The organism is Streptomyces sp. NPDC057854 (assembly GCF_042797055.1).
In the GTDB taxonomy this organism is placed as follows: domain Bacteria; phylum Actinomycetota; class Actinomycetes; order Streptomycetales; family Streptomycetaceae; genus Streptomyces.
Map to the genome: position 1 here is coordinate 57,672 of NZ_JBHVMF010000018.1, position 55,382 is coordinate 113,053.

The following is a 55,382-nucleotide window of genomic DNA, read 5'->3' on the forward strand; positions in this document are numbered from 1 at the left end:
GTCGCCGACGCCTACGCCGAACTCGTCGCCGAGGGCTGGCTCACCGCCCGCCAGGGCTCCGGCACCCGCGTCGCCCACCGCACCGAGCCCCGGCCGCCCGCCCCCGCACCGGCCGGGCCCCCGGCACCGGACGCGCTCGCCCCCGGCGGCACCCCCTGGCAGCCGCCCTCCGGCCAGGCCGCCCGCGCCTCCCGGCGGCGCGCCCCCGCCCCCGCGTACGACCTCCGGTCCGGCACCCCGGACCTCGCCGCCTTCCCGCGCGCCGCATGGCTCAAGGCGTACCGCCGCGCGCTCACCGCCGCGCCCAACGCCGCCTTCGGGTACGGCGATCCGCGCGGGCGCCCCGAACTCCGCGCCGCCCTCGCCGAATACCTCGCCCGCGCCCGGGGCGTGCACGCCCGGCCCGAACGGATCGTCGTCTGCGCCGGCTTCGCCCACGGCCTGATGCTGCTGGGCCAGGTCCTGCGGGCGCGCGGCGCGCGGGCGGTGGCGGTGGAGTCGTACGGCATCGGCATGTACCCGGGGCTGCTGCGCGGCGCCGGACTCGCCACCCCCGCACTGCCGTTCGACGCCCACGGCACCCGCGTCGACGCGCAGGGCCCGGACGCCGGCGCGGTGCTGCTGACCGCCGCCCACCAGTTCCCGCTCGGCGGCGCCCTGCCGCCCGACCGGCGGGCGGCGGTCGTCGACTGGGCGCGGGCGACCGGCGGTTTCGTCCTGGAGGACGACTACGACGGCGAGTTCCGCTATGACCGGCAGCCCGTCGGCGCGCTCCAGGGTCTCGACCCCGAGCGGGTCGTGTATCTCGGCACCGCCAGCAAGTCCCTCGCCCCCGGCCTCCGGCTCGCCTGGCTGGTCCTCCCCGAGGAGCTGGTCGACGAGGTCGCCGCCGCCAAGGGCGGGGTGGTGGACTGGATGTGCGGCACCCCCGACCAGCTCGCCTTCGCCGAATTCCTCGGCTCCGGCGCGCACGACCGGCACGTCCGCGCCATGCGCCTGCGCTACCGCAACCGCCGCGACCAGCTCGTCGCGGCGCTCGCCGCCCACGCGCCCGGGATCCGGGCCGGCGGGATCGCGGCCGGCCTGCACGCGGTGCTCCGGCTGCCGCCCGGCACCGAACAGGCCGCGCTGCGCTCCGCCGCCTGGCAGGGCCTCGCCGTCCAGGGCCTCGACCAGTTCCGCCACCCCGACGCGCCCCGCACCCTGGAGGGCCTCGTCGTCGGCTACGGCACCCCGCCGGACAGCGCCTGGCAGGGCGCGCTCCGGGCCCTCTGCCGCGTCCTGGAGGGCGTGGGGGAGGGATACGAGGACGGGGACGGGTCCAGGGACGGCGGCGGGTCCCGGGAAGGCGGCGGGGACGGCGGTGCGCCCGGGGGCGGGCCCGCCGCCTCTGGCAGGGTGGTCCCGTGACCCCGCACCCCACCCCCGGCCGGCCGGACGACGCGGACGCCGCCGCACGGGAGTTCACCGCCCACCGCGGCCGGCTTTTCGGCCTCGCCTACCGGATGCTCGGCTCCGCCGAGGAGGCCGAGGACACCGTCCAGGACGCCTACCTGCGCTGGAGCGGCGCCGACCGGGCCGCCGTCGCCCACCCCGGCGCCTGGCTCGCCAAGGTCGTCACCCACCTGTGCCTCAACCGGCTCACCTCCGCCCGCGCCACCCGCGAACGGTACACCGGCACCTGGCTGCCGGAACCGGTCCTCGCCGAGGCCGGGCCCCCGGAGGTCGCCGAACGGCACGACGACGTCTCCACGGCCCTGCTGCTCCTGCTGGAACGGCTCACCCCCGCCGAGCGGGCCGTGTACGTGCTCCGCGAGGCGTTCGGCTACCCGCACCGCGAGATCGCCGGCGTCCTGGACCTCGGCGAGGCCCACTGCCGCCAGCTGTACGGCCGCGCCGCCCGGCGGATCGCGGCGCCCGGCGACGACGGGGCGCCCGCCCGGGTCGCGCCGCCCGCGCCCGGACGGCGGCGCGCGTTCGTCGACTCCTTCGCCGCCGCCGCCCGCGACGGCGACCTCGCGGGTCTGGAGCGGGTCCTCGCGCAGGACGTCGTGTGGTGGAGCGACGGCGGCGGCAAGGTCCGGTCGGCGCTCCGCCCCGTCCGGGGCCGCGACCACGTCGTCCGCTTCCTCGCCGGCGTCGCCCGCCGCACCGAGGAGGGCACCCGGCTCACCGTCGCGGAAGTCAACGGCGCCCCCGGGATCCTCGTGCACGTCGGCGGCCGGGTCACCGGCGTCGCCACCGTGGGGCTCCGCGCGGACGGCCGCGTCGGCGACGTCTGGTACGTCTCCAACCCCGACAAGCTCGTCCACGCGACCCGCAGGTTCGCCGCGTACCCCGAAGCCGCCGGCTGATCCGGGCACGGACCCCGCCGAACGGCGCAAAACGACGCGCGGTGCCGAGGCCGGAAAGCGGCGGCCTACACTGTGCGGTCGCGAGCCCCGCGGTCATACGAACGGCCGCGCGGACACGCCACGCGCACACCACGGTGCGCGGCCACGCGAAGGGGAGGGCGAGGGACATGCGGAGGCTCAGGTCGAGCACGGTGGTGCTCGGCGGGATGGGCGTGCTCGCCGCGGCGATCACGGCCTGCGGCGCCGAACCCGACCGCCGGTGCGCGGACCCGGTGACGCTGGAGGAACTGCCGAGCTACCGGTGCGACACCGGAGGCGGGGACGACGACGATGACGACGGCTCGACCACCCGCGGCGCCTACTACTACGGCGGCTCCGTCCGCGACGCGCGCGTGAGCGGCGGCAGCTTCGACCGGAAGGCCGTCGAGACCGGCGGCTTCGGCTGCTCGTCCTCCGGGTCGAGCGGCGGCTGACGGGCGGACCGGCACCATGGAACGGCACACCATCGAGCCCCGCCCGGGCTGGCAGGAGACCGTCGAGGAGCAGGGGCTCGTCTACCCCCTGACCCGCTACCCGGACGGTTCGCTGCGCCCGTACTGGGACGAGAGCGCGTACTACTCCTTCACGCTGCCCGAGGTCGAGGCGCTGGAGGAGGTCGTCGAGGAACTGCACGCCATGTGCCTCGCCGCCGCCGCGCACATCGTCGAGCGGAACCGTTTCGCCGACCTCGGCATCACCGACCCGCGGATCGCGGAGCGGGTCGCCGAGTCCTGGCGCCGCCGCACCGAACTCCCCTCGCTGTACGCCCGCTTCGACCTCGTGTACGACGGCACCGGCCCGGCGAAGATGCTGGAGTACAACGCCGACACCCCGACCTCCCTGGTGGAGGCGGCGAGCCCGCAGTGGTTCTGGATGGAGGAGCGCTTCCCCGGCGCCGACCAGTGGAACTCGCTCCACGAGCGCCTGGTCGACGCCTGGAAGCGGCAGGCGGCGCTGCTGCCGCCCGGCCCCGTGCACTTCGCCCACTCGGAGACCGACGAGCTCGGCGAGGACCTGATGACGGTCGCGTACCTGCGCGAGACCGCCGAGCAGGCCGGGCTCGCCACCGAGGCGCTCTCCGTGGAGCGGATCGGCTGGGACCGGCTCTCCCGGCGGTTCGTCGACGAGAAGCTGCGGTTCATCCGCAGCTGCTTCAAGCTCTACCCGTGGGAGTGGCTGGTCACCGACCCGTTCGGCAAGCACGTCCTGTCCACCCTGGACAACGGCGGCGGCTCCGGCACCACCTGCTGGATCGAACCCGCCTGGAAGATGCTGCTCTCCAACAAGGCGCTGCTCGCGATCCTCTGGGAGCTGTACCCGGACCACCCGAACCTGCTGCCCGCCTACCTCGACGGGCCGCGCGAGCTGGCCGCCACCACCGGCTGGGCCGCCAAGCCGCTGCTCGGCCGGGAGGGCGCCGGGGTCACCCTGCACGCGCCCGGCAGCGAGCCCGTCGTCCGCGACGAGCCCTGCTGCTACCAGGGCCTCGCCCCGCTCCCCGACTTCGACGGCAACCGCACGCTGCTCGGCGCCTGGGTCGTCGAGGACGAGGCCGCGGGGCTCGGCATCCGGGAGTCCGCGGGTCCCGTCACCGACGAGTACGCCCGCTTCCTCCCGCACGTGATCCTCTGACGCTCACTCCGGTACGTACTCCCGCAGCGGGGCCGGCGTCAGACCGGCCGCGTCGGCGAGCGCCAGGGCCCGCTCCAGGTCCTGCTCCAGCGTCTCGTTGAAGTGCAGCAGGATGATGTCGCCGGCCTTCAGCTCCGGCGCCGGCGGCGTCCACCCGCCCCACGTGGTCAGGTCGTGCGTCCACGTCACCACGGCCTTCGCCCCGCAGGCGCGGGCGGCCGTCCGCGTCGTCGCGTCGTACGCCCCGTACGGCGGGCGCAGCAGCCGCGGCCCGTCGCCGAACTCCGCGAGGTGCGCGTCCCGCGCCCCGCAGACCTCCGCCCGCTGCCCGGCCGCGTCGAGCGCGGTGAGGTCCGGGTGCCCGACCGTGTGGTTCTCCACCCGCACCCGGCCGTGGTCGAGCAGCCGGTGGAAGTACCCCGAGTCGTACGCGTACGCCCCCGGGAGCAGGAACAGCGAGGCCGGCACCCGCCGCTCCAGCAGCAGCTCGGCGGCGGCCGGGTCGTGGAACCAGCCGTCGTCGACGGTGAGGAAGACGACCGGGTCGGTCGTCCCGACGCGGGACACGACGGGCGCGGACGGAGGCGCGGGGGACGGGGCCGGGGCGGCCCCGAGGAGCGCGAACGGGACGAGTGCGGCGAGCGCGCCGCGCACGGCGCGGCGCAGACGGAGGCGCGACATGGCCGCATCATTGGACTGGACCAACTCCGGTGTCAATGGCGCCCGTTGTCCCGGGGCGGCGGCTCCTCCACCGCCCCGGAAACGGACCCGGTCAGTCCGAGAGGACCGCCCGCAGCTGCTCCAGACCCCAGTCGAGGTCCTCCTTCGAGATCACCAGCGGCGGCGCGATCCGGATCGTCGACCCGTGGGTGTCCTTCACCAGGACGCCCCGGGCCATCAGCCGCTCCGAGATCTCCCGGCCCGTGCCCCGCGCCGGCGCGATGTCGACGCCGGCCCACAGCCCGCGGCCCCGCACCGCCTCGACCGCGCCCCCGCCGACCAGCAGGCCCAGCTCGGCGTGCAGGTGCTCGCCCAGCTCCGCCGCCCGCTGCTGGTACTCCCCGGTCCGCAGCATCGCGATCACCTCCAGCGCCACCGCGCACGCCAGCGGATTGCCGCCGAAGGTCGAGCCGTGCTCGCCGGGCCGGAAGACCCCCAGCACGGCGTCGTCCGCGACCACCGCCGACACCGGCACGACGCCGCCGCCGAGCGCCTTGCCGAGGATGTACACGTCGGGGACGACGTCCTCGTGCTCGCAGGCGAAGGTGCGGCCGGTCCGGCCGAGGCCGGACTGGATCTCGTCGGCCATGAACAGCACGTTCCGCCGGGCCGTCAGCTCCCGCACCCCGCGCAGATAGCCGGCCGGCGGGACGAGGACGCCGGCCTCGCCCTGGATCGGCTCCAGCAGCACCGCGACCGTGTTCTCGGTGACGGCCGCCTCCAGCGCCGTCAGGTCGCCGTACGGCACGATCTCGAAGCCCGGCGTGTACGGGCCGAAGTGGTCCCGCGCCTCGTGGTCGGTCGAGAACGACACGATCGTCGTCGTCCGCCCGTGGAAGTTGTTCCCCGCCACCACGATCTTCGCGTGCCCGTCCGGCACGCCCTTCACCTCGTACCCCCACTTCCGGGCCGTCTTGACGGCCGTCTCGACCGCCTCCGCCCCGGTGTTCATCGGCAGCACCCGCTCCTTGCCGCACAGCTCCGCGAGCCGCGTGCAGAACTCGGCGAAGCGGTCGTGGTGGAAGGCCCGCGAGGTGAGCGTGACCCGCTCCAGCTGGGCCTTCGCCGCCTCGATCAGCCGGCGGTTTCCGTGCCCGAAGTTCAGCGCCGAGTAGCCGGCGAGCATGTCCAGGAAGCGACGCCCCTCGACGTCCGTCATCCAGGCCCCCTCCGCGGAGGCGACGACGACGGGCAGGGGGTGGTAGTTGTGGGCGCTGTGCGCGTCCGAGGCAGCGATCTCGTCTTGCGTTCTCGACACGGGATCTCCGATCGTCCTGCGGCCGGGGTGGGTTGTGGCCCCTTCTTATCGTCGCTCGCATTCCGGACGAAGAAACCTCGTACGACGGCGCGCCCGCTAGGCCGTCTCTTCCGGATCAGGCCGGATCAGGGAGCGGCGTCTGGTGCGTGCGATCGCAAGGCGGAGGAGGGAGTCCATGCGGTGGGGGCACCTCCCAGCGGTAGCTGGGGGACATCGGCGACCGACGACAACGCGGCTGGGGGTGCCCCCTCTGGGGGAGCGCGTGCCAGGCGTCGCGAGCCCGGCATGATCCGGAAGAGATGGCCTAGGCTGGGCGCACGCGCGGCGACTGGCGTACGGGGAACCGACCCCGGGGGAGCCGCGCGCGCTCCACCACACGAGGTGCCGCTCGCCTGGGCATCACGGGACCGCCCCGCGTCCCGTGCGGCACCCGCCCCGGGACGTTCCGACGTACTCCCGGAGGAACACGTGACCCCGTCCCCGCAGCCGCACCCGCAGACCGCCGGCCACCCCGCCCTCGCCGCGGCCGACCCCGAGCTCGCCGCCCTCGTCGGCGCCGAGGAGCGGCTCCAGGCGGACACGCTCCGCCTCATCCCGAGCGAGAACTACGTCTCCGCCGCCGTCCTCGAAGCCTCCGGCACCGTCCTCCAGAACAAGTACAGCGAGGGCTACCCCGGCCGCCGCTACTACGAGGGCCAGCAGGTCGTCGACCAGGTCGAGACCCTGGCCGTCGAGCGCGCCAAGGCCCTCTTCGGCGTCGACCACGCCAACGTCCAGCCCTACTCCGGCTCCCCGGCCAACCTCGCCGTCTACCTCGCCTTCGCGAAGCCCGGCGACACCGTCATGGGCATGGCGCTGCCCATGGGCGGCCACCTCACCCACGGCTGGGGCGTCTCCGCCACCGGCTCCTGGTTCCGCGGCGTGCAGTACGGCGTCCGCCCGGACACCGGCCGCGTCGACTACGACCAGGTCCGCGACCTCGCCCTCGCCGAACGCCCCAAGATCCTCTTCTGCGGCGGCACCGCCCTTCCCCGCACCCTCGACTTCGCCGCCTTCGGCGAGATCGCCCGCGAGGCGGGCGCGGTCCTCGTCGCCGACATCGCCCACATCGCCGGCCTGATCGCCGGCGGCGCCCACCCCTCCCCGGCGGGCCACGCCGACGTGATCTCCACGACCACCCACAAGACCCTCCGCGGCCCGCGCGGCGCCATGCTGATGTCCACCGAGGAGCACGCCAAGGCCCTCGACAGGGCCGTCTTCCCCGGCCTCCAGGGCGGCCCGCACAACCAGACCACCGCCGCCATCGCCGTCGCCCTCCGCGAGGCCGCCCAGCCCTCCTTCCGGACCTACGCCCACGCCGTCGTCGCCAACGCCGCGGCCCTCGCCGACGCCCTGCTCGCCCGCGGCTTCGACCTGGTCTCCGGCGGCACCGACAACCACCTGATCCTCATCGACCTCACCTCCCGGCAGGTCCCCGGCAAGACCGCCGCCAAGGCCCTCGACCGGGCGGGCATCGTCGTCAACTACAACACCGTCCCCTTCGACCCCCGGAAGCCCTTCGACCCCTCCGGCATCCGCATCGGCACCCCGTCCCTCACCTCCCGGGGCCTCACTCCGGCCCACATGGACCAGGTCGCCGACTGGATCGACCGCGCCGTCACCGCGGCCGCCGCCGGGGACGAGCCCGCCCTCGCGACGATCCGCGCCGAGGTCGCCGACCTGATGGCCGCCCACCCGGCCCCCGGCCTCCCCGCCTAGCCCTGGAGCCCTACCGGACGGAGGCCGCGACCCGCAGCGCCTCCGTCCGGTCCGGTATCCCCTCCAGCCGCAGCGTCAGACCGGACGACGGCCGCACCCACAGCAGCGTCGGCCCCGCCGCCCGCACCTCCCGGCTCCACCGGCCGGCGTCCGACACCAGCGGGAACGTCAGCCGGTGCGGCTCCGCGAACCAGTACGCCGCCGTCCCGTCCGCGAGCACCACCGGCTCCGGCTGCACCCGTATCTCCTTGACGAAGCCCGGGTCCAGCTCGCCCGGGAACTCGTCCAGCCGCACCACCGCCCCCTCCGCCGTCCGCCAGCAGACGCCCACCACCGCGCGCGGCGCCCACCCCGTCACCGACGTCACCGCCCCGGCCACCCCCTCCGGCAGCAGCGGCGCGAACCCGGCCACCCGGGCCGCCTCCGCCGCCTGCACCGGATCCGGGCACCCCGGGACCTTCGCCGGAGCCACCGGCGGCGCCCCCGGCGCGTACTCCACCGCCACCCCGCCGACACCCAGCCACTCCACCACCGCCGCCCGCACCGGCGGCGTCAGCACCGCCACCACCAGCACCCCGGACAGCGCCGCGAGCAGCGCCCGCCACCGCCGCCGCAGCCACCCCCACCGCTCCGCCTCCGGCTCCCGCTCCACCACCGGCGCGTGCTCGGCGAGGAGCTGGGCCAGCACCCGCTCCGCCATCGACTCCCCGTCCACGTCCGGCACCCGCAGCGACCGCCCGAGCTCCCGCAGCTCCTCCGGCAGCCCCCCGGCACCCTCGTCCTCACGCACGCCCCTCACCTCCCTCCCGCGTCCCTTCCGCCACCCCTTCCCCCGGCGTCCCCTCCGCCGGGCCCAGCGCCGCCCCGAGCCGCTTCAGCGCCCGGCTCAGCCGCGACTTCACCGTGCCCCGCGGCCACCCCAGCGCCTCCGCCGTCTCCGCCTCGTCCAGCTCCAGCAGATAGCGGTGCACCACCACCCGCCGCTGCTCCTCCGCCAGCCCGTCCAGCGCCTCCCACAGCCGCCGCCGGCGCTCGCCGTCCACCGCCGCCACCGCCGGGTCCGCCGACTCCGGTATCAGCGGCTCGCCCGCCAGCAGCTCCGCCTCCCGCCCCGCCACCGCCCGCTGCCGGCCCGCCGAACGCAGTGTGTTCCTCGTCTCATTGGCCACGATGCTCAGCAGCCACGGCCGGAAGGACGCCCCCTCCCGGAAACTCCCCAGCGAGCGGTACGCCTTGAAGAACGCCGCCTGCACCACGTCCTCCGCCTCCGCGCCCGCCCCGTGCGCCACCGCCGCCCGCAGCGCCACCGGCGTGTACGCGCGGACCAGCTCCGCGTACGCCTCCGGCTCTCCGGCGCGTACCCGGGCGATCACGGCGCTCTCGTCGACGACGGCCGAGCCCCCCTCCCGTGTCCTCACACTCCTGGTACACCGGAAGTCCGGGATCGGTTCCCGCACCTGAGAGAATGATGTGCATGGCCTCTGATCCTCGTCCTCGCGCGCTCTCCGGGATCCAGCCCACCGCGGGCTCCTTCCACCTCGGCAACTACCTCGGCGCGATCCGGCAGTACGTCGCGCTGCAGGAGTCCCACGACGCCTTCTACATGGTCGTCGACCTGCACGCGATCACGGTCCCCCAGGACCCGGCCGAGCTCCGCGCCAACACCCGCTTCGCCGCCGCGCAGCTCCTCGCCGCCGGCCTCGACCCGGAGCGCTGCACCCTCTTCGTCCAGAGCCACGTCCCCGAGCACGCGCAGCTCGGCTGGGTCATGAACTGCCTCACCGGCTTCGGCGAGGCCTCCCGCATGACCCAGTTCAAGGACAAGTCCGCGAAGCAGGGCGCCGACCGCGCCACGGTCGGCCTCTTCACCTACCCGATCCTCCAGGTCGCGGACATCCTCCTGTACCAGGCCACCCACGTGCCGGTCGGCGAGGACCAGCGCCAGCACATCGAGCTCACCCGCGACCTCGCGGAGCGCTTCAACGGCCGCTTCGGCGACACCTTCACCGTCCCGGCGCCGTACATCGTCAAGGAGACCGGGAAGATCTACGACCTCCAGGACCCGGCGATCAAGATGAGCAAGTCGGCGTCGACGCCGAAGGGCCTCATCAACCTCCTGGACGACCCGAAGGTCACCGCCAAGAAGGTCAAGAGCGCCGTCACCGACACCGACACGGTGATCCGCTTCGACCCGGAGAACAAGCCCGGCGTCTCCAACCTCCTCGTGATCATGTCCACCCTCACGGACACCAGCATCGAGGACCTGGAGAAGAGCTACGAGGGCAAGATGTACGGCGCCCTCAAGACCGACCTCGCCGACGTCATGGTGGAGTTCGTCACGCCCTTCCGGACCCGCACCCAGGAATACCTGGACGACCCGGAGACGCTGGACTCGGTCCTGGCCAAGGGCGCGGAGAAGGCCCGCGCCGTCGCCGCCGAGACCCTGGCGCAGACGTACGACAGGATCGGCTTCCTCCCCGCGAAGCACTGACGCCGGCCCTGGCGGAAGCACCCGCGAAGGACCCGCGGAGCGCCGGCGAAGCACGGGTCCGAGGACCCTGGCCATGAAGGTGGTGCAGGCCGCACACTGGCGGCTGCACCACCGCACACCGAACCGACCCGGACGACGGAGGAGAACGACGTGGGGACCGTAACGCTCGGCGTTTCGATCGCGGTCCCGGAGCCTCACGGCAGCCTGCTCCAGGAGCGGCGCGCGGGCTTCGGGGACCCCGCCGCGCACGCCATCCCCACCCACGTCACCCTCGTCCCGCCCACCGAGGTCGACCAGGACCGGCTGCCGGAGATCGAGGCCCACCTCGCCGGCGTCGCCGCCGACAGTCTCCCCTTCGAGATCCGGCTCAGCGGCACCGGCACCTTCCGCCCGCTCTCCCCGGTGGTCTTCGTCACCCTCGCCGACGGCGCGGCCGGCTGCGACCGGCTCCAGGCCCGCCTCCGCCACGAGACCGGGCCGCTCGTCCGCGAGCTCCAGTTCCCGTACCACCCGCACGTCACCGTCGCCCACGGCATCGCCGAGGAGGCCATGGACCGGGCGTACGAGGAACTGGCCGGCTACGAGGCCGCCTGGACCTGCGCCTCCTTCGCCCTCTACGAGCAGGGCGCCGACGGCGTGTGGCGGAAGCTGTACGACTACGAGTTCGGCAGCGGCCGGCCCGTCCCGGCCGTCCCCGCCCAGGGCGGCAGCCCGGTCCGCACACCCTCCTGACCACGGGGCCGGGGCCGGGGCCGTACGGTCACACCGGCAGCCGCCGGTGCAGCGGACGCGGCACGTGCCGCAGCGCCGACGCCACCAGCCGCAGCGGCCCCGGCACCCACACCGTCTCCGAGCGGCGCCGCAGCCCCAGCTCGATCGCGTACGCCACCGCCTCCGGAGTCGTCGCCAGCGGCGCCTCCGGACGCCCCGCCGTCCGCTCCGAGCGCACGAAACCGGGCCGCACCACCATCACGTGCACCCCCGTCCCGTGCAGCGCGTCCCCCAGCCCCTGCGCGAAGACGTCGAGGCCCGCCTTCGACGAGCCGTAGATGAAGTCGGCCCGCCGCCCCCGCTCGCCCGCCACCGACGACAGCACCACCAGCGAACCGTGCCCCTGCGCCTGGAGCGCGCCCGCGCACACCAGCGCCGCCGACACGCCGCCCGTGTAGTTGGTCTGCGCGACCCGCACCGCCGCCACCGGGTCCGACTCGTCCCGCGCCTGGTCGCCGGGCACCCCGAAGGCCAGCAGCACCAGGTCCACGTCCCCCTCCGCGAAGACCGCCCCCAGCCGCTCCGCGTGCGCGTCCGTGTCGAGCGCGTCGAACGGCACCACCCGCACCTCCGCCCCCAGCGCGCGCAGCGAACCGGCCGCCTCCGCCAGCTCGGGGGAGGGGCGGCCGGCCAGCCAGACCGTACGGGTGCGGCGGGCGATCAGCCGGCGCGCGGCGGCCAGCCCGATCGCGGACGTGCCGCCGAGCAGCAGCAGGGACTGGGGGGCACCGAAGGCGTCCTTCACGACGCATCACTCCTGAACGGTTCACAGGCCGAGACGGCGGGACAGGTCCGAGCGGAACGCGGACCGTGGGTCGACCGCGGCCCGCAGCGCCCGGAAGGCGCCGAGCCGCGGATACAGGACGGGCAGCAGCGCGGGCCGCAGCCGGGCGTCGTCGGCGAGGCAGACCCGCCCGCCGGCCGCCGCCACCCGCGCGTCGAGGACGTCGAGGAACCGCCCGAGCCCCGGCGCCCCGACGGGCACGTCGAGCCCCAGGCACCAGCCGCGCACCGGGAACGCCAGCGGCCCCGCCCCCTCCTCGCGGACCCGCTCCACGCGCGCGTGCCGGGCGCCGCGCGCGGGGGAGCGCCGCCCGGCCAGCAGCTCCAGCAGCCCCCGCAGCTCCTCCTCGCGCCCCTCGGGCAGGGCGCACCGGTACCGCACGAACGCCGCCCGCCCGACGAGACCGGACACCGGGCCGCCCGCCACGCGCGCGCGTGCCAGCCCCGGAAGGGGCCGCAGACCGCCCGTCCACGGCCCCGGGACGGCCGGGAGGTCCGGGAGGGCCAGCGGCGCGCGGCGGGCCCGGTGGCCCCGGGGCAGCGCGGCGTACGGGACCGGCACGGCGGTCGTCAGGACGGCGCGGCCCCGCCCGCTCAGCTCCACCCGGGCCCGCGCGTACGGCTCCCGGGGCGCCCCGCCGCCCGTCCAGTGCGCGAGCAGCGCGTCCACGTCCCGGAAACGGGCGGTCCGTTCCCGCAGGTACGCCGTCTCGACCGGCCGCGCCTCCAGCGTCGCCGACAGCACCACCCCGGTCAGGCCCAGTCCGCCGACGGTCGCGTCGAAGAGCGGTTCGCCGCGCCGTACCGTCCTCGACTCCCCGTCTGCACCCAGCAGTTCGAGCGCGACGACCCCGGCCCCGTACCCGGAGGCGATCGCCCCGCCGACCGTCCACGGGCCGCCGCCGGCCCGGGGATGGAGGCCCAGCGGCAGCAACGCCCGGGCCACCGAGCCCAGTTCCGTACCGCCCTCGCAGACCACCAGCCCCGCCGCCGCGTCCAGGCCGCGGATCCGGTCCAGCGCGGCCAGCTCCAGCACGGTCCCGCCCGCGTTCTGCGCCGCGTCCCCGCCGGACCGCCCCCGGCCCCGGGCGACCGCGCCGCGCGGCCCCCGCCGAAGGACGGCTCCGGCGGCCTCGGCGGCCGAGCGGGGCCGGGCCAGCAGCGCGAGCGACGGCGCGGTGCGCCCGGCACCCGTGAGGGGCACGAAGTCGTCGTCCAGAACGAGGGGTTCGACAGCCATGGGAGCGACCGTATCGCCGCCTCTGTCGCTTATGCCGGAATTGCAGTCCTCCGGCGCGCGGTGTCGGTCCCCGCCCGCCGCCCGGCCCGGAGGGATGCTCGAACCATGGACTGGCTGACCAAGATCCCCCTCATCGGCCCCTGGGTCGCCCGGCTCATGAAGACCCACGCCTGGCGCTCCTACGAGCGGCTCGACGACGTGCACTGGACCCGGCTCGCCGCCGCCCTCACCTTCCTCTCCTTCCTCGCCCTCTTCCCCCTCATCACCGTCGCCGCCGCGATCGGCGCCGCACTCCTCACCGACGACCAGCTCGACACCATCGAGCAGAAGCTCTCCGACCAGGTCCCCGGCATCTCCGACCAGCTCGACATCGGCAGCCTCGTCGCCAACGCCGGCACCGTCGGCCTCGTCGCCGGCGCCCTGCTGCTCCTCACCGGCATCGGCTGGATCGGCTCGATGCGCGACTGCCTCCGCGCCGTCTGGGGCCTCGACGACGTCGACGAGGGCAACCCCGTGGTCCGCAAGGGCAAGGACGCCGTCGTCCTCGTCGGCCTCGGCGGCGTCGCCCTCTGCTCCCTCGCCGCCTCCTGGCTCGGCTCCACCGCCGTCGGCTGGAGCGCCGACCGGCTCGGCATCTCCGGCGGCGGCGCCGGCGGCGTCCTGCTCCAGGGCGCGGCCGTGCTCGTCGCGACGGCCGCCGACTTCCTGATCCTGCTCTACGTCCTCAAGCCGCTGCCCGGCGTCGACCCGCCCCGCCACCGGCTCGTCGTCGCCGCGCTGATCGCCGCGGCGGGCTTCGAACTCCTGAAACTGCTCCTCGGCGGCTACATGCGGGAGGTCGCGGCGAAGTCGATGTACGGGGCCTTCGGCGTGCCGGTGGCCCTGCTCCTGTGGATCAACTTCACCGCGAAACTCCTGCTGTTCTGCTCCGCGTGGACGGCCGTGGGCTCGATCGACCCCGCCGCTACGACGAAACGCCCGTCCCCGTCCCCGGATCCGTCTCCGTCCCCGTCCCCGTCTCCGGACCGCGACCGGGAGCCCCGGCGCCCGAACGCGGCCAGCGACGGTTGACCAGGAGCACCGCCCCCGCGACCAGCACCAGCACCCCGCCCGCGATCGCGAGCGCGATCCCGACCCCGCCCGAGCCCTTCCCGGACGCGGACGCGGCCACCGCGGGCCCGCCCGTCTCCGGCGCCTCCGTGCCCGGCGCCGGCGCGCCCGACTCCGTCCCGTTCACCGGCCGCGCCGACGGCCGCGCGCTCTTCGGCGGCACCAGCTCACCCACCGGCGTCACCTTCCCGGACGCCGCGAACCCCCAGTCCAGCAGCCGCGCGGCCTCCTTGTAGACCGCGTGCTGCTCGTTCGACGACGGGTTCATCACCGTCACCAGCAGCACCCGCCCGTTCCGCTCGGCGACCCCGGTGAAGGTCGCGCCCGCGTGCGTCGTGTTGCCGTTCTTCACACCCGCGATGCCCGGGTACGGGGCGATGCCGAAGTCACCGGTCAGCAGCCGGTTGGTGTTCTGGATCTCGAAGGTCTCGCGCTTCTTGCCCGGCTTCGCCTCGCCCGGGAAGGCCGCGCGCGGGGTCTTCGCGTACTCCCGGAACTCCGCCTTCTGCATCCCGCTGCGGGCGATCAGCGTCAGGTCGTACGCCGACGACACCTGCCCCGGGGCGTCGTAGCCGTCCGGCGACTTCACGTGCGTGTCCAGCGCCTGCAGCTCGGCCGCCCGCGCGTTCATCTCCGCCACGGTCTTCGCCATGCCCTGGTTCATCTGCGTCAGGACCCGCACCGCGTCGTTCCCCGACCGCAGGAACACCCCCAGCCACAGGTCCCGGACCGTGTAGGTCTGCTTCTCCTTTATCCCGACGAGGCTGGACCCCTCCCCGAGCCCCGCCAGGTCCTGCGCGGTGACCAGGTGCGTCTGCTTCTTGTCCGTGAACTTCGGCAGCAGCGTGTCCGCGAAGAGCATCTTCAGCGTCGACGCCGGCGCGAGCCGCCAGTGCGCGTTGTGCGAGGCCAGCACGGCGCCGCTCTCCGCGTCCGCGACGATCCACGACCGCGCCGACAGCTCCTTCGGCAGCACCGGCGCCCCGGCCCCCAGCTTCACCTGCGTCCCCGGCAGCCCGAGCAGCGCCCCGCCCACCGACGACATGTTCGCCGGCGGCTTCGGCTGCGGGGAGGCCGTGGGACTCTTCGAACCCCCCGGTTTCACCGGCTCGTCCGCGTGAGCGGTCCCGGCGGCGAACGCGAGCGGAAGCAACAGCGCGGCGGCGACCGCGGCGGCGGTCCTCTTCGAAGCAGACACGACCGAGAACGTACAGGCACACCCCCGTGAACCGAACCCCGCGGTCCCCCCGCCCCGCGACGGCGCACGTGAGCCCGCGAAGCTCAGCCCCCGTGTCTCCAGGTTCCTGCGCGCGTTCGGGGTGTGGAGCTGGTTCATCTGAATCGCTTTCTCTATGGAGTCGGTCTGTAGAGCATCAACGGCAGAGAAGATCAGGTGAGAGGTCATGTCCCCCTTCGTTTCGCCCGTGGGAGCCGAGCATCTGGACACGGTGCGGGTGGCCGTCTACGCCCGGCAGTCCAAGGCGCGCCCCGACTCGTCCGAGGCGTCGCCGCAGGCGCAGGTGACAGCCGGCCGGGCGCTGGCGGCGAGCCGGGGGTGGGAGGTGTCGCACACGTTCAAAGACGTCGGTCGGTCTGGTTGGGATCCCGACGCCGTCCGCCCGGGCTTCGACGACCTCATGTCCGCTGTCCGCGCGGGTGAGGTCGACGTGGTGGTGGTGAGCGAACTGTCCCGGCTGACCCGGAAGGGCGCACACGATGCCCTGGAGATCGACGAGGAGTTCAAGAAGTATGGCGTCCGCTTCGTGTCCGTACGCGAACCGTTCCTCGACACGTCGCACCCGGTCGGCATCGCGGTCTTCGCGCTGATCGCGGCCCTCGCGAAGCAGGCCGGCGACGTCAAGGCGGAGTGCCTGCGCGGAGCCAAGGACGAGATCAGGGCGGTCGGCGGCCGGCACTCCAGCTCCGCGCCGTACGGCATGCGGGCGGTCCGCGAGAGGATCGGCAGCCTTGTCGTCTCCGTCCTGGAGCCGGACGAGGACAACCCGGACCACGTCGCGGTCGTCGAGCGCATGGTGGAGATGTCGCTCGCCGGAACCTCCGACAACAGGATCGCGACGACGCTGGAAGCGGAGGGCGTACCGGCGCCCGGCGAGGCCGAGCGGCGTGCCACCGAGAAGCGGATGGAGTCCCTCAAGAAGCGCCGCGTGTCGAAGGAGGACAGCCCGATCCGCTGGCGGGCCCAGACGGTGCGCTGGATCCTCTCCCACCCGGCCCTCGGAGGCTTCGCCAGCGAGCGCGCGAAGCGCGGCAAGGCGTACGTGAACGTGATCGCCCGCGATGCGGGCGGCGCGCCCCTGACGCCCCACCGGGGCGTCATCCCGGGGGCCACGTGGCTGGAGCTCCAGGAGCGGCGCAGCAAGCGCAACAAGACCACCAGGCAGCCCGGCGGAGAGGCCACACCCACGCTCCTGAGCGGGTGGCGCTTCACCACCTGCGGGATCTGCACGGGGTCCATGGGCCAGAGCAGGAACAACGGCGGGCAGGACTCCTACATGTGCGCCAACCCCCGGGGGCACGGGGGGTTGAGCATCAAGCGCAAAGACGCCGACGACTACGTGGCGTGGCGCGTCTGGGCACGTCTTGCCGCCGCGGACGTCGACGACAACGAGGACAGGGAATGGCTGGCGGAGGCGGCACTTCGATTCGCGCTCCAGCGCGACCTGTCCGGAGTCCAGGAGGAGCGGCGCGAGACGGCGGCGCGCCTCGAGCACGTCCAGAACTCCCTCGCCGAACTCCGCGCCGACCGCAAGGCGGGGCTCTACCGCGGGCGGGACGAGTCGGCCACGTGGCGCGTGACGATGACGCGGTACCGGGCCTTCGAGGACCAGTGCACGGCCAGGCTCGAAGAACTGGACGAGCAGATCAGGGCAGCGACCCGGGTTCCTCCGGACTGGTTCGCGCAGGGCGAGGACCCCTTGGGCGCCGGCTCCCCTTGGGCGGCGTGGGACGTGTTCCAGCGACGCGAGTTCCTGGCCCTCTTCCTCTCCGGGGTCTCCATCGGCCCCGGCCGGGACCCGGAGTCCCGCACGTACATCCCGGTCGAGGAGCGGGTGACGCTCCACTGGCGGCACCTCGAGACGGACGAGGGCCACGAAGACGACGAAGAGACGCCGGTCGCCCTCCGGTGCTCGCTCGCGCCCCGGTAGTTGCGCGGGAGCGGGGGCTCTCTACTTGCCCGAGTTCGCCCGGACGCCCCTCAGGCCGATCACGCCGACGGCCGTCCCCAGGGCGAACGACGTCACGGCGAGGGCGAGGTGCACCCAGAAGTAGGCGGTCGGGTCGCCGGCGTCGTCGAAGGCGAGTCCGCTCGCGTCCTTGACGAGGTTGCGGACGAAGGTGATCCAGATCACCCAGGACCAGATGCCGAACGCGAGAAGGAACCAAGATGTGCGTCGGCTGAGTTTCACGGGGGTGCCCTTCCGAGTGGGGGTGCGCGGGTCTCTGTCAGTATCCGACCCGTTCCTTCCGGTTCGACGGCCGGGGTTCTGTCTCCGCCCCGGCGCTCCACCGACTGACAAGAGAGGTTCCGGGCGTGATCGCCTTCCTGCCCTTCCTGGTCGTGGTCCTCGCGCTGCTCGGCGCGGTCCACTGGTACGTGTGGCGCCGTCTGGTCCGGGACGTCACCGTGCCCGGCGGCACGGCCCGGCGCCTCGGCACGGGGCTGGTGGTCGTGCTGCCGCTGCTCTCCGTCGCCGCGCTGGTCTCCGGGCGGGCCGGGCTGCCGTTCGCGGTGCAGCAGGCCGTCGCCTGGCCCGGGTTCCTGTGGCTGGCGCTGCTGCTGTACGTGGTGCTGGCGCTGCTCGTCGGCGAGGCCGTGCGGCCCCTGCTGCACCGGGTGCTCGCCCGGCGGGACGCCGCCGCTCCCGCCGCCGCTCCCGCCGCCGTGGCGGCGCCCGTGCCCGCGCCCGTCCCCGTGCCCGCGCCCGAGCGGGAGGAGGAGGGCCCGGAACCGGCGGAGGCGCCCGCGGAGCCCGCGTCCGGCTCCGGGGTGTCGCGGCGGCTCTTCGTCGCGCGGGTCGTCGGCGGGGCCGCGGCCGCCGTCGCCGCCGGGACCGTGGCGAACGGGGCGTACGGGGTGCTGCGCGGGCCCCGGGTGAAGCGGGTGACCGTCCCGCTGGCCAAGCTGCCGCGCGCCGCGCACGGTTACCGCATCGCCGTCGTCTCCGACATCCACCTGGGGCCCATCCTCGGGCGGGCGCACTCGCAGCGGATCGTCGACGCGATCAACGCCACCCAGCCCGACCTGATCGCCGTCGTCGGCGACCTCGTCGACGGCACCGTCGCCGACCTCGGTCCGGCCGCCGAACCGCTGGCGGGGCTCCGCGCCCGGCACGGCTCGTTCTTCGTCACCGGCAACCACGAGTACTTCTCCGGCGCCGACGCCTGGGTCGACCACGTCCGTGAGCTCGGCATGCGCCCGCTGCGCAACGAACGCCTGGAGATCGCCGCCGGGTTCGACCTGGCGGGCGTGGACGACGTGGCCGGCGAACGGGAGGGGCAGGGGCCCGACTTCGGCCGCGCGCTCGGCGACCGCGACCGGTCCCGCGCCGCCGTCCTCCTCGCCCACCAGCCGGTCGTCATCGACGACGCCGTCGCCCACGGGGTGGACCTCCAGCTCTCCGGCCACACCCACGGAGGGCAGCTCTGGCCGGGCAACCTGCTCGCCGAGCTCGCCAACCCGACGGTGGCCGGTCTCGAACGGTACGGGGACACCCAGCTGTACGTGTCCCGGGGCGCCGGCGCGTGGGGGCCGCCGGTCCGGGTTGGCGCGCCGTCCGACATCACCGTCGTCCAACTCGCCTCGAAGCAGGCGTGACCGGGAGGAATCCGGAGGGCGCTCACTCCCCGCGCCGGGGTCGATACGTGCTGCTCATCGACTTAAATTCGCATTTCACGGACATATGCATGCCGTGTGAAAGTTTCCTCTTCCCCCTGTGAAGACCGTGTGATTGGGTGGCGCAAACGCGACGATTCGGGGGCCGTCGCCCTGTGGGGTTTTGCGCGACAAAGGAAGCACGGCAATGCGGTCGACGGTCCGACTCCGGATCCTCATCACTTGTGGAGTACTGGTGGCCGCGGGGGTGGGGGGCTGGCAACTCCTGCCCTCCGACGAGGGGCGCACCGACCCCGTCCCCGTCGGCACCACCGACGAGGTCACCTCGCTCGACCCGGCCGGCGCGTACGACGCCGGCTCCTGGGCGATCTACAGCAACGTCTACCAGTCGCTGCTCACGTTCAAGCCCGGCTTCACCACCCCGACCCCGGACGCGGCGGAGAGCTGCCGGTTCGTGGGCGGCAGGCTCACCACGTACCAGTGCGTGCTCCGGGACGACCTCGCCTTCCCCAGCGGGCGGAAGGTGACGGCGGAGGACGTCAAGTACTCCTTCGACCGGATGCTGAAGATCAAGGCGGACGTCGGTCCCGCCGCGCTCTTCCCGACGCTGAAGGACGTGCGGGCGGACGGGCGGACGGTCACCTTCAATCTGAGCGGCCGGGACGCCACCTTCCCGCTGAAGCTGGCGACCGGCGCCGGCTCGATCGTCGACCGGGACCGCTATCAGGCGGACACCCTCCGCCAGGACAACGGCGTCGACGGCACGGGCCCGTACCTCCTCAAGGAGTACAAGCCGGGCGAGAGCGCCCTCCTGGAGCCGAACCCGAAGTACCGGGGCGCGCTCGCCGGGACGGGCAAGCCGGTCCTGGTGAAGTACTACAAGCAGTCCGAGGAGCTGGAGAAGGCGTGGAAGTCCGGTGACGTGCAGGTGACGCACCGTCAGCTGCCGCCGTCCTTCGTGGAGAACCTGGACACCAACGGCGGCACCCGGCTCACCGAGGCCGAGAGCGCGGAGATCCGCAATCTCGTCTTCAACACGCGGCCCGACGCGCCGACGGGCGAGAAGGCGGTACGGCAGGCGATCGCGGCGGTCCTCGACCGCCCGGCCCTCACCACCGGCGCGTACAAGGGCACGGTGGAGCCGCTGTACTCGCTGATCCCGCAGGGTTTCGTCGGGCACAGCACGGCCTTCTACGACCGCTACCCGGCGCCCGACGTGAAGAAGGCGGAGCGGCTGCTGGCGGACGCCGGGGTGGCGACGCCGGTGCGGTTCACCTTCGGCTACCGGCAGGACGCCACGTACAAGGCGGAGACCGCGCTCATCGAGAAGCAGCTGGAGGCCACCGGGCTGTTCGAGGTGAAGGTGGTGGAGGCCGACTGGCAGAGCTTCCAGAAGGGCTACACCAGCGGCGCGTACGACGCCTACACCGTCGGCTGGCTCCCCGACTTCCCCGACTCGGACAGCTTCACGGCCCCGCTGGTCGGCACCGGGAACACGCTGGCCAACGGCTACTCCAGCAAGACCGTCGACAAGCTGATCCAGGACACCCAGCGGTACGACGACCGCTCCCGGACCACCGGTGACTTCAAGGCGATCCAGGAGCGGGTCGCCGAGGACGTGCCGCTGATCCCGCTGTGGCAGAAGAACGACTACGTGCTCGCCACCGAGTCCGTCGGCGGTTCGCAGAACCTGTCCGACGGGACCGGCATCTGGCGGCTGTGGGAGCTGACCTGGCTGTGAGCCGCGCGGCCCGCCGGCCGGTGCCGGCGGGCGGTCAGTCCTTCTTCGGGGCGGTCCTGCGGGGCCGCCCCGACGCCGCCATCCCGGCCGCCGTCGGCATGAAGTCGGCGAGCAGTTCGTGGGTCTCCTTGACCAGCGGGCGCAGGATCCGGAAGCGGGAGAGCGAGATCGCGCGGGCGGTCACCGGGGCCAGCCGCTCCACGAGCCGCCGGCTGTTGGCCGCGCCGTCGGAGCGGTCGTACACCCAGAACAGCACCAGGCCCATCTGCTGGAGCCACAGCAACCGCGGGAGTGCCTCGGCGAGTTCGGGGTCGACCTTGACCGAGGCGCCGGAGAGCACCCGGCGGTGCACCTCGATGGCCGCCTCGCGCGGGCCCTCCGACTCGGGGGAGAACGGCGAGAGCGGGCTGTCGGGGTCGGCGGCGTTCTTGAAGAACTGGGCGGCGAACTCGTGGTACGGCTCGGCGATGTCGAGCCAGGCGAGCAGGACGCCGCGGATGCGGGCGACCAGTTCCTTCTCGCCGCCCTCCAGGACCGGCCGGACCGCCGCCTGGTGCTCCTCGGCGATCCGGTCGTAGAAGCCCTGGACCAGGTGTTCCTTGGACGCGAAGTAGTAGTAGGCGTTCCCGACCGAGACCCCTGCCTCCTGGGCGATCGCCCGCATGGTGGTCTTGTCGTACCCCCGCTCCCGGAAGAGCCGCAGCGCGGTCTCCAGGATGAGCGTCCGGGTCTGCTCGCTCTTCGGGGCCTTCGCGGCGGCCCCGCCCTTCGCGGCGCCTTCGCCCTTCGCGGCGGCCGGGGTCCTGCCCGGGCCGGCCGGGGCCTTCTTCTCTTCCTTCGCGTCCTTCACGGGCCGAGCCTAACCGGGCGGACCGGGCGTCTCGCAGTGCCCGTCCGCGCAGTCCGGACCCTTGAGTGCGTCCCGCCACCTCGCGGCGGCGAGAACGGCGGCGCGGGCGAAGGGCTGCCCGGCGGGGGTGGCGAGCCAGTGGGCGCGGGGCCGGTGTTCGGCCAGCGCCCAGAGGCAGACGATCCAGGCGGCGGAGGCGCGGTAGACCTGGCCCCGGTCCCCGATCACGGTGATCTCCCGCAGGGTGGCGGCGTGGTCGAGGTCCGGGAAGAGCTGCCGGGCGCGCTGCGAGCCGGCCGGTACGAGGTCGAGCGGGACGAGCTGCCGCTGGCGCAGCAGCCAGTGCCGGACGTGGACGCAGAGCGGGCAGTCGGCGTCGTACAGCACGGTCAGCCGTCCCACGGGGGTCGTGGGCCGAGCGGGGGCGGTCACGGCGGTCAGACCTGGGGCGCGGGCGGGGCCCACGGGCCGTCCTTGGGGCCGGTGGTCCAGTCCTGCGGGCCGACGGGCGGGACCTGTTCGCGTTCCATGACGCCGCGGCGGCGGATCTTGTTGAGCACGTAGACGTTGCCGAGGTGCATGACGCCGAGGACGAGGAGGACGACGCCGAGCTTGACGGACAGGGCCTCGAAGAGGGTCCGGGCGTCGAGGACGGCCGCGTCCTGGCTCAGATAGAGGGCGACGAAGCCGAAGTTGACGAGGTAGAAGCCGACCACGAGCAGGTGGTTGACGGCGTCCGCCAGTTGTTCGTTCCCGTGCAGCACGTCGGAGAGGAAGACCCTTCCGTTGCGGCTGAGGGTGCGGGCGACCCAGACGGTCAGGGCCACGCTGATCAGCAGGTAGACGGTGTACGCGACGACAGTGAGGTCCATGCCCCACGCTCCCTTGAACGCGTTCAAATGCTGGCGCTCTTGACTGTAGACCTCCTCTTGAACGCGTTCAAGTCGGTACGGGAAAGGTGTGGCCCGCCCTCCCCGGGCGGTCTAGGGTCACCGGGGTGACGCTCTCTCATGACACCGCCGGCACCGGCCCGCTGACCGTCGTCCTGCTGCACTCCGGGGTCTGCGACCGGCGCATGTGGGACGGCCAGTTCCAGGGCCTCGCCGACGCGGGCCACCGCGTCGTCCGCTGCGACCTCCGCGGCTTCGGCGACACCCCCGCCGACGCCCCGCACGTCCACGCCGACGACGTCCGGGACCTCCTCGACCGGCTCGGCGCCGAGCGGGCCGCGCTCGTCGGCTCCTCCTTCGGCGGCGAGGTCGCCCTGGAGTTCGCCGCCCGCCACCCCGGCCGCACCGCCGCCCTCGCCCTGCTGTGCGCCGCCGCCCCCGTCGCGCACGAGGCCGGACCCGAACTGCGCGCCTTCCTCGAACAGGAGGACGCCCTCCTCGACGCCGGCGACATCGAGGCCGCCACCGCCCTCAACGTCGCCCGCTGGCTCGGCCCCGACGCCGGCGACACGGCCCGCGCCCTCGTCCGCACCATGCAGCGCCGCGCCTTCGAGCTCCAGCTCGCCGCCCCCGAGGAGCACGGCCCCCGCCCCTCCGGCGTCACCGAGGACGACCTGCGGACGATCGCCGCGCCCGCCCTCGTCGTCACCGGCGCCCACGACCTCCCCGACTTCCGCGCCATCGGCGACCGGCTCGCCGCACTCCTCCCCGCCGCCTGCCGCGTCGAACTCGCCCGGTCCGGCCACCTGCCGCCCCTGGAACACCCCGAGGAGACCCTGACCCTCCTGACGGACTTCCTGGCCGCCCTCAGCGCCCCCGCCGCAGCTGGGCGGTGAGCGGGCGGCGCGGCGACGCCATGTCGCTCCCGGGCTCCGCCGTGCCCCCGCCCGTACGATCGCCCCATGAACCCGCCGGACCCCGCAGCCCCCGAGGAGCAGGACTGGACCGACGGGCACGTGGCCCGCTGGCAGCCCGTGCTGCCCGGGCTCGACCCCGTCGTCGAAGGCGCGGTCACCCGGATGAAGAAGCTCTCCGTCCACCTCCGCCGCGTCCGCGAGCAGTCGCTCCTCGACTTCGACCTCGAACGCCACGAGTTCGACACCCTGCACAAGCTGGCCGGCCGCGGTGGCTCCGCCGCCCCCTCCGAGCTGGCCCAGGACCTGGACCTGCCCCCCGCCTCGGTCACCGGCCGCCTCGACGCCCTGGAGCGGCGCGGGCTCGTCCGGCGCGCCCCCTCCGCCACCGACCGCCGACGCGTGGTCGTCGAGCTCACCGACGCCGGCCGCACCACCTGGCTCGGCGCCATGGAGGTCCTCGGCCACGAGGAGGAACGCCTCCTCGGCGTCCTCACCCCCGCCGAGCGCACCACCCTCAACGACCTCCTTCGCCGGGTCATGCTCGCCGCCGAGGACAACCCGTCCGTCCCGCCCTGGCACGGCTGACACCCTCCGTACCCGCACACGCGGGAAGGCCCCGCCTCCCAGGGGAGACGGGGCCTTCCTTCCGTGCGGCGGAGGTCAGAAGCGGCGCGTGATCAGTGCGCGCTTCACTTCCTGGATCGCCTTGGTGATCTCGATGCCACGCGGGCAAGCGTCCGTGCAGTTGAACGTGGTGCGGCAGCGCCACACGCCGTCCTTGTCGTTCAGGATCTCCAGGCGCTGCTCGCCGCCCTCGTCGCGCGAGTCGAAGATGAAGCGGTGCGCGTTGACGATCGCGGCCGGACCGAAGTACTGGCCGTCGTTCCAGAAGACCGGGCAGGACGACGTGCACGCGGCGCACAGGATGCACTTGGTGGTGTCGTCGAAGCGCTCGCGGTCCTCGGGGGACTGCTTGCGCTCGCGGGTCGGCTCGTTCCCCTGGGTGATGAGGAAGGGCATGACGTCGCGGTACGCCTGGAAGAAGGGCTCCATGTCGACCACGAGGTCCTTGAGCACCGTGAGGCCCTTGATGGGCTCGACGGTGATCGGCTTCTCGGGGTTGATGTCCTTGATCAGCGTCTTGCAGGCGAGCCTGTTCTTGCCGTTGATCCGCATGGCGTCGGACCCGCAGATGCCGTGCGCGCAGGAGCGGCGGAAGGTGAGCGTGCCGTCCATGTCCCACTTGATCTTGTGGAGACCGTCGAGCACGCGCTCCTTCGGGTCGATGTCGACCTGGAAGTCCTCCCAGACCACCGCGTCCGAGACCTCGGGGTTGAAGCGGCGGATCCGGAAGGTGACCGTGATGTACGGCGAGGCGGCGGAGTCCTTCTCCACCTTGTCCAGAACGGGGGTAGCCATCAGTACTTACGCTCCATCGGCTGGTAGCGGGTCTGGACGACCGGCTTGTAGTCGAGACGCACGGTCTCGGAGCCGTCCTCGCCGACCTCGCGGTACGCCATCGTGTGGCGCATGAAGTTGACGTCGTCGCGGTTCGGGTAGTCCTCGCGGTAGTGACCGCCGCGGGACTCCTTGCGCGCCAGGGCCGAGACGGCCATGACCTCGGCCAGTTCGAGCAGGTTGCCCAGCTCGATGGCCTCCAGGAGGTCGGTGTTGAAGCGCTTGCCCTTGTCCTGGATGGACACGTTCTTGTAGCGCTCGCGCAGCTCGGCGATCTTCTCGACGGCCGCCTTGATGGTCTGCTCCGTGCGGAACACCATCACGTTGGCGTCCATCGTCTCCTGGAGCTCGCGGCGCAGGTCGGCGACCCGCTCGTTGCCCGTGGAGTTGCGCAGCCGCTCGATCTGCTCGACCACGAACGCCTCCGGGGCCTCCGGCAGCTCGACGTAGTCGTGCTTGTGGGAGTACTCGGCGGCGGCGATGCCGGCGCGGCGCCCGAAGACGTTGATGTCGAGCAGCGAGTTGGTGCCGAGGCGGTTGGCGCCGTGCACCGACACGCAGGCGACCTCGCCGGCCGCGTACAGGCCCGGGACGACGGTGGTGTTGTCCGACAGGACCTCACCCTCGACGTTGGTCGGGATGCCGCCCATGGCGTAGTGCGCGGTGGGCTGGATCGGGATCGGGTCCGTGTACGGCTCGATGCCGAGGTACGTCCGGGCGAACTCGGTGATGTCCGGGAGCTTGGCGTCCAGCTGCTCCGGCGGGAGGTGCGTCAGGTCCAGGTAGACGTGGTCGCCCTCGGGACCGCAGCCGCGGCCCTCGCGGATCTCCGTGTAGATGGAGCGGGAGACGACGTCACGGGACGCGAGGTCCTTCATGACCGGCGCGTACTTCTCCATGAAGCGCTCGCCGTCCTTGTTGCGGAGGATGCCGCCCTCACCGCGGGCGCCCTCCGTCAGCAGGATGCCCATGCGCCAGATGCCCGTCGGGTGGAACTGGAAGAACTCCATGTCCTCCAGCGGGATGCCCCGGCGGTAGCAGGCGGCCTGGCCGTCACCGGTCAGGGTGTGGGCGTTCGACGTCACCTTGAAGAACTTGCCGGTGCCGCCGGAGGCGTAGACCACGGCCTTGGCCTGGAAGATGTGGATCTCGCCGGTGGCCAGCTCGTACGCGACGACGCCGGCGGACTTCTTGACGCCGTCGACCTCGGTGATCAGCTGGTCCAGGACGTAGAACTCGTTGAAGAACTCCACGCCCTCCTTGATGCAGTTCTGGTACAGCGTCTGGAGGATCATGTGGCCGGTGCGGTCGCCCGAGTAGCAGGCGCGGCGGACCGGGGCCTCGCCGTGGTTGCGGGAGTGACCGCCGAACCGGCGCTGGTCGATGTCGCCGTTGGGCGTACGGCCGAACGGCAGGCCCATCTTCTCCAGGTCGAGGACGGCGTCGATGGCCTCCTTCGCCAGGATCTCGGCGGCGTCCTGGTCGACCAGGTAGTCACCGCCCTTGACCGTGTCGAAGGTGTGCCACTCCCAGTTGTCCTCCTCCACGTTGGCGAGCGCGGCGGCCATGCCGCCCTGCGCGGCGCCCGTGTGGGAGCGGGTCGGGTAGAGCTTCGTGAGCACGGCGGTGCGGCTGCGCTTGGTCGCCTCGATGGCGGCGCGCATGCCGGCGCCGCCGGCGCCGACGATGACGGTGTCGTACTTGTGGATCTTCATGGCGTGGTTACCTCAGCCCCGTGCCTAGCGGATGTTCGGGTCGAAGGTGAAGATCACCAGCGTGCCCAGAAGGATGGTGAACACCGTGGCGGTGTACAGCAGGCCCTTGAGCCACAGGCGCGTGTTGGGGCGTTCCGCGTAGTCGTTGATGACGGTACGGAGGCCGTTGGCGCCGTGCAGCATGGCGAGCCACAGCATCAGCAGGTCCCAGACCTGCCAGAACGGGGACGCCCAGCGGCCGGCCACGAAGGCGAAGCCGATCTTGGAGACGCCGCCGTCCAGGAAGAGCTGGATCAGCAGGTGGCCGAGGACGAGGACCACGAGGACGACGCCCGAGAGGCGCATGAAGAGCCACGCGGCCATCTCGAAGTTGCCGCGGGTCGCGCGCGGGGTCCTGCCCGTGCGCTTGCGGGGGGCCTCGATGTAGGGGGCGGGGTTGTCCACGTCGTAGGAGGTGCCCTCGACGGGACCGATCGCGGAAGTGGTGTCAGCGGACATGTCTGGCGTCAGCTCCCGAACAGTTCACGTGCGGCGTGGCCGAGGATCGGGTACAGCGAGCCCGCCATCAGCACGACCCAGATGCCCACGACGGTCCAGAGCATCTGCTTCTGGTAGCGCGGGCCCTTGGACCAGAAGTCCACGGCGATGACACGGAGACCGTTCAGCGCGTGGAAGAGGATGGCGGCGACCAGGCCGTACTCCAGAAGAGCGACGATCGGCGTCTTGTAGGTCGCGACGACCTCGTCGTACGCCTCGGGGGAGACGCGGACGAGAGCGGTGTCCAGCACGTGTACGAACAGGAAGAAGAAGATGAGGACGCCGGTGACTCGGTGAGCCACCCAGGACCACATTCCTTCCCGGCCGCGGTACAGCGTTCCAGCCGGCACGGAAAAACCCTCCGGGAGCGGGGATCGGGGCCCGGCCGGCTTCTCTGTCGGTCTGGCCCGGCCGGGTACGGTCCACCGGCCCCGGTCATCGTAGCGACGAGTTGTCGGTTCGCTCGCGCGGGGTCCTTCAGTGTGATCAAACAGGCACGGACGGGCTATCGTCCGGGGCGGAATCGGGGCGTTTCCGGGAGAATCACCGGTCCTCGCGGGGGTGGGCGGCTCCCTGGGCGAGCGCGAAGGCGAGCCGGGAGCGGGCGAGGCGGCGCAGTTCGTCGGCCGCGACGGCCCGTTCCTCCTCCGGTTCGTTGCCGAGACGTGACCGGATTCCGGCGAGGACGGCGTCCAGCCGCTCGCCCGGCCGCACCCCGTCGAGGCTGATGACGAACGCGTGTCCGAACCGGCTCTCGTACGCGGCGTGCGCGGCGCTCAGCGCGGTCCGGGCGGCCGGCGGCGCGTCCGGGTGCGCCGGCGCGGAGGACTCGGCGGCCAGCGCCTCGTCGAGATCGGCGCCGGTCAGGTCGTACGCCGCCTCCTCGGCGGCGGCCAGCAGGGCGTCCGTCGTCGGGTAGGGCCGGTGGGCGGCGATCCGCTCGGCCCAGTGCCGGCTGTGGCAGCAGGACAGCAGCAGGCGGACCGCCTCCGCCTGCGGCGCCGCGTTGAGCAGCAGCGGGCCGCTCGGGGCACCGGGGGACTGCTGGGCGGGTATGGCAGGCGCGTCCGCCGGAGCCTCGGTGCGGCAGGGGGCGTGGGTGTCGCTGGTCAGCGTGGGCTCCGGGACGGCGGGACGAAAGGGGTGGGCGTGACGCAACGTTATCGACGGGACGGGGGAAGTGTCCGACGAGTGCGCGAATTTCACCCGGAAGGGAGAGGGCGGGAACGGGTGATGGACCCGCTCGTTCCGGCCGGACCGGGCGGGCCGGGGCGGCGACGACTGGCCGGGGCGCCGCAGGTGGGGGAGGATGCCGGGTGATGCGGTACTCCTCACGGGGCCCCCTGCGCGGCCCGGCACTCCTGGCGGCCGCGGTGGCCCTGACCACCGTGGCGGCCTGTTCGAGCGGCTCCCCGTCCGGCGCGGACGCCCCCGCCCGCACCCCGTCCGCCGGTACGGCCCCGGGGACCACGGCCGCGAAGCCCTCGCCGACCCCGACGCCGAGCCCCACGCCCACCCGGACGTACCCGCTCTCCACCGCGCCCCGCACGGTGCCCGCCGTCCGCTCGCACGAGCCGGCCCGCGGCCCCGGCTGGAAGCCCGCCGCGACCGCCGGGGTGGTCCTCGGCGCGGACAGCGCGGGCCTCGCCGACGAGGGCCGGCTGATCGCCCGGGAGCTGGGGCTGCGCTACCGCGGCGAGGCCGCCGCCGGACCCGGGGACGTCGAGCTGGCGCTCGGCGGATCGGGCGCCCCCGAGTCGTACACGCTCACCGTGAGGGACGGCCGGGTCCGGATCACCGGGCCCGACGAGGCCGGCGTGTTCTACGGCACCCGCACCCTCAAGCAGTCCGTGAAGGGCAGCGGCGCCATGCCCGAGGGCACGGTCGCGGACCGCCCGGCCAAGCCGCAGCGCGGGCTCAACGTCGACATCGCCCGCAAGTACTTCACCGCCGCGTGGCTGGAGGACCGCATCCGGGAGATGGGCGACCTCAAGCTCAACCAGCTCGGGCTGCACTTCTCCGACGACCAGGGCTTCCGCATCGCGTCCGACTCGCACCCCGAGGTCGTCTCCGAGCAGCACCTCACCAAGGCGGAGGTCCGCCGGATCCTCGCGCTCGCCGCGAGCCGGCACGTCACCGTGGTCCCCGAGATCGACTCGCCCGGGCACCTCGGCGCGGTCATCGCCGCCCACCCGGACCTCCAGCTGGTCAGCGCCACCGGCCGGACCCCGCGCGGCGCGGTCGACATCTCCGACCCGGACGCCGCCCGGATCGTCGACGACCTGCTCCGCGAGTACACCGCCCTCTTCCCCGGCGCCTACTGGCACCTGGGCGCCGACGAGTACGTGGCGCTCATGGCGAAGGACCCCGAGGCGAGCTACCCGCAGCTCGCGGCGGCGGCGCGCGAGGCGTACGGGCCGTCCGGCCGGGTCCAGGACCTCGCCACGGACTGGCTCAACGACCGCGCCGCGACCGTCCGCCCCACCGGCAAGACCCTCAAGGCGTGGAACGACGGCTTCTTCGCCGGCGGCGTGGTGAGCGCGGCGAAGGACATCGAGGTCGAGTACTGGACGGGCAAGGAGTACGGGGCCAGGCCCCCGCTCCCGTACCTCCAGGCGGGCCGCCGGCTGGTCAACCTCAACGACGAGTACCTCTACTACGTGCTCGGCGAGCCCAACCAGTTCACCTATCCGACCGGCCGCCGCATCTACGAGCAGTGGACCCCGCGCGTCGTGCGCGGCACCACCCCCGTCCCGGCCCGCTACGACGCGCAGATCCAGGGCGCCCGGTTCGCCGTCTGGTGCGACCTCGCGAACGCCCAGACCCAGGACCAGGTCGCCGCCGGCATCCGCCTCCCGCTCGCCGCCCTCTCCCAGAAGGTCTGGGACCCCCGCACCCCGTCCCTGCCGTGGGCCGACTTCCGCGCCCTGGCGTCGAAGGTGCGCGGCTGAGCCCGTGGCGGCGCGGCGGGCGAAGATTTCACGCCACGGGGAGTGACACGAACCGGCCGCGCGGCGCAGTATGCAGCGAACGTGCGGGCCCTTCGCGTCCGCCGCGGGTGGCGAGGAGGCGGTATGGCGCCGGGTACGGAGCGGAGTCTGCCCGAGCGGATCGGGGAGGCCGACGGGCGCGGGCTCGCCGCCGCTGGGCTCGCCTGTCTGGACCGGTGCCTGCCGCTGCTCGCGCCCGACCGCGCCGACGCGCTCCGGCCGGTGTGGGCGGCGGTCGCGCGCGGGGACGGCGGGCTGTGGGCCGAGGCCGTCGGCACGGCGCGGGCCGACTTGGACGGCGCGGGCGGCGAGGCCGCCGGGGACGGCGGGATCGTCACCCTGGTGCGCGCGATGCTCGACGGGATGCCCGCCGAGTGGGCCGCCGAGCCGCTGCGGGAGTGGGCCGGACGGTGCTCCTCCGTGGCGCTCGCCGTGCACCGGCTGTTCGACGTGACGGAGGACGGCCCGCTGCACGCCGGTGAACTCCGGCGGCAGCTGGCCGTCCTGGAGGCGGTCGCCCACGGGCCGACCGGACTGCGCCGGGCCCGTGAGCTCTCCGTGGAGGGCGGCCGGGTCCTGCGCGCGGTGGTCGCGCGCCGGGCCAGGACCGCCTGAGGGTCAGCCCTCGGCGGGGGCCTCGACCGTCGCGGACGCGACGAGTTCGGAGATCTGCCGCTCGGCCGTCGCCTTCTCCAGGCCGAGCCCGCTGAGCACCCCCGCGCCGTCCTCGTGCTCCAGCAGCGCGAGCAGGATGTGCTCGGTGCCGACGTAGTTGTGGCCGAGCCGCAGCGCCTCGCGGAAGGTCAGTTCGAGCACCTTCTTCGCCGCCGCGTCGTACGGGACGAGCGCCGGCACCTCCTCGGCGGCCGGCGGCAGCGTCGGCGTGACGGCCTCCCGGACCTGCTCGGCGGTGACGCCCTGCGAGGTGATCCACAGGACGGCCAGCCCCTCGGGCTCGGCGAGCAGGCCGAGCGCGAGGTGGCCGGGGACGGTCTGGTCGTTCCGCGCGGCGATCGCCTCGTTCTGCGCGGCGACGACGACCGCGCGGGCGCGCGGGGTGAAGCGGGCGAACCCGGCGTTCGGGTCCATCTTCTCGGCGTCGGGCTCCTTGGGGACGAACCGCTTCTGGGCGGCCTGGCGGGTCACGCCCATGCTGCGGCCGATGTCGGTCCAGGAGGCCCCGGAGCGGCGGGCCTGGTCGACGAAGTGCCCGATGAGGTGGTCGGCGACCTCGCCGAGGTAGTCCGCGGCGATGACCGCGCCGGAGAGCTGGTCGAGCGCGTCCGGGTGGACCTTCTTGATCGCTTCGATGAGTTCGTCGAGACGGATGCTGACGTTCGGAACCATGGGCTGCGTCATGAGGCAACCTTAGGTTGACAGTAGGAGGGTGTCAACGGATGGTTGACAGTCCTTCTCGGGTGGCAGGGGGCGTCCTGGCGGATGCGGTGACCGACGTCCCAGGGCGCGTCGCGCCCCGGTTCCGGAAGTACTCCTTCGCCCGCGTGTTCACCAGGGCGAGACCGGCGGAGAGCGCCGGGAGAAGAGGGGGAGAACGAGGGACGACCGGGGCCGCCACCCCCCACAGGAGAGGCCCCGGTCGTCATCGACGGAGCCGCAGCACGGCTCCGTACTCCCTACAGCGCCGCGGCTGCGGTTTCTGTCACACCCCGGACCCGGCGAGAAGATTGCAAGTTGTACAAGGTGCCCGTACCCGCGTGGACGCGACACCCGGTCTCCGCGTAGCGTGCTGGAGCGCGAAGCGGACTCGGCGGCGATGACCGGCCCCGATGAAGCGGCCGGCGTACCCACGCGCGCGCGAGGCGACCGACGGACAGGGTTTGGGGAGTGCTGGGGGACGACGCGGAGCTGACGGCCGCGGTGCTCGCTGCGCAGAACGGGGACGAGGACGCCTTCCGGACTGTGTACCGCGCCGTGCATCCCCGTCTGCTGGGCTACATGCGCACACTGGTCGGCGACGCCGACGCCGAGGACGTCACCTCCGAGTCCTGGCTCCAGATCGCCCGCGACCTCGACCGCTTCAGCGGCGACGCGGACCGCTTCCGCGGCTGGGCGGCCCGCATCGCCCGCAACCGCGCCCTCGACCACATCCGGATGCGGGGCCGCCGGCCCGCCTCCGGCGGTGACGAGACCGAACTGACCGACAAACCCGCCGACTCCGACACCGCGGGCGAGGCCCTGGAGGCCCTGGCCACCGGCGACACCCTCGCGCTCATCGCCCGCCTCCCGCAGGACCAGGCCGAGGCCGTCGTCCTGCGCGTCGTCGTCGGCCTCGACGCCAAGAGCGCCGCCGACGCCCTCGGCAAGCGCCCCGGCGCCGTCCGCACCGCCGCCCACCGCGGCCTGAAGAAGCTCGCCGAACTCCTCGGCGCCGACGGCCCGGCCGGCGCCGGACCCGGCGAGGAGCCCGCCGACGGCGGCCAGGCGCTCGACGGAGTGCCCCCGCAGCGCGGCCGGAAGCAGGGGTTCATAGCCCCCGGCGGTGTGACGCATTGGCGTCCGCGTACGCAGAAGGACATGTGATGGCCGACGAGCGGTACCAGTGGCTCGACCCGGAGGCCGCGGAGCGGCTGCTCCGCGGCGAGCCCGTCGACCCCGCCGACCCGTCCGCCCGCCCCGGGGCGGCGGCCCTCGCCGACGCCCTCGACGCGGCCCGCGCCGCCACCGCCCCCACCCCCGGCACCCCGCTCGCGGGGGAGGAGGCCGCCCTCGCGGCCTTCCGCACCGCCTCCGCCGCCCGCGCCGCCGCCGCGGCGACCGCGGCCACCGCCCCGGCCGACCTCGGCCACGTCCGGCTCGCCCCCGCCGCCGCACCGGGCCCGCGCTGGGGCCGCTCGCTGCGGTACGGGCTGGCCGCCGCGCTCGCCGCCGTCACCGTCGGCGGCGTCGCCGTCGCCGCCGGCACCGGGGTGCTCCCGCTGGTCGACAAGGAACCCTCCCGCACGGTCACCGCCGCGGAGACCGCCACCCCGCCCGGCACCGGCGAACCCACCGCCGGCGTCGAACGGCACGAGGACCCGTCCCGCAGCGCGGACCCCCGCCACCCGTCCGGCACCCCCGCCCCCGGTACGAGCCCCACCGCCCGCCCGCACGACGGCACCGCGACCCCCCGCCCCGGCACCACCCCCGGCGGCGACCGCACCGACGCCGCCGACCCCACGGCCCCGGCCCGCTCCGGCGGCGACAGCCGCGAGGCCAGGACCGAGGCCTGCCGCGACTACCGCTCCGGACGCCTCGACGACGCGAGCCGCCGGCGGCTCGCCGCCGGCCTCCGCGCCGACGAGTCCCTGCGCGCCTACTGCGACCGGATCCTCGGCCCCGCCACGGACGGGACGAAGACCGGCGGCGGCACGGGCTCCGGCTCGGAAGGCGGCACGGGCTCCGGCGCGGACGGCGGCTCCGGCGGCGCCAAGGACGGCGACCGGGACGGCGACAAAGGCGGCGACGCGAAGGACGGCGGCGACGGGGACGCCAAGGACGACGGCGACGCCGGCGACGGGAAGGCACCGGACCTCTCCCACGGCACCGTCCCCGCCCCCGGCGACCCCCGAAAGCGCGCCAAGGACCGCCCCGACCCCAAGCACCGCCCCAAGGCCGAGGCCGGCGACCGGGACCGGGACCGGGCGCAGGCCGCGTCCCACACCGAGACCATGGCCGGAGCGCCCGCGCGGGCCCTCGCGCTCTGCCCCACGGGAGCCCCCGGCACGGGGGTGTGACACTTTCGGGCCCGCCGGCGCAGTACAGAGTGAGCCGACTGGTCATCGGCCGCGCGAGAGAGCCGGGGTTCCCCCCGTACCTACGGCTCCGCGCACCCGGCGCGGGTGGGACACGTTCCCCCGGTCCCACCCGCGCCCCTTTCTCCCGCCCGGTCCGCTACCAGTGGACGACGACCTTGTCGCCGACCTTCACCTGGTCGAAGAGGGCCGCGATCTTCGCCCGGTCCCGGACGTTCACACAGCCGTGCGAGGCCCCGGCGTAGCCGCGCGCCGCGAAGTCCGACGAGTAGTGCACCGCCTGGCCGCCGCTGAAGAACATCGCGTACGGCATCGGCGTGTGGTAGATCGTCGACGTCCACTCCCGGGCCTTCCAGCCCACCGCGAACGTGCCCTCGCGGGTCGGGGTGTTCTCCGAGCCGAAGCGCACGTCCATCGACGACACCACCCGGCCGTCGATCATCCAGGCCAGCGTCCGGCTCTCCTTGCTGATGCAGAGCACCCGGCCGGTCATGCAGCGCGCGTCCGGCGTGTCCAGCGCGTTGGTGGTGGACGGCTTCAGCTCGTCCGCCGTCGGCTTCTTCGTCGCCGCGACCAGCCGGTCCCAGGTCGTCGCGTCCACCGCGCCCGTCGCCGGCAGCCCCCGCTTCTTCTGGAAGGCCGAGACCGCCCTCGCCGTGATCGAGCCGTAGAAGCCGGTCGGCGCCCGGTCGAAGTGGTCGAGCTGCCGCAGCCGCGCCTGGAGCTCCCGCACCCGCTCGCTCTCGTCGCCGTCCTTCATCAGCGCCTTCGCGGCGGGCGCCGCCGAGGACGACGAGGGCGCCGGCGCGGGCGACGACGGCTTCCCGTCACCCGGAGTGGGCGCAGGAGCGGAGGACGAGGCCGGCGCCGGGGCCGTCGTGGACTTCCGCGCCGTGGGGCCCCCGCTCCCGCCCCCCGCCGCCTGGGCCGTACAGCCCGTGACGGCGAGGGCCACGGCGGCGGTGGCGAGAACGGCTCTGCGTATGGCGGATGAACGCTTCATGGTGGCCCCCCGGGAGATGTGCTGTGCCCATAGGGATGCTTCCCGCGCGCCCGCGGTTGCGCACCTGTGCGAGCAAGCGCTCATGCTGTGAGGAAGGTCCCAGCGTGCTGCTCTCCACCGGGCCGCGCACCCGCGGCTACAGTCCGTCGCGAGGGTCGGTACCGCCGAGTATGAGCGGCAGCAGGTCAATCGGGAGGCACAAGCAATGGCGCGCGAGTCGGAGTCGGGACTGCCCATCGAGCCGGTCTACGGACCGGAGGCACTGGAGGGCTGGGATCCCGCCCGCAAGCTGGGGGAGCCGGGGGCGTACCCCTTCACCCGCGGGGTGTACCCGTCGATGTACACGGGCCGCCCGTGGACGATGCGGCAGTACGCCGGCTTCGGCACCGCCGTCGAGTCGAACGCCCGCTACAAGCAGCTCATCGACAACGGCACCATGGGCCTGTCGGTCGCCTTCGACCTGCCCACCCAGATGGGCCACGACTCGGACGCGGCGATCGCGCACGGCGAGGTCGGCAAGGTCGGCGTGGCGATCGACTCCGTGGACGACATGCGGGTGCTGTTCGACGGCATCCCGCTCGACAAGGTCTCCACGTCGATGACGATCAACGCCCCCGCCGCGCTGCTGCTGCTGATGTACCAGCTGGTCGGTGAGGAGCAGGGCGTGCCCGCCGAGAAGCTGACCGGCACCATCCAGAACGACGTGCTCAAGGAGTACATCGCGCGGGGCACGTACATCTTCCCGCCGAAGCCCTCCCTCCGTCTGATCGCGGACATCTTCAAGTACTGCAGGGCCGAGATCCCGAAGTGGAACACGATCTCGATCTCCGGCTACCACATGGCCGAGGCCGGCGCCTCGCCCGCGCAGGAGATCGCGTTCACCCTCGCCGACGGCATCGAATACGTCCGCACCGCCGTCGCGGCCGGCATGGACGTCGACGACTTCGCGCCGCGCCTCTCCTTCTTCTTCGTGGCCCGGACGACGATCCTGGAGGAGGTCGCGAAGTTCCGCGCCGCCCGCCGGATCTGGGCGCGGGTCATGAAGGAGGAGTTCGGCGCGAAGAACCCCAAGTCGCTGATGCTCCGCTTCCACACCCAGACCGCCGGCGTGCAACTCACCGCCCAGCAGCCCGAGGTCAACCTGGTCCGCGTCGCCGTCCAGGGCCTCGCGGCCGTCCTCGGCGGCACCCAGTCGCTGCACACCAACTCCTTCGACGAGGCCATCGCCCTGCCGACGGACAAGTCCGCCCGCCTCGCCCTGCGGACCCAGCAGGTCCTCGCGTACGAGACCGACGTCACCGCCACGGTCGACCCCTTCGCCGGGTCGTACGTGGTCGAGAAGATGACCGACGACGTGGAGGCCGCCGCGCTGGAGCTGATGGCCAAGGTCGAGGAGCTCGGCGGCGCCGTCGACGCCATCGAGCGCGGCTTCCAGAAGAACGAGATCGAGCGCTCGGCGTACCGCATCGCGCAGGAGACGGACTCCGGCGAGCGGGTCGTCGTCGGCGTCAACCGCTTCACGATCGACGTCGAGGAGCCCTACGAGCCGCTGCGCGTCGACCCGGCCATCGAGGCCCAGCAGGCCGACCGGCTCGCCCGGCTCCGCGCCGAGCGCGACCAGCCGGCCGTCGACGCGGCCCTCGCCGCCCTGAAGAAGGCCGCCGAGGGCACCGACAACGTCCTCTACCCGATGAAGGACGCGCTCAGGGCCCGCGCCACCGTCGGCGAGGTCTGCGACGCGCTGCGCGAGGTCTGGGGCACCTACACGCCCAGCGACGTCTTCTGATCCGCTGATCGTCCGCCCGTTGAAACTTCAAGCGGAGTGTCGTACCGGTGTGCGACACTCCGCTTCATGCTGGGTGTCACCGATCTGCCGACCTACCTCGCCGGGCTCGTCCTCATCATCCTCCTGCCCGGGCCGAACTCGCTCTACGTGCTGTCCGTCGCCGCCCGCAAGGGCACCCGCACCGGGTACAAGGCCGCGGCCGGCGTCTTCACCGGCGACACGATCCTGATGACCCTGGCCGCGCTCGGCGCCGCCTCCCTCCTCCAGACCACCCCGCTGCTCTTCACGATCGTCAAGTACGCGGGCGCCGGCTACCTGGCCTGGATGGCGTACGGGATGCTCCGCGCGGCACGCGACATGTGGCGGTCGCGCCGCGAACCCGCCGGGGCGGAGACCGAGACGGCCGACGGCGGCTCCACCGAGCACCCGTACCGCCGGGCGCTCGTCATCAGCCTCTTCAACCCGAAGGCGATCCTCTTCCTGATCTCCTTCTTCGTGCAGTTCGTGGACCCCTCCTACGCCTACCCGGCGCTCTCCTTCCTGGTCCTCGGCACCCTGCTCCAGCTCGGCAGCTTCCTCTACCTCACCACCCTGATCTTCAGCGGCACCCGCCTCGCCGCCGCCTTCCGCCGCCGCAAGCGCCTCTCCGCCGGCGCCACCTCCGCCGCCGGCGCCCTCTTCCTCGGCTTCGCCGTGAAGCTCTCCCTCAGCAGCGCCGCCTGACCGCGGTTGACCCTCACACCGTGTGAGGCCGTTCCGTAGGGGGCGTCATGTTCACCATCGGAGACTTCGCCCGGCACGGGCGGGTGTCGGTCCGGATGCTGCGCCACTACGACGCCATCGGACTGCTGCGCCCGGCCCACGTCGACCCGCACAGCGGGTACCGCTTCTACACCGCGGACCAGCTCGCGCGGCTCAACCGCGTCATCGCGCTCAAGGACCTCGGCTTCACCCTGGAACAGGTGGGGGCCATCCTCGGGGACGACATCGGCGCCGACGAGCTGCGCGGGATGCTCCGGCTGCGCCAGGCCGAGCTGGAAGCGGCCCTGGAAGCGGCGCGGGCCCGGCTCGCCCAGGTCGGCGCGCGGCTCCGAGCCATCGAGAGCGAGGGACGCATGTCCACACAGGACGTCGTCGTCAAGAAGATCCCCGCCGTCCGGATCGCCGAGCTGAGCGCGACCGCCGCCGGCTTCGAGCCGGAGGCGATCGGGCCCGTCATCGGGCCGCTGTACGAGGAGCTGTGCGGCCGGCTGGAGGCCGCCGGCGTCACCGGCTTCGGGCCCGGGATCGCGTACTACGAGGACGCCGGCAAGGGCGACGGCTCGGTCGTCGTGCACGCCGGCATGACCGTGCCCGACGGCACCGCGGCCGAGGGCGTGCGGGTGCACGTGCTGCCGGCGGTCGAGGAGGCCGCGACCGTCGTCCACCGGGGCTCCATGGACGACGTGCTGGCGACCACCCAGGTGCTCGCCGCCTGGATGGGCACCAGCGGGTACGCCTCCGCCGGATACGCCCGCGAGCTGTACCTGGAGTGCCCGGAGGACCCGGCCGGGTGGGTCACCGAGATCCAGGAACCCGTCACCCGCGCGTGACGGCGGGGCCCGGGACCTCCGCACCGGTCCCGGGCCCGTCCCGGGCGGCTACTTCATCAGCGCCTTCCGCAGCCGCAGCGCCCGGCGGGCCAGCCGGCGGACGCGCGGGTGCCGGGGCACCGGCAGGCCGCCCGGCAGGTCCAGGACGGTGAGCCGGCGGCGGGTGAAGTGGTGCCGGGTGCGCTCGGCGTACGGCCCCGACAGGTGGCGTACCGCCGCCTCCCGCAGGTCGGCCCTTATGTTCGGCTGCATCGCGAAGCCGACCGCGGCGACCAGGTCGTCGAGACGCGCGGCGTCCGTCACCGGCTCCTCGTCGTCCGGGCCCGGCACCAGCGGCGGGAGGACCGCGTCGACGACCGTCAGCGGGATCCGGTTGCTGTTCTGGAACGGGGTGAGCCGCTGGAGCAGCTCCCGGGTGCCGACCCGGGCGACCGGCAGGCCGTAGAAGCTGCGGGCGGTCATCAGCGCCGTCGAGAAGCAGCCGACGACCAGCGCGGGCCGCAGCTCCCGGTACAGCACCTCGGCGAGGACCGGCCGGGTCTCGACGGTGAGTTCGGCGCCGAGCCGGGCCGCCTCGTCGGCGAGCGCGGCGGTCCACGCGTCGGGGGCGGTGGGGTGCGGCTTGAAGACGAGCCGGCGGTGGCCGCGGGCGACCGCGCCGCGCACCATGCTCAGGTGCAGCTCCTCCTCCTCGGCGGCCGTCATGAGGTTCAGCGCGGCCAGGTACTGGCCGAGGAGCAGCGCGGGGCCCTCGCCGCCGCCCGCCGGGGCGTCGGTGCCGGCCAGTTCCGCGACCGCCTTGGTGAACGCCTCCGCCGGCACGGTCTCGGGCACCGCGCCGAACTCGCCGAGCAGCAGCGGCCGGAGTCCCGGCACCAGGTCGAGGTGGAGGAGGCGGGCGGCCCGGCCGCCGATCAGCGGGTCGATCTTGTTGCGGGTGGGGCCGTAGCTCATCAGGCCGTCGGCGTAGACGGTGATGGCCGCCTCCGGGAGGAGGGTGGCGATGGCGAGGGCCGGGGTGACCTGGATGGACTCCAGGACCAGTTCGATCCGGTCGTCGCCGAGCCCCCACAGCTTCTGGAGGTGCCGCTGGAGCATCGGCACGTCCTGGCCGCGCGGGGTCCAGCCGCCGGGGTGCAGCGGGGAGATGGTCTCGTTCCAGGAGACCACCTCGTCGAAGCGGTCGCGGATCCGGTCGAAGCCCTCGGCCTCGTCGAGGGACGGAGCGGTCTCCGGGACGGGCGCGTTGTGGGTGACGAGCAGGATCCGCCGGGCGGCGGAGCCGAAGCAGCCGCTGTCTATGGCGGCGGCCAGCGTGACCGCGCCGTACAGGGTGGACGCGGCGAAGATCTGGGTCGTACGGCGCTCGCTCACGCGGCCACCTCCGAGGGGGTCGGGCCGGCCGCCGGACCCCGGCCGCCCGGCGGGGCCGGCGGCGGGGGCGCGGGACGGCGCCGGCGGAGTCTGCGCAGCACCGCGGCGCGGTCGCCGCCCATCGCGGTCAGCGCCTGGTCGAGGACGTCCTGCGGCATCCGGCGCAGCGCGCCCGCGCTCATCGCCTTCAGCTTCTTGGCCACGTCCGGCTCGAACTTCTCGACGGATCCGACGTGATGGGCGATGACCGCGCAATAGGTGCGGACGGCTTTCGGGAGAAAGCGGTCGGCTTCCCGGTCCTTCGCGGTCTCCTCGATGACGAGGTCGAATGCGCGGATGAAATCCAATTGCCGTACGTCGCCGATCTGGGTGAGCGAGGTCGCCACTCCGCGCCGGTAGAAGACGCCGAGTTCGCCGATGGCGGCGAAGGATTCCGCCTCGCGGTGCAGCCGCCAGATCCACGGCCGGTCCTCGGCGGTGCGCAGGCCGTGCGGGAAGTGCAGCAGCCCGCGGTCGAGGAGCCGGCGGTGGTAGATGCCGGCCCAGGCGAAGGGGTAGTCGACGGAGGTGGTGCGGTGGGCCGGGAGGATCGCCTCGCGCGGGTCCAGGACCTCGGCGCGGCGCGGGACGGGCACCCGGCGGACGGAGCGGGCGCGGCCGGTGACCGAGGTGTGGTCGGTGCGCAGGAAGTCGCAGCCGAGGTCCTCGGCGGCGGTGACCAGCCGTCCGTAGTAGCCGGGGGAGAGCCAGTCGTCGCCGTCGAGGAAGGCGACGTACTCGCCGCGGGCGGCGTCGAGACCGGTGTTGCGGGCCGTCGCCAGGCCCTCGTTCCGCTCGTGCCGGATCAGCCGGGCGCCGGGCAGGTCGCGTACGGCCCGCTCCAGGATCGCGGGGGTGTCGTCGGACGAGCAGTCGTCGACGAGGAGGAACTCGAAGTCGTCGCGGGCGTTGGCGCGCAGACTGGCGAGGGTGTCGGGGGCGTATGTCTGCACGTTGAAGAACGGCACGACGACGGAGAGCTTGACCACGCGGCCGACGCTAGGCGCCCGCCCGGCCGCCCCGCCGACCGTCCGGGGGATTTTCGGTGAACACGAAGCGGCGGGCTGATTAACCGCCTTTACCCGAGGGGATTTCGGGCCGTCCAACGGCTGAATCCCGGGCCGCTTCAGATCACGGAGAGGTGCTGTTCACCGTTTGTTGCGGCTCAGTTGGGCCGTAGACCGGAATGCCCTTCTAGCGTCCTCGACGTGCCAGCAAGTTCCAGTGAAGCGGTACGGGTCGCCGTACTCGCGGATTCCGACACCCGGTGGAAATGGGGTGCGCTCACCGCGCGCCGCATCACCGCCGCGGACACCGAACCGACCGGGTTCGTGCTCCGCGGCCGGGCCACCCCCACCGCCCGCCAGCTCGCCGAGACGGGGGCCTCCACGGCCGCCCCGCGCGAGGTGACCGGCGCGGAGTTCCTGCGCGAGGTGCGGGACGCGGAGGCCCGCGGCGAGCGGTACGACGTCGTGGTCCTCGCGCTGGTCGGCGGCACCGTCCGCGCGGTCCTCCAGGGTCTTGCGGACCTCGGCCTCGACCGCCGGCCGGTGATCGTCACCGGCTACGTCGGGGTCGTCTACGAGAAGCTGGCCGACGGACTGCTGCTGCGCCACGGCGCCGACGTCGTCCTCGCCAACTCCCGGCACGACGCGGACCGGTTCCGCGCCGTGTACGAAGGGGTCGGCGCGGACGCCGGGTCGGTCGTCGAGGCCGCGCTGCCGTTCCTCGGCGGTGCCCCGCACCGCCCGGAAGCCGGCCGCGACACCCTGGTGTTCGCCGCCCAGCCGTCCGTACCGGTCACCCGGAAGGAGCGGGCGTACGTCCTGGAGCGCCTGGTCCGGCACGCCCGGCTGCACCCGGAGCGCGAGGTCCTCCTCAAGCTCCGCTCCAAGCCCGGCGAGCACACCACGCACCTGGAGGAGCACCCGTACCAGAAGCTGGTGCGCGACCTCGACCCGCCCGCCAACTTCCGCCTGGTGTACGGGCACATGGGCGAGGTTCTGGACCGCACCGACCTGCTGGTGACGGTCTCGTCGACGGCCGCGCTGGAGGCCCTGCACCGGCGGATCCCCACCGCGATCCTCACCGACTGCGGGATCCGCGAGGTCAACGGCAACCACCACTTCCTCGGCTCCGGCCTCCTCACCTCCTTCGACCGGCTCGACCGCGGCGAGGTGCCCGAGCCCGACGAGGAGTGGCTGTCCCGGCAGGGCGTCGCCTCCGACGGCGGCTACGGCTCCGCCTTCGACGCCGCCCGGGAGCGCGTCGCGAAGCTCCTCGCGCTGCCCGCACTGCCCCCGATCAGCCCCTACTACACCGCGGAGACGGCCCCCGGCTACCTGCCGGGGATCCTCGCCCGCCACCGCCTGGACGTCACCGCGCCCCCGGTCCGCGACAGCGGACTGCGCCGGATCGTCCGCGAGGCGGCGCGCGGCGCCTACCGCCACGGCGTCCAGCGCGTGGCGCCCGTCGTCCGACGCCTGGGAGAACTGTGATGCCCGAGAAGCAGCCGAGCCCGACCGTGCTCGCCGTCATCCCCGCGCGGGGCGGCTCCAAGGGCGTCCCCGCCAAGAACCTGGCCCCGGTCGCCGGGATCCCGCTGGTCGGCCGGGCCGTCCGGGCCTGCCTGGGCGCCGCCGGCGTCACCGACGTCGTCGTCTCCACCGACGACGCGGCCATCGCCGCCGCCGCCCGCTCCTTCGGCGCCGAGGCCGTCCAGCGGCCCGCCGCGATCGCCGGTGACACCGCCACCAGCGAGTCCGCCGTGCTGCACGCCCTCGACGCGTACGAGGCCGGCCACGGCCGCACCGTCGACGTGGTCCTCCTCGTCCAGTGCACCAGCCCCTTCCTCACCCCTGCCGAAGTGGCCGACGCCGCCGCCCGGATCACCTCCGGCGCCGCCGACACCGCCTTCACCGCGGCCCCCTCGCACGGCTTCCTGTGGAAGGAGACCGCCGAGGGCGCCACCGGCGTCAACCACGACAAGGCCCACCGCCCGCGCCGCCAGGACCGCGAGCCCGAGTACCTGGAGACCGGCGCCGTCTACGCGATGGACGCGGCCGGCTTCCGCACCCACGGGCACCGCTTCTTCGGCCGCACCGCCGTCGTCGTCACCGACCCGGCCCGCGTCCTGGAGATCGACGACCCGCACGACCTGGCCCGCGCCAAGGCCCTCGCGCCGCTCCTCGACACGCCGGCCACCCCGTCCTTCGCCGACGTCGACGCGGTCGTCCTCGACTTCGACGGCACCCAGACCGACGACCGGGTCCACCTCGACGCGGAAGGAAGGGAGTTCGTCTCCGCCCACCGCGGCGACGGCCTCGGCATCGCGGCCCTGCGCCGCGCCGGACTGCCCGTCCTCATCCTCTCCACCGAACAGAACCCCGTCGTCGCCGCCCGCGCCCGGAAGCTGAAGATCCCCGTCCTGCACGGGATCGACCGCAAGGACCTCGCCCTCAAGGAGTGGTGCGAGGCCGAGGGCATCGACCCCGGACGCGTCCTCTACGCCGGCAACGACGTCAACGACCTGCCCTGCTTCCACCTCGTCGGCTGGCCCGTCGCGGTGAGCAGCGCCCACGACTCCGTCCGGGCCGCGGCCCGCGCGGTCACCGTCACCCCGGGCGGCTTCGGAGCGATCCGCGAGATCGCCGCCTGGCTCCTCGGACCCGAGCTGAACACCCCCACCACCACCCCTGCCGAATAAAGGAAGCACCACCATGAGCACCCGTCTGCGCACCCTCGGCCCGAAGACCGCCGGCCCGGGTCAGCCCGTCTACATCTGCGGCGAGATCGGCATCAACCACAACGGCGACCTCGAGAACGCCTTCAAGCTGATCGACGTGGCCGCCGAGGCCGGCTGCGACGCCGTCAAGTTCCAGAAGCGCACGCCCGAGATCTGCACCCCGCGCGACCAGTGGGACATCGAGCGCGACACCCCCTGGGGCCGGATGACGTACATCGACTACCGCCACCGCGTCGAGTTCGGCGAGGACGAGTACCGCCAGATCGACGAGCACTGCAAGAAGCGCGGCATCGACTGGTTCGCCTCCCCGTGGGACACCGAGGCCGTCGCCTTCCTGGAGAAGTTCGACGTCCCCGCCCACAAGGTGGCCTCCGCCTCCCTCACCGACGACGAGCTGCTGCGCGAGCTGCGCGCCACCGGCCGCACCGTCATCCTCTCCACCGGCATGTCGACGCCGAAGCAGATCCGCCACGCCGTCGAGGTCCTGGGCAGCGACAACATCCTGCTCTGCCACGCCACCTCCACCTACCCGGCCAAGGCCGAGGAGCTGAACCTGCGCGTCATCCAGACGCTCCAGGAGGAGTACCCGAACGTCCCGATCGGCTACTCCGGCCACGAGACCGGCCTCCAGACCACCCTCGCCGCCGTCGCCCTCGGCGCCACCTTCGTCGAGCGCCACATCACCCTCGACCGCGCCATGTGGGGCTCGGACCAGGCCGCCTCCGTCGAGCCGCAGGGCCTGGAGCGCCTCGTCCGCGACATCCGCACCATCGAGACCGCGCTCGGCGACGGCGTGAAGAAGGTGTACGAGTCGGAGCTCGGCCCGATGAAGAAGCTCCGCCGCGTCCTGGAGCCCGTCTCCGCATGACCGGCCGCCTGGCGTTCGTCGAGAGCCCCGTCCAGCTCCTGAACGTCCTGGAATGGGCGCACGCGCGCGGCCGGGGCCACGTCCCGGCCGCCGCGGGCCCCGGCGGTCCGGAGCGTTCCGCCGCGGGTCCGGCTCCCGTCCCCGACCTCGCGATCGTCGTCCTGTCGCCGACCGACCCCATGTCCCGGGGCCAGCTGCGCCGGATGGCCCAGCTCGCCCGCGACGAGGGGTTCGACGTGCGCTGGCAGGAGGCGCGGGCCGGGCGCGGCGCGCTCGCGCGGACCCTGCGGGAGCTCGGCGGGCCGCTGCGCGCCGCCGAGCGGGTGATCGTCGGCGACCCGTTCTCCCGGTACGTCCAGCTGCTGCTCACCCTCTTCGGTCCCCGGCACGTCACGGTCGTCGACGACGGCACCGCGACCATGGAGTTCGCCGCCCAGCTCGCGGGCGGGGAGCGGCTGGTCCGCTGGCACCGCAAGGGCGACCTCGGGCCGCGCGAGCTGGTCCTCGCGCCGGTCACCTCGATGGCCCGCCGCCGGCTGGCCCCCGGGCCCGGCCGGACCGTGGAGATCTTCACCTCGCTGCCCGTGCAGGCGCCGCCCGGCACCGAGGTCACCGAGAACGCGTACGCGTGGACCCGGGAGCGCTTCGGGCCGCCGGCGCTCACCGGCGGCGCCGACCTGGTGGGCACCTCGCTCGTGGAGACCGGGGTGGTCGACGCGGAGCACTACCTCCGGGTGGTCGGGCAGCTCGCCCGTACCCACGGCGCCACCCGCTACTTCGCCCACCGCCGCGAGACCCCGGAGAAGCTGCACCGGGTGGCGGTCGAGACCGGGCTGCAGGTGGTCCGGCCGGACCTGCCGCTGGAGCTGATCGCCCGGCGCGGCCCGATCGGCGCCACCATCGTCAGCTTCCCGTCCACGGTCGTCCACACCCTGCCGCTCGCGCTGGCGGGCACCGGGGTGAAGGTCGCCGTCTGCGAGATCGCGCCGGAGTGGCTGCGGGCCACCGCCTCGCCGCGGGCCCAGGGCTTCCTCGCCGGCGTCGCGGGCACGGCGTCGGGCGCGGACCGGCTCACCCCGCGCTCGGCGAACCCCGCCGACCGGCTCGAATTCGGGTGACCATACCCATACGGAGTGTGTCCCATGCGCGGCAAACCGAGATTCTTTCCCCTAACGGGCTGAAGTTTTCGTGATCAACGGGCAGTTGATCACCGGATGGGCCTACGCTTCAAAGGGTGAACCAGTTGAAGTCCCGTGAGCCCGGATCCGCCACCCTGCCCGGAACGCTGCCCTCCGCCCTGCGCGACGAACTGATCGCCTTCCGCAGGGACTTGCACATGCACCCGGAGCTCGGCAACCAGGAGTTCCGTACCACCGCCGCGCTCAAGGCCCGCCTGGAGGCGGCCGGCCTGGCGCCGCGCGTCCTCCCGGGCGGCACGGGACTCCTCTGTGACATCGGCACCTACGACGGCGGGCGCCCCATGCTCGCCGTCCGCGCCGACCTCGACGCCCTCCCCATCCCGGACGCCAAGACCGTCGCGTACCGCTCCACCGTGCCCAACCGCGCGCACGCCTGCGGCCACGACGTGCACACCACCACCGTCCTCGGCGCCGGCCTGGTGCTGGCCGGGCTGGAGCGCGAGGGACGGCTGCCCCGGCCGGTGCGGCTGCTCTTCCAGCCCGCCGAGGAGGTGCTGCCGGGAGGCGCGGCCGACGCGGTCGCGGCCGGCGTCCTCGACGGCGTCGGCCGCATCATCGCCGTCCACTGCGACCCCAAGGTCGACGCCGGGCGGATCGGGCTGCGCACCGGCCCCATCACCTCCGCCTGCGACCGGCTGGAGATCACCCTCGACGGCCCCGGCGGCCACACCGCCCGCCCGCACCTCACCACCGACCTGGTGACGGCCGCCGCCCGGATCGCCACCGACGTGCCGGCCGTGCTGGCCCGCCGGGTCGACGCCCGCTCCGGCCTCTCCGTCACCTGGGGCCGCATCGAGGCCGGGCACGCGCCCAACGTGATCCCGCAGCACGCCGAGCTCTCCGGCACCGTCCGCTGCCTCGACCTGCCGACCTGGCGCGACGCGCCCGACCTGGTGCACGCCGCCGTCGACGAGGTCGCCGCGCTGCACCGCGCCAAGTCCACCGTCAACTACGTCCGGGGCGTCCCGCCGGTCGTCAACGACCCGGTCGTCGCCGAACTGCTCCGCGAGGCCATGACCGCCCGGCGGGGCGCCGACTCCGTCGAGGACACCGAGCAGAGCCTGGGCGGCGAGGACTTCTCCTGGTACCTGGAGCACGTGCCCGGCGCGATGGCCCGGCTCGGCGTCCGCACCCCCGGCGACCCCCGCGTCCGCGACCTCCACGCGGGCGATTTCGACGTCGACGAGCGGGCCATCGGGGTGGCCGTGGAGCTCTTCACCGCCGCCGCGCTGATCGACGCCGGCTGACCCGGCGACCGTTCGTTCACGAACTGCACGAAGGGGCGGCCACGCACCTGCGTGGCCGCCCCTTCGGAGGGGTCCAAGTGGGAGGACCGGTTGGCTAGACGGGCTCGTTGACCTCGGACGAGACGCTGACGACGCCCACGTTGCCGCCCCCGCCGCAGTTGGCGGTGGAGGTCTGGCCGCCCCGGGTGTCCTTCCACGGCCCCCACACGTTGAACTTGCTTCCGTGGGGGGTCACACACTGGATCCGGACGCGGTGCGTGGTGAGCCGGGTGTTGCCACCCGTGCACTTCGCGCTTCCGCCGGTCCCGCCGGCAACCTTCCACGTGGTGCACACCGCGCTGGCCGCCGCCGGGGCGGCGGTCGCGAGCAGCGTGGCTCCGGTGGCCAAAGTCATCCCCATGGCCGTTGCGATGATCTTGCGGGAAATCAAGGGTCCCCCTGTAGGTTGTTTCGGCCAAAAGCCCTGGTCGTAGGCTGGCCTGTGGTCGGAAGCAGGCTAGATCAAGTAGACGATCGAATGAGTGCATGGCCAGGAACTTGGCTGGATCATGTCGCTCCCGCGCTCCTCGCTCTGCCTGTCGTAGGGTGACCGAGCCCTCACTCTCGCGCGGTGCTGCGCGTCGATACGGTAACGACTCATGAACGGGTCTTTAACTGACATCTACGCGCGTTACGATCGCCGAAAGCCAGCGCCGGAAGAGGCGCTTTCGGTCAGTCTTGAAGGGACCCTCCTCTTGCGCCGGATCACCAGGATCACCACCGTGGGCATCGCCTCCGCGGCGCTCGCGCTCTCCGTCACCGCCTGCGGCAAGTCCTCCTCCGAGGGCGGCTCCGGCTCGGACGACAAGGGCGGCAAGGCCGCCATCGCGTACGACATCGGCGGCCGCGGCGACCAGTCCTTCAACGACGCCGCCTACGCGGGTCTGAAGAAGGCCGAGGACGAGCTGGGCGTCAAGGGCTCCGAGGCCGAGCCGTCGTCCGGCGAGGGCGACGCCGACAAGGTGCAGCGCCTCACCTCGCTGGCCCGCGCCGGCAACAACCCGGTCATCGGCATCGGTTTCGCCTACGCGCCGGCCATCGAGAAGGTCGCCAAGCAGTTCCCGAAGACGACGTTCGGCATCATCGACGACACGTCGAAGACGGGGCCGAACATCGCCAACGTCGTCTTCAACGAGGAGCAGGGCTCCTACCTGGCCGGCGTCGCCGCCGCCAAGGCGTCCAAGTCCGGCACGATCGGCTTCATCGGCGGCGTCGAGGTTCCGCTGATCAAGAAGTTCGAGGCGGGTTATGTCCAGGGCGCCAAGGACACCAACCCGAAGGTGAAGGTGCTCACCCAGTACCTGACCCAGCCGCCGAACATGGACGGCTTCGCCAAGCCCGACCTCGGGAAGGCCGCCGCGGAGGGCCAGCTCGACAAGGGCGCCGACGTGATCTACGCCGCCGCCGGTCTCGCCGGCTCCGGTGCGATCGAGGCCGCCTCCAAGGCGGGCAAGTGGTCCATCGGTGTCGACTCCGACCAGTACAAGCAGACCGGTCTCGCCGCTTACAAGGACTCGATCCTGACCTCGGTCACCAAGGACGTCTCCGACTCCGTCTTCAACCTGATCAAGTCGGTCAAGGACGGCAAGCCGCAGACCGGTGAGGTCCGCTACGGTCTCGCCACGGACGGCGTCGGCCTCTCCGACTCCAACCCGAAGTACAAGGCGATGACCGACCTGATCGCCGCCGTGGACAAGGCGAAGAAGGACATCGTCGACGGCAAGATCACGGTCAAGACCGCCCCGTAAGGCGAGCGGCTCACGATCTGTCGCCCGGGCCCGGCCCCGGTGGGACTCCCACCGGAACCGGGCCCCGGGCCCATTCCCGTACGGGTTTTCACTTTTCGGCAGCGCTACGCGTGTAGATGTCGCACCGGCACGATAACTTCGCCCCGCCCTGCCCTCCGCTCCCACTCCTTTCGGCCAAGGAGAGTGCGTCATCAACGCGTCCAGCCCCCCGGCCGTGGAACTCCACGGCATCACCAAGCGCTTCCCCGGCGTCGTCGCCAACAAGGACATCGCGATCACCGTCCGGAAGGGCACCGTCCACGCCCTCATCGGTGAGAACGGTGCCGGCAAGTCGACCCTCATGAAGATCCTCTACGGCATGCAGAAGCCGGACGAGGGCACCATCGCCATCGACGGCGAGCAGGTCGCCTTCTCCAGCCCCGGCGACGCGATCGCACGCGGCATCGGCATGGTCCACCAGCACTTCATGCTCGCCGACAACCTCACCGTCCTGGAGAACGTCGTCCTCGGCGGCGAGAAGCTGTACGGCATCGGCGCGAAGGCCCGCCGGAAGATCCAGGAGATCTCCGACGCGTACGGCCTCGGCGTCCGTCCCGACGCCCTCGTCGAGGACCTCGGCGTCGCCGACCGCCAGCGCGTCGAGATCCTCAAGGTCCTCTACCGCGGCGCGAAGATCCTCATCCTCGACGAGCCGACCGCCGTCCTCGTCCCGCAGGAGGTCGACGCGCTCTTCGACAACCTGCGCGAGCTCAAGGCCGAGGGCCTGACCGTCATCTTCATCTCGCACAAGCTGGGCGAGGTCCTGAAGGTCGCCGACGACATCACCGTCATCCGGCGCGGCACCACCGTCGGCACCGCCGACCCGAAGACCGCCACCACCAAGCAGCTCGCGGAGCTGATGGTCGGCAGCGAACTGCCCTCCCCGGAGACCCGCGAGTCGACCGTCACCGACGTCGCCATGCTCCAGGTGAAGGGGCTGACCCTGCTGGAGGGCGGCGCCACCGGCGCCCCGCTGACCACCGCCGCCCCCGCGGACCCGTCGAGCACGACGGTCGTCCAGGAGGCCGCGGCCGGCCGCAAGCTGCTCGACGACATCTCGCTCACCATCCACAAGGGCGAGATCCTGGGCATCGCCGGCGTCGAGGGCAACGGCCAGACCGAGCTCATCGAGGCCCTGATGGGCATGGCCACGCCGGACGCGGGCGTCATCACGCTCGACGGCGAGGACATCTCCAAGGTCTCCGTGCGCAAGCGCCGCGAGGGCGGCATCGGCTACATCCCCGAGGACCGGCACCGCCACGGCCTGCTCCTGGAGGCCCCGCTCTGGGAGAACCGCATCCTCGGCCACGTCACCGAGGCGCCCAACTCCAAGCGCGGCATCCTCGACCCGAAGGCCGCCCGCCAGGACACCGAGCGGATCGTCCGCGAGTACGACGTCCGCACCCCGGGCATCGACGTGACCGCGGCCTCCCTCTCCGGCGGCAACCAGCAGAAGCTGATCGTCGGCCGCGAGATGAGCCACCACCCCAAGTTCCTGATCGCCGCCCACCCCACCCGCGGCGTGGACGTCGGCGCGCAGGCCCAGATCTGGGACGCGATCCGCGACGCCCGCCGCGAGGGCCTGGCGGTGCTGCTGATCTCCGCCGACCTCGACGAGCTGATCGGCCTCTCCGACACCCTCCGGGTCATGTACCGCGGCAAGCTCGTCGCGGACGCGGACCCCGCCACCATCACGCCCGAGGAGCTGGGCTCCGCCATGACCGGCGCGGCCACCGGCCACCTCGAAGGCACCGAGCAGTCCGAAGACGGTGACGCCCGATGATGAAATTCGACAAGGACAAGCTGATCATCGGGGCCGCCGGCCCGGTGCTCGCGCTGGTCTCCTCGTTCGTGCTCACCATGCTGGTGCTGCTCGCGACGGGCCTGGACCCGATCGAGCCGATCACCCTGATGATCGACAACGCCGGCTACTCGGACATCCAGGTACTGATCGTCAACCAGACGGGGATCTACTACCTGGCCGCCCTGGCCGTCGCCATCGGCTTCCGGATGAACCTCTTCAACATCGGCGTCGACGGCCAGTACCGCCTCGCCGCGATGATCTCTGCCGTGGTCGGCGCCGCGGTCGAGCTGCCCGGTCCGCTGCACATCCTGCTGATCGTGGTCGTCGCGATCCTCACCGGCGCCTTCTGGGCCGGCATCGCCGGCATCCTGAAGACCACCCGGGGCGTCTCCGAGGTCGTCTCCACGATCATGCTCAACGCCATCGCGACCTCGCTGATCGCCTGGCTGATCCTGCCGAAGAACCTGGGCGTCCAGCCCGAGGGCTCCAACGACCTGACCACCGGCGAGATCGCCGAGTCCGGCTGGTTCCCCGGCATCGACATGGGCCAGGGCAACGGCGAGATCTACGGCTTCACCTTCGTCGCGCTCGCGCTCGGCGTCGTCTACTGGTTCGTCCTCAACCGCACCCGCTTCGGCTTCGACCTGCGCGCCACCGGCGAGAGCGAGTCCGCCGCCCAGGCCAGCGGCGTCGACGCCAAGAGGATGATCCTCACCTCGATGCTCATCTCCGGTGGCCTGGCGGGCCTCTCCGGCATGCCCACGCTGCTCGGCGACACCCACACGTACAGCCTGTCGTTCCCGGTCGGCGTCGGCTTCACCGCCATCACGATCGCCCTGCTCGGCCGGAACAACCCGGTCGGCGTCCTCTTCGCCGCGCTGCTCTTCGCGTTCCTCGACAAGGCGTCCTCGTCGCTCGACGTCGAGGGCTACCCGAAGGAGATCACGCAGATCATGCAGGGCATCATCGTGATCGCCGTGGTCGTCTCCTACGAGCTCGTCCGCCGTTACGGCACCCGCCGCCAGCAGCAGAAGGTCGGCGAGGAGCTGGCCGCAGGCGGCGCCCTCAAGACCGACAAGGAGGTCTCGGCATGAGCACCGGTACCGTCGCCAAGCCGAGCGCCGCTCCCCGCAAGCCCGTGCGCCGCAAGCTCACCTGGCCCTGGATCCTGCTGATCGTCGCGGCCGGCCTCGTCCTCTTCTCCCTCGTCCGCGTCGTCTCCGGCGCCGACGACCTGACCTCCGTCGGCCAGATCTCCGGCGCGCTCCGCCTCGCCGTCCCGATCGGCCTCGCCGGCCTCGGCGGCCTGTGGGCCGAGCGCGCGGGCGTGGTCAACATCGGTCTCGAAGGCATGCTGATCCTCGGCACCTGGTTCGGCGCCTGGGCCGGCTACCAGTGGGGCCCCTGGGTGGGCGTCCTCTTCGGCCTCCTCGGCGGCGCCCTCGGCGGCCTGCTGCACGCGATCATCACGGTCACGTTCAACGTGAACCACATCGTCTCCGGTGTGGCGATCAACATCCTCGCGGCCGGCTTCACGATGTACCTGTCGAACTTCACGTTCGGCGAGGCGGAGGGCGGCTCCTCCAAGCAGTCCCCGCGCATCGACCCGATCCAGAACATCACGATTCCGGGCCTCTCCGACGGGCTGGCGGACCTCCAGCAGAAGCACTGGTTCCTGATCTCCGACCTCGCCGGCATCCTCGGCGGCCTGGTCACCGACCTGTCGCTGCTCACCATCGTCGCGATCCTGCTGATCCCGGCCACCTGGTGGGTGCTGTGGCGCACGGCCTTCGGCCTGCGGCTCCGCTCCTGCGGCGAGAATCCGGTCGCCGCCGAGTCCCTCGGCGTCAACGTCTACAAGTACAAGTACATCGCGGTCGTCGTCTCCGGCGCCCTCGCCGGCCTCGGCGGCGCGTTCCTGGCGATCGTCTCCACCGGCATCTACCAGGAGGGCCAGACCGGCGGCCGCGGCTACATCGGTCTCGCCGCGATGATCTTCGGCAACTGGATGCCCGGCGGCATGGCGCTCGGCGCCGGCCTGTTCGGCTTCACCGACAGCCTTAAGATCCGCGGCGGCGCCGAGAACGTCCACGCGCTGCTGCTGCTCGTCGCGATCCTGCTGGTGCTCGCCGCCGCCTGGCAGCTGTACAAGAAGAAGTACGTGCCCGCGCTGATCGCCGCCGTCTTCGCGGCCGGGTTCTTCGTCTGGTACGCGCTCACCGACCAGGTCCCGAGCCAGTTCGTCGACGCCGCGCCGTACATCACGACCCTGCTCGTGCTGGCCCTGTCCGCACAGCGGCTGAGGATGCCGAAGGCGGACGGCCTGCCGTACCGGAAGGGCCAAGGCAAGTGACGCCGGCCCTGTCCGAGGCCGGCTGGGAGGCCCTGCGGGTCACGGCCCGGGACGCGATGTCCCGCGCCTACGCCCCGTACTCGGGCTACCCGGTCGGGGCCGCCGCCCTCGTCGACGACGGGCGGACGGTCTCCGGCTGCAACGTGGAGAACGCCTCCTTCGGGCTCGGCCTGTGCGCCGAGTGCGGCCTGGTCTCGCAGCTCCAGGCCACCGGCGGCGGCCGGCTCACCCACTTCGTGTGCGTGGACGGCCGCGGCGAACCCCTCGTCCCGTGCGGCCGGTGCCGGCAGCTCCTGTACGAGTTCGGCGGCCCGGACCTCGTCCTGGAGACGCCCGGCGGGTTCCTCACCCTGGCCGAGATGCTGCCGCAGGCCTTCGGCCCGGACCACCTCACCAAGTAACACCTCGGAGCGGCCCTTCCGGCACCATGGAAGGGCCGCTCCCTCCGTTCCCCCCTCTATGCGCGTAGAAAGAGGCACCTCGACATGGACGTCATCTCCGTCATCCGCACCAAGCGGGACAAGGGCGAGCTGAGCCCGGAGCAGATCGACTGGGTCATCGACGCCTACACCCGCGGCGTGGTCGCCGACGAGCAGATGTCCGCCCTGGCGATGGCGATCCTGCTCAACGGCATGAACCGCGAGGAGATCGCCCGCTGGACGGCCGCCATGATCGCCTCCGGCGAGCGCATGAACTTCGACGCGCTCTCCCGCCCGACCGCCGACAAGCACTCCACCGGCGGCGTCGGCGACAAGATCACCCTCCCGCTCGCCCCGCTCGTCGCCGCCTGCGGCGCGGCCGTCCCGCAGCTCTCCGGCCGCGGCCTCGGCCACACCGGCGGCACCCTCGACAAGCTGGAGTCCATCCCCGGCTGGCGCGCCCTGCTCTCCAACGAGGAGATGCTGCACGTCCTCGACACCACCGGCGCCGTCATCTGCGCGGCCGGTGACGGCCTCGCCCCCGCCGACAAGAAGCTGTACGCGCTCCGCGACGTGACGGGCACCGTCGAGGCGATCCCGCTCATCGCCAGCTCCATCATGTCCAAGAAGATCGCCGAGGGCACCGGCTCCCTCGTCCTCGACGTCAAGGTCGGCACCGGCGCCTTCATGAAGACCATCGAGGACGCCCGCGAGCTGGCCTCCACCATGGTGGCGCTCGGCACCGACAGCGGCGTGAAGACGGTCGCGCTCCTCACCGACATGTCGACCCCGCTCGGCCTGACGGCCGGCAACGCGCTGGAGGTCCGCGAGTCCGTCGAGGTCCTCGCCGGCGGCGGCCCGCAGGACGTCGTCGACCTGACGATCGCCCTCGCCGCCGAGATGCTGGCCGCGGCCGGCATCAAGGACGCCGACCCGGCGAAGGCCCTCAAGGACGGCTCCGCGATGGACGTCTGGCGCCGGATGATCGCGGCGCAGGGCGGCGACCCGGACGCGGCCCTCCCGGTCGCCCGCGAGCAGCACGTCGTCACGGCCCCCGCCTCCGGCGTCCTGACCCGCCTCGACGCGTACGACATCGGCATCGCCGCCTGGCGCCTCGGCGCCGGCCGCGCCCGCAAGGAGGACCCGGTGCAGGCGGGCGCCGGCGTCGAGCTGCACGCCAAGCCGGGCGACACGGTGACGGCGGGCCAGCCGCTCCTCACCCTCCACACGGACACCCCGGAGAAGTTCGACTACGCCCTGGCGTCCCTCGACGCCGCCTGGGACATCGCCCCCGAGGGCACCGCCTTCACCCCGACCCCGATCGTGCTGGACCGCATCGCGTAACGGCCCTGGCATGTGCCATTGACACCTTCGGGTGAACGGGACCGGTGGACCTCCGCCGGTCCCGTTCGGCATGCTGGGATCGGTGACGACCGATTGAGGAGCACACCATGAGCGCACTCGCTGCCGAGCCCGACGCCGACGCGGGCAACGGCTGGGAGGACCTGGTCCGTCGCTGGGAGTCGATGGACTGGCCCGAGGGCTGCAAGGTGGAGATCATCGAGGGGATCATCACCGTGGCACCCACGCCATCCGCACGACACAACAGCATCGCCTACCGGGTTCTGCGGCGGCTCACGACCGTCATCCCCGAGGACTGGGGCGTCTACCAGACGCAGTCCGTCTCGATTGCGAGCCGCATGAGCGCCTTCATCCCCGATCTCCTCGTGGCTCCGCTGGACGAACTGGACGGACCCGGCCATCTCATTCCCGCCACGGCCGCGGAACTCGTGGTCGAAGTCACTTCGCCGTCGAACGCGAGCACCGACCGGATCACGAAGGCCGCCGTCTACGCGGAAGCCGGCGTACCGCTCTACCTCCTCATCGACCGCCATGCCCCCGGCGGCCCCACCGTCACCCTCTACGGCGAGCCGAAGGACTCCGTCTACCGGGTCCTGAGCGCCGCCCCGTTCGGCGGGAAGATCCACCTCCCCGCCCCCTTCGACCTGACCCTCGACACCGCCGAGTTCCCCGTCAGCTGACCCCCAGCAGCCCCGTCAGCTCGCGCATGTCGGTGAAGGTCACCGTGCCGGGGCCCTCCAGGCGGTGGGCCGGGGTGAGGCCGCCCGTGTAGCCGTACGCGCGCATGCCGGCGGCGCGGGCCGCACGGACGCCGTACGGGCTGTCCTCCACGACCGCGCACCGCTCCGGCGGGACGCCCAGGGTGGCCGCCGCGTGCAGGAAGAGGTCCGGGGCGGGCTTGCCG

54 protein-coding genes and 1 riboswitch (2 of these 55 cut by a window edge) are annotated in these 55,382 nt (G+C 73.1%); of the genes, 32 read left to right on the forward strand and 22 right to left on the reverse strand.

Going from position 1 to position 55,382, the window contains the following annotated elements; genetic code table 11:
• The 4 genes from ACFVQZ_RS24690 to ACFVQZ_RS24705 all read left to right on the forward strand — a co-directional run.
• A protein-coding gene (locus ACFVQZ_RS24690; protein WP_383626106.1) for a PLP-dependent aminotransferase family protein crosses the window boundary here: on the forward strand, positions 1-1,410 show its 3' portion. The gene continues 180 nt to the left of window position 1, outside the view; the window shows 1,410 of its 1,590 coding nt (coding positions 181-1,590); the start codon falls outside the window, past its left edge; the stop codon is at positions 1,408-1,410.
• A complete protein-coding gene (gene sigJ / locus ACFVQZ_RS24695; RefSeq protein WP_051787739.1) occupies positions 1,407-2,354 on the forward strand; it encodes an RNA polymerase sigma factor SigJ in 948 nt (315 codons plus the stop codon). Before ACFVQZ_RS24690 ends, sigJ begins: the two co-directional genes overlap by 4 nt.
• A 167-nt stretch (positions 2,355-2,521) precedes the next feature.
• Complete coding sequence (locus tag ACFVQZ_RS24700) at positions 2,522-2,827, forward strand: hypothetical protein (RefSeq protein WP_030494356.1); 306 nt, start codon at positions 2,522-2,524, stop codon at positions 2,825-2,827.
• Positions 2,828-2,843: 16 nt separating this feature from the next.
• Complete coding sequence (locus ACFVQZ_RS24705; RefSeq protein ID WP_030494357.1) at positions 2,844-4,025, forward strand: glutathionylspermidine synthase family protein; 1,182 nt, start codon at positions 2,844-2,846, stop codon at positions 4,023-4,025.
• Positions 4,026-4,028: 3 nt separating this feature from the next.
• On the opposite strand, the gene ACFVQZ_RS24710 is transcribed toward ACFVQZ_RS24705, so the two are convergent.
• Both ACFVQZ_RS24710 and rocD read right to left on the reverse strand, forming a co-directional pair.
• Positions 4,029-4,706: a polysaccharide deacetylase family protein gene (locus ACFVQZ_RS24710; protein ID WP_383626111.1), complete on the reverse strand. Its 678-nt coding sequence runs from the start codon at positions 4,704-4,706 to the stop codon at positions 4,029-4,031.
• 91 nt (positions 4,707-4,797) lie between these two features.
• Complete coding sequence (gene rocD / locus ACFVQZ_RS24715; RefSeq protein ID WP_030494359.1) at positions 4,798-6,003, reverse strand: ornithine--oxo-acid transaminase; 1,206 nt, start codon at positions 6,001-6,003, stop codon at positions 4,798-4,800.
• A gap of 314 nt (positions 6,004-6,317) precedes the next feature.
• Positions 6,318-6,408, forward strand: a riboswitch (ZMP/ZTP riboswitch).
• A gap of 63 nt (positions 6,409-6,471) precedes the next feature.
• Between rocD and glyA the strand changes: the two genes are divergently transcribed.
• On the forward strand, positions 6,472-7,761 hold the full coding sequence (glyA, locus tag ACFVQZ_RS24720) for a serine hydroxymethyltransferase (protein ID WP_383626114.1): 1,290 nt from the start codon (positions 6,472-6,474) through the stop codon (positions 7,759-7,761).
• A gap of 10 nt (positions 7,762-7,771) precedes the next feature.
• On the opposite strand, the gene ACFVQZ_RS24725 is transcribed toward glyA, so the two are convergent.
• Positions 7,772-8,551, reverse strand: a complete 780-nt coding sequence (locus ACFVQZ_RS24725; RefSeq protein WP_383626117.1) for a hypothetical protein — start codon at positions 8,549-8,551, stop codon at positions 7,772-7,774.
• On the reverse strand, positions 8,544-9,179 hold the full coding sequence (locus ACFVQZ_RS24730) for an RNA polymerase sigma factor (RefSeq protein ID WP_383626120.1): 636 nt from the start codon (positions 9,177-9,179) through the stop codon (positions 8,544-8,546). The genes ACFVQZ_RS24725 and ACFVQZ_RS24730 overlap by 8 nt, the downstream gene beginning before the upstream one ends.
• Positions 9,180-9,235: 56 nt before the next feature.
• Here ACFVQZ_RS24730 and trpS point away from each other — a divergent pair, with 56 nt between their 5' ends.
• Complete coding sequence (gene trpS, locus ACFVQZ_RS24735; RefSeq protein WP_030496819.1) at positions 9,236-10,252, forward strand: tryptophan--tRNA ligase; 1,017 nt, start codon at positions 9,236-9,238, stop codon at positions 10,250-10,252.
• 150 nt (positions 10,253-10,402) lie between these two features.
• Entirely contained in the window at positions 10,403-10,984 is a 582-nt protein-coding gene (locus ACFVQZ_RS24740; protein ID WP_030496820.1) for a 2'-5' RNA ligase family protein, read from the forward strand.
• Between the two features lie 28 nt (positions 10,985-11,012).
• Here ACFVQZ_RS24740 and ACFVQZ_RS24745 read toward each other — a convergent pair whose 3' ends face one another.
• Positions 11,013-11,768 carry a decaprenylphospho-beta-D-erythro-pentofuranosid-2-ulose 2-reductase gene (locus ACFVQZ_RS24745; protein WP_030496821.1) on the reverse strand — a complete coding sequence of 252 codons (756 nt, stop codon included), beginning with the start codon at positions 11,766-11,768 and terminating at the stop codon, positions 11,013-11,015.
• A 21-nt stretch (positions 11,769-11,789) separates the two neighbouring features.
• Positions 11,790-13,046 (reverse strand): FAD-binding protein, encoded by a 1,257-nt coding sequence (locus ACFVQZ_RS24750; RefSeq protein WP_383626125.1) that lies wholly within the window; start codon positions 13,044-13,046, stop codon positions 11,790-11,792.
• 105 nt (positions 13,047-13,151) lie between these two features.
• Between ACFVQZ_RS24750 and ACFVQZ_RS24755 the strand changes: the two genes are divergently transcribed.
• Positions 13,152-14,117, forward strand: a complete 966-nt coding sequence (locus ACFVQZ_RS24755; protein WP_383626127.1) for a YihY/virulence factor BrkB family protein — start codon at positions 13,152-13,154, stop codon at positions 14,115-14,117.
• Here the strand turns inward: ACFVQZ_RS24755 and ACFVQZ_RS24760 are convergent.
• Positions 14,011-15,354, reverse strand: a complete 1,344-nt coding sequence (locus ACFVQZ_RS24760) for a D-alanyl-D-alanine carboxypeptidase (protein WP_383626130.1) — start codon at positions 15,352-15,354, stop codon at positions 14,011-14,013. The genes ACFVQZ_RS24755 and ACFVQZ_RS24760 overlap by 107 nt on opposite strands.
• Before the next feature lie 205 nt (positions 15,355-15,559).
• Between ACFVQZ_RS24760 and ACFVQZ_RS24765 the strand changes: the two genes are divergently transcribed.
• Positions 15,560-17,323: a recombinase family protein gene (locus ACFVQZ_RS24765; RefSeq protein ID WP_383626133.1), complete on the forward strand. Its 1,764-nt coding sequence runs from the start codon at positions 15,560-15,562 to the stop codon at positions 17,321-17,323.
• 21 nt (positions 17,324-17,344) lie between these two features.
• On the opposite strand, the gene ACFVQZ_RS24770 is transcribed toward ACFVQZ_RS24765, so the two are convergent.
• Positions 17,345-17,584, reverse strand: coding sequence for an SCO4848 family membrane protein (locus tag ACFVQZ_RS24770; protein WP_383626137.1), 240 nt, complete (start codon positions 17,582-17,584; stop codon positions 17,345-17,347).
• A gap of 125 nt (positions 17,585-17,709) precedes the next feature.
• Between ACFVQZ_RS24770 and ACFVQZ_RS24775 the strand changes: the two genes are divergently transcribed.
• Both ACFVQZ_RS24775 and ACFVQZ_RS24780 read left to right on the forward strand, forming a co-directional pair.
• Positions 17,710-18,993 carry a metallophosphoesterase gene (locus ACFVQZ_RS24775; RefSeq protein WP_383626140.1) on the forward strand — a complete coding sequence of 428 codons (1,284 nt, stop codon included), beginning with the start codon at positions 17,710-17,712 and terminating at the stop codon, positions 18,991-18,993.
• Positions 18,994-19,198: 205 nt separating this feature from the next.
• Entirely contained in the window at positions 19,199-20,752 is a 1,554-nt protein-coding gene (locus tag ACFVQZ_RS24780) for an ABC transporter substrate-binding protein (RefSeq protein ID WP_030496827.1), read from the forward strand.
• A gap of 34 nt (positions 20,753-20,786) precedes the next feature.
• On the opposite strand, the gene ACFVQZ_RS24785 is transcribed toward ACFVQZ_RS24780, so the two are convergent.
• The 3 genes from ACFVQZ_RS24785 to ACFVQZ_RS24795 are packed head-to-tail and all read right to left on the reverse strand — an operon-like array spanning position 20,787 to position 22,474.
• Positions 20,787-21,602 (reverse strand): TetR/AcrR family transcriptional regulator, encoded by an 816-nt coding sequence (locus ACFVQZ_RS24785; protein WP_051788152.1) that lies wholly within the window; start codon positions 21,600-21,602, stop codon positions 20,787-20,789.
• Between the two features lie 9 nt (positions 21,603-21,611).
• Positions 21,612-22,034, reverse strand: a complete 423-nt coding sequence (locus tag ACFVQZ_RS24790; RefSeq protein WP_321193263.1) for a DCC1-like thiol-disulfide oxidoreductase family protein — start codon at positions 22,032-22,034, stop codon at positions 21,612-21,614.
• Positions 22,035-22,039: 5 nt separating this feature from the next.
• Entirely contained in the window at positions 22,040-22,474 is a 435-nt protein-coding gene (locus ACFVQZ_RS24795) for a hypothetical protein (RefSeq protein WP_383626145.1), read from the reverse strand.
• A gap of 125 nt (positions 22,475-22,599) precedes the next feature.
• Here ACFVQZ_RS24795 and ACFVQZ_RS24800 point away from each other — a divergent pair, with 125 nt between their 5' ends.
• The gene (locus ACFVQZ_RS24800) at positions 22,600-23,388 is read left to right on the forward strand and encodes an alpha/beta fold hydrolase (RefSeq protein WP_383626148.1); all 789 of its coding nucleotides are present in this window, start codon (positions 22,600-22,602) and stop codon (positions 23,386-23,388) included.
• A 66-nt stretch (positions 23,389-23,454) separates the two neighbouring features.
• Positions 23,455-23,994, forward strand: a complete 540-nt coding sequence (locus ACFVQZ_RS24805; protein ID WP_383626151.1) for a MarR family winged helix-turn-helix transcriptional regulator — start codon at positions 23,455-23,457, stop codon at positions 23,992-23,994.
• Positions 23,995-24,069: 75 nt separating this feature from the next.
• Here ACFVQZ_RS24805 and ACFVQZ_RS24810 read toward each other — a convergent pair whose 3' ends face one another.
• The 5 genes from ACFVQZ_RS24810 to ACFVQZ_RS24830 all read right to left on the reverse strand — a co-directional run bounded on the left by ACFVQZ_RS24810 (position 24,070) and on the right by ACFVQZ_RS24830 (position 28,277).
• Entirely contained in the window at positions 24,070-24,828 is a 759-nt protein-coding gene (locus ACFVQZ_RS24810) for a succinate dehydrogenase iron-sulfur subunit (protein WP_030496833.1), read from the reverse strand.
• Positions 24,828-26,582: a succinate dehydrogenase flavoprotein subunit gene (sdhA, locus tag ACFVQZ_RS24815; RefSeq protein ID WP_030496834.1), complete on the reverse strand. Its 1,755-nt coding sequence runs from the start codon at positions 26,580-26,582 to the stop codon at positions 24,828-24,830. The genes ACFVQZ_RS24810 and sdhA overlap by 1 nt, the downstream gene beginning before the upstream one ends.
• 24 nt (positions 26,583-26,606) lie before the next feature.
• The gene (locus ACFVQZ_RS24820; protein WP_030496835.1) at positions 26,607-27,080 is read right to left on the reverse strand and encodes a succinate dehydrogenase hydrophobic membrane anchor subunit; all 474 of its coding nucleotides are present in this window, start codon (positions 27,078-27,080) and stop codon (positions 26,607-26,609) included.
• Positions 27,081-27,088: 8 nt separating this feature from the next.
• Positions 27,089-27,469 carry a succinate dehydrogenase, cytochrome b556 subunit gene (sdhC, locus tag ACFVQZ_RS24825; RefSeq protein ID WP_073809812.1) on the reverse strand — a complete coding sequence of 127 codons (381 nt, stop codon included), beginning with the start codon at positions 27,467-27,469 and terminating at the stop codon, positions 27,089-27,091.
• 193 nt (positions 27,470-27,662) lie between these two features.
• A complete protein-coding gene (locus ACFVQZ_RS24830; protein ID WP_383626156.1) occupies positions 27,663-28,277 on the reverse strand; it encodes a 2-oxo-4-hydroxy-4-carboxy-5-ureidoimidazoline decarboxylase in 615 nt (204 codons plus the stop codon).
• Between the two features lie 161 nt (positions 28,278-28,438).
• Here ACFVQZ_RS24830 and ACFVQZ_RS24835 point away from each other — a divergent pair, with 161 nt between their 5' ends.
• Positions 28,439-30,070 carry a glycoside hydrolase family 20 protein gene (locus ACFVQZ_RS24835; RefSeq protein WP_383626159.1) on the forward strand — a complete coding sequence of 544 codons (1,632 nt, stop codon included), beginning with the start codon at positions 28,439-28,441 and terminating at the stop codon, positions 30,068-30,070.
• Between the two features lie 123 nt (positions 30,071-30,193).
• On the forward strand, positions 30,194-30,724 hold the full coding sequence (locus ACFVQZ_RS24840; RefSeq protein ID WP_383626162.1) for a hypothetical protein: 531 nt from the start codon (positions 30,194-30,196) through the stop codon (positions 30,722-30,724).
• Positions 30,725-30,727: 3 nt separating this feature from the next.
• Here ACFVQZ_RS24840 and ACFVQZ_RS24845 read toward each other — a convergent pair whose 3' ends face one another.
• Complete coding sequence (locus ACFVQZ_RS24845) at positions 30,728-31,468, reverse strand: Clp protease N-terminal domain-containing protein (RefSeq protein ID WP_383626165.1); 741 nt, start codon at positions 31,466-31,468, stop codon at positions 30,728-30,730.
• Between the two features lie 486 nt (positions 31,469-31,954).
• Between ACFVQZ_RS24845 and ACFVQZ_RS24850 the strand changes: the two genes are divergently transcribed.
• Together ACFVQZ_RS24850 and ACFVQZ_RS24855 are read left to right on the forward strand one after the other, a co-directional pair.
• Positions 31,955-32,650 (forward strand): RNA polymerase sigma factor, encoded by a 696-nt coding sequence (locus ACFVQZ_RS24850; RefSeq protein ID WP_383626168.1) that lies wholly within the window; start codon positions 31,955-31,957, stop codon positions 32,648-32,650.
• Positions 32,650-33,843: a hypothetical protein gene (locus ACFVQZ_RS24855; protein WP_383626171.1), complete on the forward strand. Its 1,194-nt coding sequence runs from the start codon at positions 32,650-32,652 to the stop codon at positions 33,841-33,843. Before ACFVQZ_RS24850 ends, ACFVQZ_RS24855 begins: the two co-directional genes overlap by 1 nt.
• 157 nt (positions 33,844-34,000) lie before the next feature.
• Here the strand turns inward: ACFVQZ_RS24855 and ACFVQZ_RS24860 are convergent, their stop codons facing one another.
• Complete coding sequence (locus ACFVQZ_RS24860) at positions 34,001-34,864, reverse strand: L,D-transpeptidase family protein (RefSeq protein ID WP_051788171.1); 864 nt, start codon at positions 34,862-34,864, stop codon at positions 34,001-34,003.
• Positions 34,865-35,069: 205 nt separating this feature from the next.
• Here ACFVQZ_RS24860 and ACFVQZ_RS24865 point away from each other — a divergent pair, with 205 nt between their 5' ends.
• The 3 genes from ACFVQZ_RS24865 (at position 35,070) to ACFVQZ_RS24875 (ending at position 38,242) form a co-directional block, all read left to right on the forward strand.
• Positions 35,070-36,650 (forward strand): methylmalonyl-CoA mutase, encoded by a 1,581-nt coding sequence (locus ACFVQZ_RS24865; RefSeq protein WP_383626175.1) that lies wholly within the window; start codon positions 35,070-35,072, stop codon positions 36,648-36,650.
• A 66-nt stretch (positions 36,651-36,716) separates the two neighbouring features.
• Positions 36,717-37,373 (forward strand): leucine efflux protein LeuE, encoded by a 657-nt coding sequence (gene leuE / locus ACFVQZ_RS24870; protein WP_030496845.1) that lies wholly within the window; start codon positions 36,717-36,719, stop codon positions 37,371-37,373.
• A gap of 47 nt (positions 37,374-37,420) precedes the next feature.
• Positions 37,421-38,242, forward strand: a complete 822-nt coding sequence (locus ACFVQZ_RS24875; RefSeq protein ID WP_030496846.1) for a MerR family transcriptional regulator — start codon at positions 37,421-37,423, stop codon at positions 38,240-38,242.
• A gap of 48 nt (positions 38,243-38,290) precedes the next feature.
• On the opposite strand, the gene ACFVQZ_RS24880 is transcribed toward ACFVQZ_RS24875, so the two are convergent.
• Positions 38,291-39,616, reverse strand: a complete 1,326-nt coding sequence (locus ACFVQZ_RS24880) for a polysialyltransferase family glycosyltransferase (RefSeq protein WP_383626177.1) — start codon at positions 39,614-39,616, stop codon at positions 38,291-38,293.
• Positions 39,613-40,644, reverse strand: a complete 1,032-nt coding sequence (locus tag ACFVQZ_RS24885; protein WP_383626179.1) for a glycosyltransferase family 2 protein — start codon at positions 40,642-40,644, stop codon at positions 39,613-39,615. Before ACFVQZ_RS24885 ends, ACFVQZ_RS24880 begins: the two co-directional genes overlap by 4 nt.
• Before the next feature lie 219 nt (positions 40,645-40,863).
• On the opposite strand from ACFVQZ_RS24885, the gene ACFVQZ_RS24890 reads away from it, so the two are divergent.
• From ACFVQZ_RS24890 to ACFVQZ_RS24910, 5 genes are all read left to right on the forward strand, one after another.
• Complete coding sequence (locus ACFVQZ_RS24890) at positions 40,864-42,153, forward strand: DUF6716 putative glycosyltransferase (protein WP_383626182.1); 1,290 nt, start codon at positions 40,864-40,866, stop codon at positions 42,151-42,153.
• On the forward strand, positions 42,153-43,361 hold the full coding sequence (locus ACFVQZ_RS24895; protein WP_383626185.1) for a cytidylyltransferase domain-containing protein: 1,209 nt from the start codon (positions 42,153-42,155) through the stop codon (positions 43,359-43,361). Before ACFVQZ_RS24890 ends, ACFVQZ_RS24895 begins: the two co-directional genes overlap by 1 nt.
• A gap of 13 nt (positions 43,362-43,374) precedes the next feature.
• Entirely contained in the window at positions 43,375-44,268 is an 894-nt protein-coding gene (locus tag ACFVQZ_RS24900; protein ID WP_030496851.1) for an N-acetylneuraminate synthase family protein, read from the forward strand.
• On the forward strand, positions 44,265-45,386 hold the full coding sequence (locus ACFVQZ_RS24905; RefSeq protein ID WP_383626188.1) for a hypothetical protein: 1,122 nt from the start codon (positions 44,265-44,267) through the stop codon (positions 45,384-45,386). The genes ACFVQZ_RS24900 and ACFVQZ_RS24905 overlap by 4 nt, the downstream gene beginning before the upstream one ends.
• Before the next feature lie 116 nt (positions 45,387-45,502).
• Positions 45,503-46,714: an amidohydrolase gene (locus ACFVQZ_RS24910; RefSeq protein WP_030496853.1), complete on the forward strand. Its 1,212-nt coding sequence runs from the start codon at positions 45,503-45,505 to the stop codon at positions 46,712-46,714.
• A gap of 94 nt (positions 46,715-46,808) precedes the next feature.
• Here the strand turns inward: ACFVQZ_RS24910 and ACFVQZ_RS24915 are convergent, their stop codons facing one another.
• The gene (locus ACFVQZ_RS24915) at positions 46,809-47,114 is read right to left on the reverse strand and encodes a hypothetical protein (protein WP_321193267.1); all 306 of its coding nucleotides are present in this window, start codon (positions 47,112-47,114) and stop codon (positions 46,809-46,811) included.
• 334 nt (positions 47,115-47,448) lie between these two features.
• Between ACFVQZ_RS24915 and ACFVQZ_RS24920 the strand changes: the two genes are divergently transcribed.
• From ACFVQZ_RS24920 to ACFVQZ_RS24950, 7 genes are all read left to right on the forward strand, one after another.
• Positions 47,449-48,501 carry a BMP family ABC transporter substrate-binding protein gene (locus ACFVQZ_RS24920; protein ID WP_030496855.1) on the forward strand — a complete coding sequence of 351 codons (1,053 nt, stop codon included), beginning with the start codon at positions 47,449-47,451 and terminating at the stop codon, positions 48,499-48,501.
• A gap of 214 nt (positions 48,502-48,715) precedes the next feature.
• The gene (locus ACFVQZ_RS24925) at positions 48,716-50,323 is read left to right on the forward strand and encodes an ABC transporter ATP-binding protein (RefSeq protein ID WP_030496856.1); all 1,608 of its coding nucleotides are present in this window, start codon (positions 48,716-48,718) and stop codon (positions 50,321-50,323) included.
• Positions 50,320-51,438: an ABC transporter permease gene (locus tag ACFVQZ_RS24930; protein ID WP_030496857.1), complete on the forward strand. Its 1,119-nt coding sequence runs from the start codon at positions 50,320-50,322 to the stop codon at positions 51,436-51,438. Before ACFVQZ_RS24925 ends, ACFVQZ_RS24930 begins: the two co-directional genes overlap by 4 nt.
• Positions 51,435-52,697 (forward strand): ABC transporter permease, encoded by a 1,263-nt coding sequence (locus ACFVQZ_RS24935; protein WP_030496858.1) that lies wholly within the window; start codon positions 51,435-51,437, stop codon positions 52,695-52,697. The genes ACFVQZ_RS24930 and ACFVQZ_RS24935 overlap by 4 nt, the downstream gene beginning before the upstream one ends.
• A complete protein-coding gene (locus ACFVQZ_RS24940; protein ID WP_383626194.1) occupies positions 52,694-53,098 on the forward strand; it encodes a cytidine deaminase in 405 nt (134 codons plus the stop codon). The genes ACFVQZ_RS24935 and ACFVQZ_RS24940 overlap by 4 nt, the downstream gene beginning before the upstream one ends.
• 84 nt (positions 53,099-53,182) lie before the next feature.
• Positions 53,183-54,460 (forward strand): thymidine phosphorylase, encoded by a 1,278-nt coding sequence (locus ACFVQZ_RS24945; protein WP_030496860.1) that lies wholly within the window; start codon positions 53,183-53,185, stop codon positions 54,458-54,460.
• Between the two features lie 107 nt (positions 54,461-54,567).
• On the forward strand, positions 54,568-55,158 hold the full coding sequence (locus ACFVQZ_RS24950) for a Uma2 family endonuclease (RefSeq protein WP_030496861.1): 591 nt from the start codon (positions 54,568-54,570) through the stop codon (positions 55,156-55,158).
• Here the strand turns inward: ACFVQZ_RS24950 and ACFVQZ_RS24955 are convergent.
• A protein-coding gene (locus ACFVQZ_RS24955) for an HAD family hydrolase (protein ID WP_030496862.1) crosses the window boundary here: on the reverse strand, positions 55,151-55,382 show its final stretch. 422 nt of this gene lie beyond the right edge of the window; only the last 232 of its 654 coding nucleotides appear in the window; its start codon lies beyond the right edge, outside the window; the stop codon is at positions 55,151-55,153. The genes ACFVQZ_RS24950 and ACFVQZ_RS24955 overlap by 8 nt on opposite strands.

Coding starts and splice junctions, on each gene's coding strand:
- ACFVQZ_RS24855 (WP_383626171.1), top strand. CDS start 32,650: ATGGCCGACGAGCGGTACCAGTGGCTCGACCCGGAGGCCGCGGAGCGG.
- ACFVQZ_RS24755 (WP_383626127.1), top strand. CDS start 13,152: ATGGACTGGCTGACCAAGATCCCCCTCATCGGCCCCTGGGTCGCCCGG.
- ACFVQZ_RS24820 (WP_030496835.1), bottom strand. CDS start 27,080: ATGTCCGCTGACACCACTTCCGCGATCGGTCCCGTCGAGGGCACCTCC.
- ACFVQZ_RS24875 (WP_030496846.1), top strand. CDS start 37,421: ATGTTCACCATCGGAGACTTCGCCCGGCACGGGCGGGTGTCGGTCCGG.
- ACFVQZ_RS24795 (WP_383626145.1), bottom strand. CDS start 22,474: ATGGACCTCACTGTCGTCGCGTACACCGTCTACCTGCTGATCAGCGTG.
- ACFVQZ_RS24905 (WP_383626188.1), top strand. CDS start 44,265: ATGACCGGCCGCCTGGCGTTCGTCGAGAGCCCCGTCCAGCTCCTGAAC.
- ACFVQZ_RS24805 (WP_383626151.1), top strand. CDS start 23,455: ATGAACCCGCCGGACCCCGCAGCCCCCGAGGAGCAGGACTGGACCGAC.
- leuE (WP_030496845.1), top strand. CDS start 36,717: ATGCTGGGTGTCACCGATCTGCCGACCTACCTCGCCGGGCTCGTCCTC.
- ACFVQZ_RS24750 (WP_383626125.1), bottom strand. CDS start 13,046: ATGGCTGTCGAACCCCTCGTTCTGGACGACGACTTCGTGCCCCTCACG.
- ACFVQZ_RS24765 (WP_383626133.1), top strand. CDS start 15,560: ATGTCCCCCTTCGTTTCGCCCGTGGGAGCCGAGCATCTGGACACGGTG.
- ACFVQZ_RS24900 (WP_030496851.1), top strand. CDS start 43,375: ATGAGCACCCGTCTGCGCACCCTCGGCCCGAAGACCGCCGGCCCGGGT.
- ACFVQZ_RS24865 (WP_383626175.1), top strand. CDS start 35,070: ATGGCGCGCGAGTCGGAGTCGGGACTGCCCATCGAGCCGGTCTACGGA.
- ACFVQZ_RS24895 (WP_383626185.1), top strand. CDS start 42,153: ATGCCCGAGAAGCAGCCGAGCCCGACCGTGCTCGCCGTCATCCCCGCG.
- ACFVQZ_RS24840 (WP_383626162.1), top strand. CDS start 30,194: ATGGCGCCGGGTACGGAGCGGAGTCTGCCCGAGCGGATCGGGGAGGCC.
- ACFVQZ_RS24860 (WP_051788171.1), bottom strand. CDS start 34,864: ATGAAGCGTTCATCCGCCATACGCAGAGCCGTTCTCGCCACCGCCGCC.
- ACFVQZ_RS24700 (WP_030494356.1), top strand. CDS start 2,522: ATGCGGAGGCTCAGGTCGAGCACGGTGGTGCTCGGCGGGATGGGCGTG.
- ACFVQZ_RS24710 (WP_383626111.1), bottom strand. CDS start 4,706: ATGTCGCGCCTCCGTCTGCGCCGCGCCGTGCGCGGCGCGCTCGCCGCA.
- ACFVQZ_RS24705 (WP_030494357.1), top strand. CDS start 2,844: ATGGAACGGCACACCATCGAGCCCCGCCCGGGCTGGCAGGAGACCGTC.
- ACFVQZ_RS24780 (WP_030496827.1), top strand. CDS start 19,199: ATGCGGTCGACGGTCCGACTCCGGATCCTCATCACTTGTGGAGTACTG.
- ACFVQZ_RS24945 (WP_030496860.1), top strand. CDS start 53,183: ATGGACGTCATCTCCGTCATCCGCACCAAGCGGGACAAGGGCGAGCTG.
- trpS (WP_030496819.1), top strand. CDS start 9,236: ATGGCCTCTGATCCTCGTCCTCGCGCGCTCTCCGGGATCCAGCCCACC.
- ACFVQZ_RS24845 (WP_383626165.1), bottom strand. CDS start 31,468: ATGACGCAGCCCATGGTTCCGAACGTCAGCATCCGTCTCGACGAACTC.
- ACFVQZ_RS24810 (WP_030496833.1), bottom strand. CDS start 24,828: ATGGCTACCCCCGTTCTGGACAAGGTGGAGAAGGACTCCGCCGCCTCG.
- ACFVQZ_RS24950 (WP_030496861.1), top strand. CDS start 54,568: ATGAGCGCACTCGCTGCCGAGCCCGACGCCGACGCGGGCAACGGCTGG.
- sdhA (WP_030496834.1), bottom strand. CDS start 26,582: ATGAAGATCCACAAGTACGACACCGTCATCGTCGGCGCCGGCGGCGCC.
- ACFVQZ_RS24835 (WP_383626159.1), top strand. CDS start 28,439: ATGCGGTACTCCTCACGGGGCCCCCTGCGCGGCCCGGCACTCCTGGCG.
- ACFVQZ_RS24930 (WP_030496857.1), top strand. CDS start 50,320: ATGATGAAATTCGACAAGGACAAGCTGATCATCGGGGCCGCCGGCCCG.
- ACFVQZ_RS24915 (WP_321193267.1), bottom strand. CDS start 47,114: ATGGGGATGACTTTGGCCACCGGAGCCACGCTGCTCGCGACCGCCGCC.
- ACFVQZ_RS24935 (WP_030496858.1), top strand. CDS start 51,435: ATGAGCACCGGTACCGTCGCCAAGCCGAGCGCCGCTCCCCGCAAGCCC.